Consider the following 55539-nt stretch of genomic DNA (forward strand, 5'->3'; position numbering starts at 1 on the left):
TGAAAGGTGCTGGTTGACCGCCTAAAACCTACATTTTTAAACCGCCATAAACCTGCATTTCAAAACCGCCCTTGACAGACAATCACTATGGACATGAATGCAGCCTATCAGCTCTTTATCCATGAAGTATTTCCTCAAGCCCAGATAATTATTGATCGATTCCATATCGTGCAGTTGCTTGGACGGGCGCTGGATCAAGCCCGGATTGCGACACTGAAACAGATTGAAGATCACCATCTGCGCACCTACAAGGTGCTTAAAACCCAGTGAGCCTCTTTCACAAAGCTGCGCCGGATGAGATTCATACTCGCTATTTCTTTGGTCTCAACGAGTACATGACTGAGCAGAATGCGTTTGACATTGCGCTCAACGAGTATCCCTCGCTAAAGTTCGTTTACGAAACATATCTGGCCTTCCATAGCGCCTTGATGAACCAAGATACTCGTAAACTCTGGCATTTGTTAGATACTTATCGCAACACGGGCACACCGTTAGATATCGCAATGGAAACGTTGAGAAAGAACCGAGCAGGAGTCTTAGCCGCAACAGCCAGTCCTAGATCTAATGGCCCGATTGAGGGCGTCAACCGATTGATCAAGTTATTGAAACGTTCCTGCTTTGGGTTCAGGAACCAAGGCAATTTCTTTGACCGTATCTATCAAATTACCGCATAAAACAACAAAGCAGTCCCTTAAAAGAGAGGACTTCCAAATGGATAAAATTTATTCTTCAACACCAGTTGACGTTGAGCCATTTAAATTAATTTTCTTACGTTTAGTGGACTCATGATTCGGTGAATTGCAACACACCATTAAGCTATTTGAAAACAAAAAAAGCTCCTCGAGAATTACTCTCGAGAAGCCAATCATTATCACAAAACCGACAGCCCAACTTGATAGGCGAAATCTGCAGAAAGGGTTAAACGATAATCAATGGATGCTTAATACTTTAGGCACGCTTGCGACGATCGCCAGCCAGTCCGAACAGTGCACCCAAAACTGCAACGGCACCGACACCAGCTGCAACAACATTGTTGTTATCGCCAGTCTTTGGCAGAGTTGCTTTAGTAGCTGCCTTGGTAGCGCCGGTCGTCTTGTTGGCAAGCGGCGTAGTCTTAGCTACTGTAGACTTGTTTGTAACAGCAAGCCCGTTTGCATCATAACCAGCCTTGGTAAGCTGATCCTTTGTAACAGAAACAGGTTCGTCAACCTTTGACTCAAACTTAGGTGTGTTGTCGTAGTAGGCTTCCTTATTGATAGCTGTCGGGTTGCCGACCTTTGACTCAAACTTAGGTGTATTGTCGTAGTAGGCTTCCTTATTGATAGCTGTCGGGTTGCCGACCTTTGACTCAAACTTAGGTGTGTTGTCGTAGTAGGCTTCCTTATTGATAGCTGTCGGGTTGCCGACCTTTGACTCAAACTTAGGTGTGTTGTCGTAGTAGGCTTCCTTATTGATAGCTGTCGGGTTGCCGACCTTTGACTCAAACTTAGGTGTGTTGTCGTAGTAGGCTTCCTTATTGATAGCTGTCGGGTTGCCGACCTTTGACTCAAACTTAGGTGTGTTGTCGTAGTAGGCCTCTTTGTTGATAGCTGTTGGGTTACCTACTTCAGCCTTCTTGGTGTTGTCATAGTAGGCTTCTTTGTTGATAGCTGTTGGGTTACCTACTTCAGCCTTCTTGGTGTTGTCATAGTAGGCTTCTTTGTTGATAGCTGTTGGGTTGCCTACTTCAGCCTTCTTGGTGTTGTCGTAGTAGGCTTCTTTGTTAACAGCAGTTGGGTTGCCTACTTCAGCCTTCTTGGTGTTGTCGTAGTAGGCTTCTTTGTTAACAGCAGTTGGGTTGCCGACAGCTGTCTTAGTCTCAGCAGTCTTCTTGACAGAAATGTAATATTTTTTTGTGGTGGTGCTGTAAGCACCAAGAAAATCACTCGTATAACCTGCTGGTAGATACTTAGCCAGTTGGGCGTATGTTAAACCGGTGTGCTCTGGTACTGTAACCGAAACGGTCGGGCCAACAACTTCTTTAGTATCTTGATCGATGAAATCAAATGAAATCGTTTTTGTAGCCGACTGAGTCTCTGCTGAACCGTCAGTTGCAGTAGCAGCAGAAACAGTGTTACCGCCCAGTGCGGAAACGCTAAATAATGTCGCAGCCGCTAATCCTGCGGCAACCCAAGCCTTGTTGGCTTTGTATAATTTCTTTGCTCCGGAACGTTCTTTCATAGTTGAACTCCCCCTATATAGGATGTTTAAAATTTGATAGTTGACCAAGTTATATTGGTGGAAGACCAAGTTAACTTAACCAGTTACCTAAAGTCTATTACATGGCTTTTAGTTGCGGAGTCAAAGAAAAAATTATATAAGAACGATGAGCAAGAATGCTCATTGTAAAAATAATTTCAAAAAATAGGACAATTGCTGTGTGTATATCACCTTCTTGATTCGTCCTTCCAAATTAATGCCTTGTTTTTGGCCTGTCAACCAGTTTTCTCTCAACTGTTCGGAATTAAATTGGACGCATAAGTCCGATACTTAGATTTAGTAATATTTTACCCAATATTGATATTTTAGTTATATAAAAATTTCCAGCCACGGATTATTCCAGATAATTAAAGGTTTGTACACACTTTCAGATAAAAAAGTACCCCATTGTTAATGGGTACTTCATATTTATCGTTTTACATCAAACTGGCCACTTGGATACACCCAGTATAAATGTTCCAACATTAATTGATTTTTACCATACTTACGATAGCCACCAATCTCATCGACTTGAATTCCAGCATTGCCTCGTTTAATGCCACGATAACGGTAGGTCGGCGCAGCATTAGAATCATTAGGGTTCTTCTTAAAGTAGTTCTGCACCGTCAACAACGCGCCATATTCAGAGGTGGTGAGGCTTCGCTCTGTCGCATTGATCACTTCACCACTGGCTGAGTAACTTACTTCTTTCTTGCGCTTTGACTTCGTGGAGGCCTTGTTTTCTTTGGAGGATGACTTCGAGCTCTTACGGTCACCCCGTTTCTTTGAGGACGAGCTGGTGCGAATGTGTGACGCTGAAGCCGCAATCTGAGGGCTAAGAAGACGGTCATACACAATCAGCCCAATTAACGCGATGACCAGCACAATCAGCAATCGCCGAGTCCCCGAAACCAGTTTTTTAAGCCAACGTCTGTGAAGCCGCGTATCCGACATTTTGGCGAAATGAAGGTAACGGAAATAGTAGGCAATAATCATGAATAAGATTAGCGCCCCAACGCTGAGCTCCCGATAAAGTGCTACTTCAAAAATTCGAAACACAGCGTCCATAACAATCCTCCATTCAGCAATTAATAAATCTACACAATTTTATCAGTTCTATAAACCAATTAATATAGGTGAGCACTGAATTTTTATAGCTGAATTTACTTCTCCGGAAAAAGGCTATTAGTTGTCGGTCTGCTGCCCATTTCGATCACGGCTGTAGACCACTGCCACGATACCGGACTGCCAACCGATCGTCACCGGTTGTTGGCCCAGAAATTCGTTTGACGCCCAGGAAAACGGCGTCATGCTGGACCAGTACTTGAGCGGATACTTAGCGCCGGCAATATTTAGCCCCTCGATCCCCGTCAGCGGCACAATGCCCAGGTACGGGTACTCCGGCTGGGCGGGCAGCTCATGCTTGCCGCTGCGGTAGAACTGGACCCAATTCTGTGCATCAAGCATTTCGATCTGCTCTGTCCATTCTTGAAACCGGAGCTCAGTCGGTAGAAACAGGTTAGAAAGAAAATGGTCCAGCCGGCCCCCAGTGGCGCCGATCAGCCGCACCCGGTCGGCACCGGCATTAAACGCCAGACGCACGGTCATTTCCGTGTCCGTCTCATCCTTCTCAGGTTTGGCAGTGTGCAGCTCAGATACGCGACGTTTGACGTGGGCAAATTCAGCCGCCGTCAGCGAATCAAAATCTCCGACCGCAAACTGCGGCGTGATGCCGGCTTGAAGCAAATGCAGGGTCCCACGGTCAACACCGACCCAAGTGCCGGCTAACTTTTGCCAGTCGTGCGGCAGCAAGCTGACTGGCCCGCCGACCATCAGATTCATCATCATCATTTGCCGGCCGCCCGCAGTTTGCTGATTTGCTTGGCCGGCGACTCGCCGTCAGAAAAGACGAACGACCCTGCGACAAAAATATCCGCGCCAGCCTTGGCAACGGCACTGATGGTCTGGTCACTGATCCCGCCGTCGACCTCGATGGTGAAAGCTAACTTGCGTCCAGTCCGCAGCTTAGCCAGCCGCGCCACCTTGTCCGCCATGGCTGGCAGGAAGGCCTGACCGCCAAAGCCCGGGTTGACCGTCATGATCAGCACCTGATCGACAATGGGCAGCACTTCCTCGATCGCCGTCAGACTCGTGCCTGGGTTCAAGACGACGCCGGCCTTCACGCCGTGATCCTTGATCAGCTGCATCGCCCGGTAGATGTGCGGCGTGGCCTCAACGTGGATCAGCATGGTGTCCGCACCTGCTTTGGCAAACGCCGGGATCCACTGCTCGGGGTCATCGACCATCATGTGCACGTCCAGCGGCAGCGAGGTGACCGGCCGAATGGCGGCGACCATCCCCGGCCCGAAGGTCAGATTTGGCACAAAATGCCCGTCCATCACGTCGACGTGGATCATATCCGCGCCGCCTTCCTGGACGGTGCGAATGTCGCGCGCCAAGTTGGCAAAGTCTGCACTCAAAATTGAAGGGGCAATTTTCATCGCCAATACTTCCTTTCTAGTTCTTCTGATAAGTCGGCCGCTTGCCTTGAAGCTCGGCCCGAAACTGCATGTAATCGTCGTAGCGGCTTTGCATGATCGTCCCCGCTTCAACAGCGGCTTTCACCGCGCAGCCCGGCTCCTTGTCGTGCTGGCAGGACCGGAACTTGCACTGGTCCGCCACCTGGACGAACTCGGGGAAACGGTCGCGCAGGTCGTCCAGGGTGACATCGAGCAGCCCGAGTGACGAGAACCCCGGCGTGTCAGCGACCAGGCCGCCTTCTGCAAGGAACAGCTCGGTAGTGCGGGTCGTGTGCTTGCCGCGATTCAGCGCCTTGGAGATCTCGCCGGTGGCCAGTGTCAGGCCAGGCACCAGGTGGTTGATCAGCGTCGACTTGCCCGCCCCGGTTTGGCCGGTGAAGATGGTGAGCTTGTCCTTGAACGACGCCCGCACTTTTGCCAGCGTCGCCGGTGAAAATGGCGGCACACTGGCAAAAGTCGCATAGCCGATCTGCTCGTAACTCGTCAGCGCCGCTTGGATCTCCTTCAGTCGTGCTGCAGGCACCAGGTCCGTTTTGGTCAGGTAAATCTCGGCATGAATTTGCTTGCCTTCCAGGTACACCAGAAAGCGGTCAAGCAGATTCAGCGAGAAGTCGGGCTCGGCTGCGGCGACGACCAGAATCGCCTGGTCAATGTTCGCCACTGGCGGGCGCACCAGCGCGTTCATTCGGGGCTTAAGCCGCAGCAAATACCCCTCATCGTCGGTGCCAACGCCGGGCGCAAACTCGGCAAAGTCCCCGACCAGCGGCGAAATTTTTTGGTTGCGCAAATTGCCGCGCCCGCGCGTACGATACACGGTGCCGTCAACGGCGATGTCGTAAAAGCCGCTAACTTGCCGAATGATGCGACCCGTTTTTTCGTTAGTCGCCACTGATATTATCCTCCGATTGCACGACGCTGCCGTTGTTCTCAATGCGGTAGGCGCCAGTTTGACCATTTTTCAGCGTGAAGTTCAGCGTGATGGTCTGGTTGGCGGTGATGGTCATCGTCTTATAGACACTGCTCAGGCTGTGGGTGCTGTCCTGCAGGTAAATGGTGATCTGATTGGCCGCATTGCCGCTGGCCCCACTGGCAGACGAGCTGCTGGCGGCCGGCATGTATTCAAGCTGAACTGTCCGGGTCGCCGACTGGGTCGCGTCACTTGAGGAACTGGAAGCGCTGGCCGGGTCCTGGCCCTTCGAGAAGGTCACACTGATTGAATCCCCGCGCTGTAAGTCGCTGCCTGCCTGCGGATCCTGACTGATCAGCTGTCCGGAAGCCACACTGTCGTTGTAGGCGGTGTTGATCTTAAGGGTCATCCCGTGCGCGGTGGCCCAGGCGCTCACTTGCCCCTCGCTTTGCCCGGAAAAATCAGGCATGGCGACGGTCGCGGACCCGCTTGAAACCGTCAGCGTGATGGTCTTGCCGTCCGGGACGACACTGGTGCCGGGATCTAGACTCTGCGCCATGATCTCGCCAGCGGGAATCTCGTTGCTGGCGCGGCGTTTGCGCTTGACCGTAAAGCCAGCCTTCTCCAGCCGTTTTTTAATGGTCGAATACTGATCGCCGACGTAATCGCCGAGCTTGTATTTCTTGTCGCCGGAACTGACGATGATGTCGACCGTGCTGCCAGACTTCACACTGCTGCCGGCGTTCGGGTCCGATTTGATGACCTTATCCTTTGCGACTTTGCTGGAAGCCTGTTTGGTTTCTTGACCCAGCACCAGGTCGGCCGCTTCCAAGGCACTTTCAGCCTGGGTGCGGCTCATCCCCGTCAACTCAGGGACGGTAGCCTCCTTACTGCCGCCGGTCAGCGACAGGACGACAAACAAGATAATGGCGGCCACGATGACACCGGCCAGCACAAACGGCCAGTATTTCTTCCAGCCGTGCTTACCGGTTTTCTTCGGGCGCTGTTTGGGCGCATCCGCCGGCCGTTCCGCAGCTTGCGGCGTCGGCGTCGTGGTGGCCGCATGGACTGGTTGGGCGGCCGCGCTTGAGCCGACCATCGGCATGACCTTGGTTTCGTCAAGGTCTGAGGCGTCCGGGACAAACTTCTCCTCGTGCGCCCGCGCTGGCGACAGCGCGGTCTTCAGGTCCGCCGCCATGGCGTCCGCCGACGTATACCGGTTGGCCGGGTCCTTGGCTGTGGCCTTCAAGACCACGTTTTCCAGAGCCTGCGGGATCCGCGGGTCGAACTCGCGCACGCTCGGCATGTCCTCTTGGAAGTGCTTGAGCGCAATGGACACTGCCGAGTCGCCTTCAAACGGCACCGTCCCGGTGAGCATCTCAAATAAAATGATGCCGAGCGCGTAGATGTCGCTTTGCCGCGTCGGCATGCTGCCGCGGGCCTGCTCCGGACTCAGGTAATGCACCGAGCCCAGCAGCGAGTTGGTTTGCGTCATCGAATTGTCGGACAGCGCGACGGCGATCCCAAAGTCGGTGATTTTCGCGTTGCCGTCCTGGTCGATCATGATGTTTTGCGGCTTCAGGTCGCGGTGAATGATGTTGTGATCATGCGCCACCTGAATGCCGGCCAGGATCTGTTCCATGATGTCGATCACCCGCTGGTACGGGATGGGAAAATGCTCGACGATGTACTTTTTCAGGTCGGAGCCGCGGACGTATTCCATGACCAAATACTGCTGGTCATTGCTTTCCCCCACGTCGTAGATTGACACGATGTTCGGGTGGACCAGCTCAGTCGTCGCCATGGCCTCGCGCTGAAAGCGGCGCTTGGTGTCGGGATCATTTTGCAGATCAAGGCGCAACACTTTGACCGCGACGTCGCGGTCCAAGATCAGGTCATGCGCCAAATAGACGTTGGCCATACCCCCTTCGCCAAGGGTTTTGAGCAGCTTATAGCGCTCGTTCAAAATATAACCAGGTTCGATCATCGCTGCTCCCTCCAATCCTGGTGAATGATCAGCGCCGAGATATTATCCGGCCCGCCGGCCTCGTTGGCCATATCGATCAGCCGCTGGGCTTTGGCGCCCAAGGGCTGCTTGGAGCCGATGACCTTCGTGATTTCATCGTCTTCGACCTGCTTGGTCAAGCCGTCGGAGCACAGCAGCAGATAGTCATCATACTCCATGTCATAAATCGTGACATCGGCGTCGACGTCCTCGGACACACCGAGGCTGCGCGTGATGACGTTGCGCTGCGGGAACTTCTCCGCTTCCTCGCGCGTCAGCTCGCCGCGGCGCACCAGCTCATTGACCAGCGAGTGGTCCTCGGTGATCTGAATCAGGTGATCGTGGCGATACAAATAAGCCCGTGAATCGCCGATGTTGGCGACCACGAAGCGCGAGCCGGAGATGATGACGGCGACCAGCGTCGTGCCCATCCCCGTCAGGTCGGCGTAACGCTGCGCCTTTTCCAGGATCATCGAATTCTCCTGCTGCAGCTCAAAGATCAGCCACCGCACGATTTTCTCAACGTCGGTGTTCTGCGTCGCTTCAAAGGCGTGACCGAGGTGCGACACGGCCATTTCCGAGGCGACATCGCCGCCTTGGTGGCCGCCCATGCCGTCGGCGACAATCGCCAGCGTCACGCCTGACGTATTGGCGAACAGGCCAACGTAGTCCTGATTATTTGGCCGTTTACGGCCGATGTCTGTCCGATAGGTATATTCCATTCATTCGTCCTACTTTCGTACGAAGCTGGCGATGAAGAAGCCGTCCGTACCGTAATCGTCGGGAAAAAGCTGCAGGGCCGGCGCGTTGTGCGCCCGGTCAAGCGGCCGGTCGACTGGGACCGGCACCTGCTCATAGTCGGGGTGCGCCGCCAAGAAGCTTGCGACAACACCCTGATTTTCCTCTGTTACCATGGTACACGTACTGTAGGTCAGGCGTCCATTCACTTTTAGTAAAGGTGCGACCGCGTTCAGAATCGCCAGCTGGATCTTTGGCAGGTTCACCAGGTCTTGCGGCTGCTTGGTGTAGCGAATTTCCGGCTTACGGCGCAGCAGGCCCAGGCCCGAGCACGGCGCGTCGACCAGGATCCGGTCGAAGCTTGCGGCGTCAAAATGATCGCCGGCTTCGCGGGCGTCCATTTGTGCCGCGTGCACGCGGTCTTCCAGGCCCAGGCGCTTGGCGTTGTCCTCGATCAGTCGCACCTTGTGCGGGTGCAGGTCGAGCGCGACGACTTTCCCGCCTTGTGCGGGGTCCAGGTACTGCGCGATGTGGGTGGTTTTGCCGCCCGGCGCCGCGCAGGCGTCCAGCACCCGGCTGCTTGGCTGCACGTCGAGGCTCGGCGCGACCAGCATCGAGCTTTCGTCCTGGATGGTGTAGCGCCCTTCTTCAAACGCGCGCGTGCCGGCGAGGTGGCCGCCGTCTGCGACCAGACCCACCGGGGTCAGCGCGCTTTCGCGAATGCTGGGGAACTCGGGTTCAAGTTCGGCGGTCACTTCTGCAGGGGTGGCTTTGGTGGTGTTGACCCGCAGCGAGGCGCCGGCCGGTTCGTCGATGGTTTTAAGGATCGACTCGGTTTTCTCAACGCCCAGCTGCTCGCTGAGTTTTTCAACGAGCCATTCCGGCACACTGTACGTGATCGACAGCCGCTTGGTGGCCGGCTGAATTTTCGTCAAGTCGGGCACTTCGCTGCGCTGCAAGTTGCGCAGAATCGCCGTGACGTACTGGCCGATGCCGAGGTTACCCATTTTCTTGGCGATCTTGGTCGACTCGTTGAAAATCGCCCGGGCCGGAATGCGGTCCAGGTACACCAGCTGGTACACGGCGGTTTGAAGCAGCACGTGCACCCACGGGTCGAGCTTGCGATCGCGCACGAAAGGCTTGAGGTAGTAATCCAGCGTGATGCCATGCTGGATGACCCCGTACACAATGTTGGTCGTGAGCGCCGCATCGCGCTCGCTGAGGTCACTTTTCTTCAGCTGGGCGTCCAGCGTCAAGTTGGCGTAGCTGCCCTTGGTGGTGACGCGGGTCAGGATGTTAACGGCGACAGTGCGCGGATCATTTTTCGGCAATGATTTGGTCTCCTTCTTGAATGCCGCGGCCGGCCCCGTTCAAAAACGCGGCGATGGGCTGCTGGCCCTTGCCTGCCGGCTGAAGCGTGTTGATGGCAAACGTGGTGCCAGCGCCCGCGGCGACGACCAGGCGCTTCTTGCTGCGTGCCACGACGACGCCAGGCTTAGCTTCAGTGGTCTCCTCAAGCGGCGTGATGGCCCAAAGCTTGACGCGCTCGCCTAGCAGGGTCACCCAGCCGCCGATTTCGGGTCGCAGTCCACGGACCCAGTTGTCGAGCTGCTCGGCCGGCAGCGTGATGTCCAGGTGCTCCTGGTCCTTGCTGATGGTCGGCGAGAACGTGACCAGGTTTTCGTCCTGCGGCGTTGGGACTTCGCCTGCGATGATGTCCGGGAGCTTTTTCATCAAGAGGTCGCGGCCCACCAGGCTGAGCTTCTCAAACACGGTGCCTGTGTCGTCGGCGCGCGTCAGCGGAATGGCCGCCTGCGCCCACATCCCGCCGGCGTCCATTTTCTTGACCATCTGGATCAGCGTGACGCCAGTTTCAGCATCGCCGTTGATGATGCTGTACTGGATCGGCGCGCCGCCGCGGTACTTCGGCAGCAGCGAGCCATGCACGTTGACGGCCGTGATTTTGGCCGCGTTCAGGAACTTGGTCGGCAAGAACTGGCCGTACGCCGCGGTGATGATCAAATCTGGCGCCAATTCGATGGCCTCAGCCAGCTCGGGACTGCCGCCAAGCTTTTCCGGCTGCAGCACCTTCACGCCCAGCTTCAGCGCGGCCTGCTTCACCGGCGATTGGGTCAGCTGTTGCTTGCGCCCCACCGGTCGGTCCGGCTGCGTGACCACCGCCAGCACGTCATACTCCTTGGCGACGGCTTCTAAGATCGGCACCGCGAACTGCGGCGTGCCCATGAAAATTACACTAGTCATATGCTCTCCTTACCTTAAATGAATGTCAAAGGTTCCTTGTCGATGCCGACAAAATACCCGTTGCGCGTTCCGACCTGGGTGTCATCCAGGATCTTCGTCAACGTCTGGTCAAGCCGTGGCTCCCTTTTGTACTTGATCACCAGCTGATAAATGTAGCGATTCTTCAGCCGAGCGATCGGGCCCGGAGTCGGCCCCAACAGCACCGCAGACGGTGATAAACTGTCGGTCAGCTGCTTGGCCAGCTGGTAAATCAGCTTGGCGGCCGCTTCCTCCTGCTGATGGCTGACGGTCACCTTCGTGGTGAAGTAGTACGGCGGATAGTCACCGCGGTGGCGGATCGCCATCTCCTGGCGGAAGAAGCCTTCGTAGTTTTGCGCCTGCGCGTACTGAATCGCGTAATGGTCGGGGTTGAAGGTCTGAATGAACACTTCGCCAGGCTTTTCCGCCCGGCCGGCGCGGCCCGACACCTGCGTCAGCAGGTCAAAGGTGCGCTCACTGGCGCGAAAATCAGGCATCCCCAGCCCGGTGTCGGCATTGATCACGCCGACCAGGGTGACGTCGGGGAAGTCCAGCCCCTTGGCGATCATCTGGGTGCCGAGCAGAATGTCGGCCTCGTGCGCCCCAAACGCCGCCAGGATTTTCTCGTGGCCGCCCTTGCGCCGCGTGGTGTCAACGTCCATGCGCAGCACGCGCGCTTGTGGCAGCAGCTGATGCAGGCTGGCTTCAACCTTTTCGGTGCCGGTGCCGTAGTAGCGGATCTTGCGCGACCCGCAGCTCGGGCACACGGTCGGAATCGCTTCCTCGTGGCCGCAGTAGTGGCAGCGCAGCGTGTGCGTGTCCATGTGCAACGTCAGGCTGATGTCACAGTTCGGACACTGCACCCGGTAGCCGCACTCGCGGCACATCACAAAGCTGGAAAAGCCGCGCTTGTTCAGCAGCAGGACGCTTTGCTCGTGGCGGTCCAGCCGCAGCTGCAAGGCGTCGAGCAAGGCCTTGGAAAAATCGTCCTTGCCGCCTTGCTTGTAGGCCTCGCGCATATCCACAATGTGGACCTGCGGCAGCGGCTGGCGGTTGATGCGCGAAGGCAGGCGCAGCAGCGTGTACACACCTTTTTCCGCCCGAGCGCGTGACTCCAAACTCGGAGTCGCGGAACCCAGGATCACCGGGGCCCCGAAAGTCTGGGCGCGGTGCAGCACCACATCGCGGGCGTGATAGCGCGGCGCGTCGTCCTGCTTGTATGACGTTTCGTGCTCTTCGTCGATGATGAACACGCCGATGTTGGTCAGTGGTGCAAAGGCTGCCGACCGCGCGCCGACGACCACTTGCGCCTCGCCGCGCTGAATGCGGCGCCACTCATCAAACTTTTCGCCTTCAGACAGGCCCGAGTGCATGACGGCGACTTCGCGGCCAAAGCGACCCTTGACGCGGTGCACCATTTGCGGCGTCAGTGCAATTTCAGGCACCAGCATCATGGCGTTGCGCCCTTCCTTGAGCGCTTCGGCAATCACCTGCAGGTACACCTCGGTTTTGCCCGAGCCGGTGACCCCTTCAAGCAGAAAAGTCTTGGGGGTCTTCTGCCGCACCGCCGCATCGACGGTGCTGACTACTTTGCTTTGGTCGGCAGTCAGCGTCAGCGGCTGCGTGCGCTCGCCGTGGTCCAGGTCGTCGTACGGGGCGCGGTAAACTTCGCGAGTATCCAGGCGGAGCCAGCCTTTTTTGGCGGCTGCGTGCACCGCGGTCCGGTCGACCTCGCCGCGCTTGACGGCCTCGGCGAGCACCGGCTGACTGCCGGCATTGACCCACGTCCGCAGCGCGGTGATCAGCTGCAGCTGCTTGGTCGCGTTGGCCCGCACCCCTTCACGCAGGGTGGCATATTCGGCAGCCGTTTTCAGCGGCACAACGACCTGCTCGGTTTTAACCTTGGCGCGGTCCTTGCGGGCATACCGCAGCGTCAAGGCGTCTTGGTCGATCAGCCGCATGACCTGGGCTGAGACTTCGGCTGGCGTGTGACTATCCAGCACCAGCTGGTCCTGCCCGGCCAGCAGCGCCTCGGCCTCGGCCGTGGGCTGGCTGCCCAAGGTGACACTTTTGATGGTGTCAACTTTCAGCATCGCCGGCAGCATCGTTTGAATGCAGGTGATCCAAAAGGCGTAAGTCGTTTTCGCCAGCCAGTGGGACAGCGCCAGCGTCTCCTCGTTCATGACCGGCGCGTAATCAAGCGCCGCGATGATGGGCTTCAGTTCACCTTCAAAGTCCGCATGGTCGGCCAGTGCCACCACCATGCCGGAAACTTCCCGCTTACCTTGGCCGAACTGAACCCACACGCGCATCCCCGGCTGGATCCGCGCTTCAAGCGCCTGCGGAATGGCATAATCAAACGGACGATCCGTTTGCATGGTCGGCACGTCGACAATCACTTTTGCAACGGTCATGCCCGCACCTCCTGAATCCGGCGCAAAATTTGCTGCGCCAGTTCAAGCTTGGGGGCCTGTGCCAACTCAATCGGCGCCTGGCCCGGCTGAAGCAGCGTGACGGCGTTGTCGTCGCGGTTAAAGCCGAGGCCCTTGCCGACGCGGTTGGCAATCAGCATGTCCGCCTGCTTGCGCGCCAGCTTGGCCTGGGCATTTTGCAGCAAGTCATTCGTTTCGGCCGCAAACCCGGCGACGAACTGGTGGGTTTTGCTGGCCCCCAGCGCCGCGAGAATATCGGGATTTTGCACCAGATCCAGCGTCAGGCCTTGGTCGCCAGTTTTCTTCAGCTTGCTTGAGGCGACCTCACGCGGCCGATAATCCGCTACTGCCGCCGCCATCAACACAATATCCGTCTGGTCAAAGCGGGCCTGAACTTCGGCATTCATCTGCTCGGCCGTCTCAACTTTTTCCACCTCGACTGCCGGCAGCGTCACCTGGTGTGCAGTCGTGATCAACGTCACCTTTGCGCCAGCCGCAGCCGCCGCGTTCGCCAGGGCCGTGCCCATTTTACCTGAGGAATCATTGGTCAGGTAGCGCACCGGGTCCAGGCGCTCGCGCGTGCCGCCGGCAGTGACCAGCACCTTGACCCCGCGCAAGTATTGGTCGCTGGTGGCCAGTGCCGCAAACTGTGTGATCACCGCTTCATCGGGCATGCGGCCTTGGCCGGTGTAACCCTCGGCAAGGAAACCGGTCGCAGGCGTCAGGACCTGAACACCCAAGTCCTGTAAGTGCGCCACGTTGGCCTGCGTCTGCGGGTTGGCCCACATTTGGTCATTCATGGCTGGCACCACGAGTTTCAGCCCGGCGAAAGCCAGCAAAGTGGTCGTCACGACGTTATCTGCCATACCCGCCGCCATTTTGGCCAGCGTGTTGGCCGTCGCCGGCACCACCAGCGCCAGGTCCATCCAGCGCGCAAGCTCGACGTGGGCCACGTGTTCGGGCGCGGCAAATTCGGCGGCGTCGGTCAACACGGCATGCTTGCTGACGGTTGCCAGGCTTTGCACGGTCACGAAGTTTGTCGCAGCGGGCGTCACGGCCACGCGCACCTCAAAGCCCGCCTTGATCAGAAGGCGTACCAGGTTAGGCGTTTTGTATGCGGCGATTCCGCCAGTGATGAACACACCGATTTTCTTTGCCATGAGTCAGCCTCCGTTTCGTCCTTCATTATAGCAAACATTACCCGCCAAGAAGTTTTGGCCCTGAGCGACCTGATTTTGACGGCTTTGAATACAGAAAAAAACAGTCACGCGGCTGACGTTGCCGCATGACTGCCCTCGTGTCCCCAGACACGAAGTGAGGTTTTGGTTGCTCAAGCTTCTACAATTAGCGCTTTGTGCTTAGGCCTTAAGCCAGGAAAAAACAAACACTCCCTAAACATGTTCGAAGGAGCGGCCCTATCAACCCATAAATTTGATTATAATCCTAACGGAAATAAATGGCTGAGTAAATCGCTCAGCCCCACGATTTTTTCCAAAATAAAAGCGGCAAAACCCTGTCAGGTTCTTCCGCACCAGTCAATTACTCTTCTTTGTGGTCCAGCTTTTCGGCGTCGCGTTCCTTCATCTTCGACTCTGGGTCGATGATGACGTCGCCGGCTGCAATTTCCTCAAGCGCCTGGCCGACCTTTTTCAAGGACTTGTAGTTCGGCAGCATCTTGATGCCGCCCTGCTCCAATTCGTGGGCCCGCTTGGCGGCCAGCACTGCCAGCGAATAACGGGATGGAATCTTTTCGAGTAAATTATCAATCGATGGGTAAATAATCATGTTTGTCTTCTCCTTAATGACGTCAGGGATGAATCTGGAAAATCTGGCGGGTGCGCCGTAAACGGGTGCCGCCAGGCAACGCCCGAACGCTTTGCTGCTCCGCGTGCGCCATAAACGTGCTCCGCTGGCCAACGCCCGAGCGCTTAGCTACTCCGCATGCACCATAAACGTGCTCCGCTGGCCAACGCCCGAGCGCTTAGCTACGCTGCCAGCCTCGCCGCCAAAACCAGCGGCAATGCTGGCAGCTAGGCTAATCGTCGGGCTAAGTGCGGCCAGCTCCGCACTCTCTCTACTGTACCATATTCCGGTACTTATCGATAACGCGCGGGACGCGCAAGTGCTCGCTTTCGATGATGCGCTCGATGCGCTTGCACGCCTTTGGGACCTCGTCGTTGACCACCGCGTAGTCGTAGTTTTCCATCATTTTGATCTCTTCAGCGGCCTGTTTGACCCGCTTGTTGATCACGTCGGCGGAATCGGTGCCGCGCCCGATCAAGCGGTGCTTCAGCTCCATCAGATCCGGCGGGGTGAGAAAGATGAACACGCCATCCGGGCACTTTTCGCGGACCTGCATCGCGCCCTTGACCTCGATTTCAAGGAGCACATCACGGCCGCTGTCCAAGGTTTTGTTCACATACTTTACCGGGGTGCCGTAGTAGTTGTCGACGTATTTCGCGTACTCGAGCATTTGGCCGGCCGCGATCTCGGCCTCGAATTGTTCCTTCGTGCGAAAATAATAATCGACCCCGTCTTGTTCGCCAGGCCGCGGTTTCCGTGTCGTCATCGAGACCGAGTACTGAAAATCGCGAAAATCATCAGCGAGCATGGCCTGCCGGACCGTCCCCTTGCCGACCCCACTTGGTCCCGACAAAACGATCAGCATTCCCCGTTCATGCATGATTTAACCTCTTTCATCATTAGTGTTAAAAACATTATGCAGTTTGCCATATGAAATATCAAGCCCGACTGGCGGTCAAAGCCTTAAATTCAGGCGTTTTCATCATTTGCTGCGCCATTTGCCAGCCGGCCTGCATCAGACGCGGCCGGGGCTTTTGCCGAAAATCCAAAATGTTCGGGGCCCACTTGGGGACATCCAGGTGCAGCCGAGTCGCGACCTTCGGCTTGGGGCCGAGCCCGCCAGCGCCGATGCTGATGATGTGCGTCGCGCCCAAATCATGCGCCACGTCGACTGGCAGGTCATTGACCATGCCGCCATCGACGTAGTGCGTGTCTGCGATGTTCACCTTGGGATAAACGCGCGGGATCGCCGAGCTGGCAAGCAGCCACTGAAGTTGGGCGGAGGCTGGCTTGCCCGTAATGGTCACCACATGCTGGCGCATTTTCGGCAGTGCCGCAGTCAAAATAAGCACCGGCCAAGGGTGAATGGTCGGCCGTGCCACCAGCTCGCGCAGCAGCGTCGCGTAAGGCACCTCGCCTTGCCGCCGAAAAAACATATTCCGCGGGATCTTGGTCAGCCACCACTGCACCAGCTCCGCCGCGGGCAGCTTGGTCGTGCCCAGCGCGTTGATGGCGCCGATCGAGGTGCCCAGCACAAAATCGGGCCGGAGTTTACTGGTCGAAAGTGCGGCTAAAGCACCGGCTTGAAACGCGCCACGCGCGCCACCGCCCCCAAGGACTAAGCCTAACGTCATGAACATTCCTCCCGTCTGCGAAAATAATTTGCGAAAGTGATTGACAAACCGAACGATTGTTTGCATAATGAAGTCATCAAATAGAACGAGTGTTCGGAGGCGCCATTATGGAAAATAAAACGAGTGCACTGCAGTCTGTCTCTCACCAGTTAATCAAATCAACGCGCGAGTTCTTCGCGCTGACAGAGCCGGCCGTGGTGATGCCGGCGGCCCAAGTCAGTCAGTTTGCAGACCAGGCGTTCTCCCGGCACTACCGCGTCGCCTTGAACTTTGAAGGCGAAGAAGAAGCACTGGTCGGCCACCTCACCCGCCGGCTCAGCAATGATCGTTATCTACTTCAAGCATACCGCAGTAACCTCTACCGTGTCGTCGATCTCGCCCAGGTGACTTACCTTCAGCGGGCCTGACCCAAGCAGCAGCGCCGCCATCAGTTGATGGCGGCGCTGTTTGTGTCTAGAGTTACTTGGCCTTCGCGGCATCAGCCAGCTTCAGCATCTCTGAGGCGTGCGCCACCGATAACTTGGTGACCTGCTCGCCGGCCAGCATCCGCGCAATTTCCTGCACGCGCCCAGCGTGGTCAAGCTTGGTGACGCTGGTCGTGGTGCGGCCCTTCGCGACCTGCTTTTGGATCAGGAACTCGTGGTCGGACATTGCGGCCACTTGCGGCAGGTGGCTGATGCACAGCACCTGCGAGTGCCGGGCGATGGCCGAGATCTTGTTGGCAATGGCCTGCGCGACGCGACCGGAGACGCCGGTGTCGACTTCATCGAAAATAATCGAGGTGACGCCATCGGTTTCGGCAAAAATGGTCTTCAGTGCCAGCATAATCCGCGACAGCTCCCCGCCACTGGCAATTTTTGCCAGTGGCTTGGCGGCTTCACCGGGGTTGGTTTGAATGTAGAACTCCACATTGTCGATGCCATCCGGCCGCAAGGTGTCCGCCGGCAACTTGCTGAAGCGCACCGAGAAAACCGTTTTTTCCATGTACAGGGCCTTAAGCTGCCCGTGAATGGCATCAATCAGCTTGGTGGCCGCGTGCTTGCGCGCCGTGCGCAGCTGCGCCCCCAGTTTAAGCAGCGCCTGGTGCTCGGTCGCCACGCGCTTCTCCAAGCCCTCTTCGTCCGCGTCGTTCGCGGTCATCGAGGCCAGCTCATCCGCGGCTTTTTCCCCATACGCGATCACTGCCTTGAGGTCGGCCCCGTACTTGCGTTCCAGCTGGGAAATGAGCTCAAGGCGCTTTTCGACCTCGTCCAGGCGGCCGTCATCGTACTCAAGTGTGTCCACCTGGCGCGATAAATCGCCTTGCACGTCCTGCAGTCCGTAGTAAACCGACTGAATCGAATCCGCCAGCTTAGCGTAGGCCGGGTCGAGGTCGGCGATGCTTTGCAGGTTGCCCATGATCTCACCGATTTGATCCAGGGGGCTGACTTCGGATTCTGTGAGCAGTTCGTAGCTCTGGGTCAGCGCGTCGGAAATTTTTTGAAAATTGGCCAGCCGGTCGCGCTCGGCGATCAGCTCATCTTCTTCGGTCGGTTTGAGCTCGGCGCTTTGGATCTCGTTGACCTGAAATTTCAACATGTCCAGGCGCTGGGCCCACTCCCGCTCATTTTGATGCTTCTTGGTGAGCGCCGCCTGATCCTTTTGATAGGTCGCGTACTGCGTTTGATAGTCGGCAAGCAAGTGCCCCACCGACTCTCCTGCAAACTGATCCAGCAGTCCCAGGTGGGTATCTGGATGCACCAGCTGCTGATGTTCATTTTGGCCGTGAATGTCGACCAGCGTCTCGCCGATTGCCCGCAGTGTGGCCGTGTTAACTAGCTCACCGTTGACGCGGCATAAGTTGCGCCCAGACGCGTAAAGCTCGCGCTGCAGCAGCACCATGCCGTCGTCTGGCGCCAGGCCAAATTGGGCCATCACCTCAGGCGTCTTCGGGTTGGCTGTCGCGTCAAATAAGCCTTGCAGCGTCGCCTTATTGGCCCCGGTGCGCACAAAATCAGCCGAGCCGCGGCTGCCAGCCAAAAGCCCCACCGCGTCGATGATGATCGACTTGCCGGCCCCGGTTTCGCCGGTCAAAGTCGTCATGCCGGCCTCAAAGCTCAGCTCAAGGTCTTCGATAATGGCAAAGTCATGAATCACTAATTCTTGTAGCATCCGCTCACACCATTTCGTCCAGCATCCGCAGCACCTGATTGGCTTCTTCCGCCCCACGGCAGACTAACAGAATCGAGGCATCCCCAGCCACCGTGGCAAAAATGCGCTGATCATCCAGGTGCTCGATCAAATTACCAACGGCCGGGGCCGTGCCGGGTGACATCACCAGGTACACAAACTGATCCATCACGTCCCCGCGCAGGTACGCGGCCTGCAGGGTGCGCCGCAGCTTATCTTGCGGGGCCAGCTGGCGCTCCGGTGGCAGCGAATAGCGGTAATGGCCATTGACCATTGGCACCTTGACCAGCTGCATCTCCTTGATGTCCCGCGAAATCGTCGCTTGCGTCACGGTGATGCCGCGCGCGGCCAGCGCGGCGACAAAGTCTCCCTGGCGCTCGATCGGCGTGCTTTCTACAAGCGCTCTGATCTGCGCCTGACGCTCATTTTTTTGCATCTGCTCACCTGCTTTCACCGTTAATTATACAACAGCTTGCATAAAATCTAAAACAAGTGAATAGATATTCACTAAGGCTTGGGGTGCCCTGGCTTAAGCTCGGCGTATGCGGCAGCCAATGTCTTGTCCACATCAACGTCTGCCGCTTTAGTGCCCGGAACGGCAGCATTTTGCAGGTGGATCAAAAACTCGATGTTGCCTTCGCCGCCCGTGATCGGGGAAAAATCCAGCCCCAGCACGTTGTAGCCGGCGCTCAGTGAAAAGTCGACAATCGTTTGAAGCACGGCCTTGTGAACCGCCGGATCGCGGATGATGCCTTTTTTACCGACGTGCTCCCGACCCGCCTCAAACTGGGGCTTGATCAGCGCAACGGCGTGGCCGCCTGGCTGCAAAATCGCGTGCAGCGGCGGCAGGATCAGCTTCAGCGAGATGAAGGACACATCGGTCATCGCAAACTCGACCGGGCCGTGCGTGAAGTCCTCAGGCTTGCTGTAACGGAAGTTGGTTTGTTCCATCACGACCACCCGCGGGTCTTCGCGAATTTTCCAGGCCAGCTGGTTGGTGCCGACGTCCAGGGCGTACCCGAGCTTGGCGCCATTTTGCAGGGCCACGTCGGTAAAGCCGCCAGTGGACGAGCCGATGTCGAGCACCGTCTTGCCTTTGAGATCAATGTCGAAGACCTTGAGCGCCTTCGCCAGCTTCAGGCCGCCGCGGCTGACGTAAGGCATCTTCTTGCCTTTCACGTGCAGCACCGAATCACCGGCGATTTTGACCCCTGGCTTGTCCAGTCGCTCGTTATTTTGATCATAGACTTCCCCCGCCATCACAGCGCGTTTGGCCTGTTCGCGTGATTCAAACAGTCCTTGCTCGACCAGCAGGACATCGACTCGTTCTTTACTCATTGCTTCTCCGTTTCAAAGTAATCCAGCAGGGCTAACAGTTGCGGCGCCGGCACACTTAGCTGGCTCGCTGCGTGCTTGGCTTTGGCGACCTCGTCACCTAACGCCTTGCGGGCACCGGTGAGCCCGACCAGACTGGGATAAGTGGCCTTGCCTTCCGCGACGTCCTTGTTGGGCGTTTTACCCAGCTGGGCGGCGGTTTCCGTGACGTCATTGATGTCGTCTTGAATCTGAAAAGCGCGGCCAAACGCGCTGGCAAAGGCATGCACCTGAGCCGCGTCGTCGGCGCTGGCCTGGGCCAGCACCGCGCCCATATCGGCCGCCACCGCCAGCAGCGCCCCGGTTTTTTCTGCCTGCAGCTGCTGCAAAGTCGCGAGGTCGATCTGGTGACCCTGCGCATCCATGTCCATCACCTGACCGCCGACCATGCCGTTCGGGCCGACCGCACGGGCAAACAGTTGCACCAAGCGGACCAATGTCTCCGGGGCGACCGAGGTTTGCGCCAACAGGTCAAACGCGGCACTTTGCAGTGCATCCCCGGCAAGAATCGCCGTGGCTTCATCGAACTGCTTGTGACTGGTTTTCTTGCCGCGGCGCAGGTCATCATTGTCCATGGCCGGCAGGTCGTCGTGAATCAGTGAGTACGTGTGAAGCAGTTCCAGTGCCGCCGCCGCGGGTAAGGCTTGCTGCCCGTCGCCACTGAACGTCGTCACCACCGCCAGTAGCAGCAGTGGCCGCAGCCGTTTCCCGCCGGCATCCACCGAGTACGCCATGGCGGCCTCAAGGTGCGGATTATTCACCGTGGCCAAGTATTGATCCAGGGTCTCCTGAACCGGTTGCCGCCACGCCGCCGTTTCCTCAAGCATTCTTGTCTGCTGCCTTCGGGTCAAACGCTTCGACAGCCCCGTCGTCCTTGACCATCTGCGTGACCGTCTGCTCGGCGTTTTTGAGGGTCGCCTCCAGCTCACTGGAAAGCTTGATGCCGGCCTTGTACTGCTTCAGGGCCTCTTCCAGCGGGACTTGGCCCTGCTCGAGCTGATTAACAATCGTTTCCAGCTGCTGCAACTTTTCCTCGAATGTCGGTTCCTGTGATTCAGCCATTGGTTTGCTTCCTTTCTTCGACCACCACTGGTACGGTGCCGTCTTCAACGTGAATCAGCGCCTTGGCGCCGGGTTTGAAATCTTTGACCTTGGTCAGGGCCCTGCCGCGCGGCCCGGTGACGTAGCTGTAGCCGCGGCCCAGGATTTGGTCCGGTCCGAGGTGATCCAGCGCCTCATTGGCCAGCGCGAACGCCTGCCGCTTGCTTTGGACAATCGCCTGCGCGGCGCTTTGCAGGCGCCGCCGGTCGTTGGCCACGGTTTGCCGCGTATTCTCAACGCGCACGGTCAGCTGGCGAGGGTTCAAACTCGTCCGGGCCAGCCGAACGCGCTGAGCAAGCGCCGTGACCTGCACCTGCGTCGCACTGGTCAGTCGGTTGCGCAGCTGATCGACCTGCTGCAGGTACTGATCGTAAAGCCGCCCGGGCTGGGTCAAAACCACGGACTGGGCCGAACGGTTCAGCCGCTCACGAGCCGCCTGGATCCGGTTCTGCATCGCCTGCTGAATGCGGAGTTGATCTTCCTGAATACGGGTGAGGCCATCGGTCAGCTTGACCGGCGTCACCAGCTCAGCCGCGGCCGTCGGGGTCGCCGCGCGATGATCCGCCACAAAGTCTGTGATGGTGGTGTCGGTTTCGTGCCCGACCGAGCTGACGATCGGCATCGGCATGTCGGCCAAGGCGCGGGCGACACTTTCCTCGTTGAACGGCCACAGGTCTTCGATCGACCCGCCGCCGCGCCCGATGATCAGCGCGTCAAAGCCGCCCATCGCCTTCACCCGGCGCAGCTGAGTGACGATGGTCGGCGCGGCCTGGTCACCTTGCACCTGGGCAGGAAACAGGACAATTTGCAGGATTGGATAGCGCCGGGCGACCGTGGTCATGATGTCTTGGATCACGGCGCCGCTGGGGCTGGTGATCACCGCAACGCGCCGCGGAAACTGCCGCAACGGCCGCTGATTTTTGGCGAATAGCCCCTCGGCCTCGAGCTTCTTTTTCAGCTGCTCGTATTGCAGGTAAAGTTCGCCGATGCCTTCAGGCGCCATTTGCTCGATGACGATTTGGTACTGACCGCTGGCCGGATACAGCGTCACGCGCCCGACCACCCGGACGGTATCGCCTTCCTTAGGCTCAAATTTGAGCCGCGCAAACGCGCTTTTAAACATCACGACGTTGATCTTGGCGTGCTCGTCCTTCAGCGAAAAATACTGATGGCCGGGCCGCTTGCGAAAATTCGTGATTTCGCCGGTCAAATAGACCTTGCTCAGGTACGGGTCAAGGTCGAACTTGCGGCGCAGGTATTCGGTCAGCAAACTGACCGTGAGATAATCGGGTTCAGCCATGATGATGCCTCTTTGCTAGTTCTACCGTCTGAATCATCAGCGCGGCGATGGTCATCGGACCCACGCCGCCGGGCACCGGTGTGATTGCCGACGCCACTTTAACCACACTGTCAAAATCGACGTCGCCGACCAGCTTGCCAGCGGCATTGCGGTCCATCCCCACGTCGATCACCACGGCGCCGGGTTTCACGGCTTCAGCGGTGACAAACTGCGCCCGGCCAATCGCAACGACCAGAATATCGGCTTCGCGGGTGACCGCAAACAGGTCCGGGGTCTTGCTGTGCGTGACCGTCACCGTCGCGTCGGCGTTCAACAGCAGCGCCGCCATCGGCCGCCCGACAATGTTGGAGCGGCCAATGATCACGGCGCGCTTGCCGGCGACGGTGATGCCGTAATGCTTCAGCAGCGCCATGATGCCAAACGGCGTCGACGCGACCACGCCCGGATTATTTTCCCACAACCGGCCGACGTTGTAGGCATGGAACCCGTCGACGTCCTTGTCCGGGTCGATTGCCGCGATCACCGCGTCAGGGTCGACCTGTTCAGGCAGCGGCAGTTGGACCAAAATCCCGTCGATGGTGGCATCGCGATTCAACTCCTCCACCACTGCAAGGACCTCGGCCTGGGTCGCCGTTTTCGGCAGCGTCCGCAGGATCGAGTGAATACCGAGCTGGTCGGCGCGCCGCTGCTTATTGCGCACGTAAATGGCGCTGGCCGGATCATCGCCGACGAGGACCACCGCCAGGCTCGGCACGATGCCACGGGCCTTCAGTGCCGTCACTTCAGTTTGCAGGTCAGCCATTAAAGCGTTAGATGTTTGTTTGCCGTCAAGAATCGTTGTCATGGTTGTTCCCCCTTGTGTATCGTGCCGGTGCTCGTCGAACTTCATCATTCTACCTAGATTACGCAGGGGCCGTCCATGGTTCTCATCAGAATAACGCCGGATTACTAAAAAAGGCCACCGCGGTCGCGGCAGCCAGCGTTCATTCAGGCCTGCACAAAATGGCCCAAGATGCCGTTGATAAACTTAGCGTCTGATTCGTCGCTGTAGGTTTTAGCCAACTCGAGCGCCTCGTTCACCGCGACCTTGTCCGGGACGTCTGGGACCTGTTGAATCTCAAACAGCCCAAGGCGCAGCAAAATGAGGTCCGTTTTGCTCAACCGCTGAAGGGTCCAACCCTTTTTTAACTTGGCGTTAATTTGCGCGTCCAGTTCGTCCTGGTGAGCAAGCACGCCGTCAACCAGCGTGGTGAGGTAAGCGGGCGCTTCTTCATCCTTAGGCAGGGCCTCTTCGTAAACCGCGCTGCGGTCGGCATCGGCGTTGCTCGCAATGGCAAACAGCGCCTTAAACGCTGCTGCTCGGGTATCATGTCTATCTAGCATTACTTGTCTTCCTCTGGATTGGCATCATCCGCGTCATCGGCGAATAAGTTGTCAGGATCGAGCTTCGGGGCCTTTTCCGGCACCACGCCGACCACGTGAACGTTGACCTCATCCAGCGTCAAATCGGTCATGTAAAGCAGCTGCTCACGCAATGTCGACTGCATCGCCATCGCAACCTTCGGCACTGAAACGCCGTAGTCGAGATAGACATACACGTCGGCGGTCAACCGCTTGCCATCCACGGTCAGGTCAACCCCTTTGCCGTGGTTGGCCCGGCCGAACCACGAATTGATCGTGCTGGCCATCGTGCCGCGCATTTGATAGACGCCGTCCACCGAAACCGCCGCGATGCCCAGAATCACTTCAAGGACTTCCGGCACGATTTCGATCGTGCCTTGCGCATCAGTGCGATTTGCCAGAATGATATTCGAATCTTCAGCCATGAGCTGCCTCCTAAAAATTACGCGCGGGAGATGTAAGTCCCGTCTTGCGTATTGATGGTTAAAACGTCGCCTTCGTTGATGAAGAACGGCACCTGAACAACCAAGCCAGTTTCCAGCGTCGCCGGCTTCGAGCCGCCTGAACTGGTGTTGCCGCGGACGCCAGGCTCGGTGGCCGTGACGGTCAGATCAACGGTGTTCGGCACTTCAACGCCCAGCGTTTCGTTGCCGTGCATCATGATCTTGACTTCCATGTTTTCCTTCATGTACTTGAGCGCATCCGTCAGCTCTTCGGCGGGCAGTGTCAGCTGTTCGTACGTGGTGGTGTCCATGAAGACGTAAGAATCCCCGTCGGCATACAAGTACTGCATGGTTTTCGTATCGATCTGTGCCTTCTCGACTTTTTCGGTCGAACGGAAGGTCTTTTCTTGAACGGCACCGGTGCGCAGGTTCTTCAAAGTCGAGCGCACAAACGCGGAGCCCTTACCAGGCTTAACGTGCTGGAACTCGACGATGCGCCAGAGGTCACCATCGACTTCGATGGTCAGACCGTTTTTAAAATCGTTAACAGAAATCATGTAATTCCTCCACTTATCTTCTTTAGCTAACACTAACTATATCAATCGCCAAAAGCCCTTGCAAGGAAAAGGCGGCCGCTTACTTGCGGACCGGGACCACCAGCAGCTCGCTTGGCGCCGGCGTCGTCAGGTACTTGGCCCCGCTCTTGGTGATTAGCAGATCGTCTTCGACCCGCACCCCGCCGAGGTCAGGGATGTAGATGCCAGGCTCATCGGTTTCGACGTTGCCTTCCGCTTGCGGCGTGTTGGCGTATGGGCCCCAGGCCCCTGGGCCTTCATGGATCGACAGGCCGATGCCGTGCCCGGTGCCGTGGCCGAAGAACTGGCCATAGCCCTTGTCTTCAATGTACTGGTGTGCGAAGCCGTTGATGGCCTTGCCCAAAACGCCCGGTACCATCATGGCCGCGGTCGCCTTGTTGCAGTCATAAACGATTTTGTAAACCGCCTTGAGCTTCTCGTCTGGCTCACCCACCGCAAAGGTCCGAGTGATGTCGGAGACATAGCCTTGGTAGATGCAGCCCCAGTCCAAGGTGATCACGTCGCCGTCTTCAATTTGCTTGTCGGTGGCGGCACCGTGCGGCATCGCGGCGCGCTTGCCGGAAGCCACAATCGTTTCAAATGACGTGCCACTGGCACCCAGCGAGCGCATGTAAAAGTCCAAGTCGGTGGCCACCTGCAGCTCGGTCATGCCAGGTTTGATGGTGTCCAGAACGTGCTGATAGCCGGCCTCAGCGATTTGAATCGCCTTTTCAATCAGCTTCAGCTCATCTTCATCCTTAACTTCGCGCAGCGCCGGCACCACATTGGTCGTCGCTTGCCAGGTCACATTGGCCGGCAGCTTCTGGAAGTCTGCGTAAGTCATCACGTCGGCTTCAAACCCCAACGTCTTCAAGTCGTTGGCGTCGGCAATCACGCCCGCTTCGCCCAGCAGGCCGTGCGAGTGAAGCACCAATTCTGCGTTGTGGACTTCGACTTTGACCTGCTCAGTGAACCGCGAATCGGTGATAAACCACGCGTGGTCCTTGGCGACCAGCAGGGCACTTTCGTTGCCGGTAAAACCGGTCAGGTACGTGACGTTGACCGGGTCCGTAACCAGCAGTGCGTCAACTTTCAGTGCAGGCAGCTCGGCCTGCAGGTTTTGTAAACGGGACATGTGATGAACCTCCTTGGAAGAAATGAAGTGTGGGTGGGGACTTGTAATCGGGCTAAAACCGTCGGCCCTGCGCACTTTTCGTAATCGGGCTCGGAACGGCAACGCCCGAGCGTCTAGCTAAAAACGTCGGTCCTGCGCAACTTGCCTAATCGGGCTACGGGCCGACAACGCCCGAACGTCTAGCTACGCCCAAGGCCTCGCCGGCCAAAAGCGCCGGCAATGCCTTGGGCTAGGCTATCCGTCGGGCTAAAACCGTCGGCCCTCCGCACCTTGGGTATAAAAAAGCACCCCGTCACCGGAGCGCTCTTGATTATTCAGCTTTTGCTTCTGCTGGATAAACGGATACTTGCTTCTTGTCGCGGCCAAGGCGTTCGAACTTAACAACGCCATCAGCTGTTGCAAAGAGCGTATCGTCGCCGCCACGGCCGACGTTTACACCTGGGTGGATCTTGGTGCCGCGCTGGCGGTACAAGATGTTCCCAGCCAAAACGAATTGGCCATCAGCGCGCTTGCTGCCAAGACGCCGACCTGCAGAGTTACGGCCGTTAGAAGTCGAGCCGCCCCCCTTATGGTGAGAGAAGAACTGAAGATTCATTTTCAACATTGTGTACACCTCCGAGTATTGAATTAGGCTGTTTTGGTTGAAATCGAGAGATAATCGCCGTAGCTTTCTTGGATGCTTTGCAGGGACAGCAGCAAATTCTCTAGGAGAATCTGTGCGATGTGCGCCTGCTCCCCATCCTGGGGTTGATCCAAGGTCAGTTCCAAGTGGCCGCCGTTGACTTCATCAGCCTTGACGTTGGGTTCAAACCCAGCCAAGGCCTCAATACCGTTGACGGCGCCGATCGAGACTGCAGAGACCGCTGCGCAGACAATGTCATGGCCATATTCCCCTGAGTCGGCATGGCCGGTCAGGTTAAAATGAACAATGTCACCACTGGCATCCCGCTGAAAGCGTGCTTTGATCATGCGTTCACCTCATTAGGCGTTGATCGCGTCGATAACAACCTTTGTGTATGGCTGACGGTGACCCTTTTTCTGGTGTTGATGCTTCTTAGGCTTGTACTTGTAGGTAACAACCTTCTTTTCGCGCCCTTGCTTCTCAACTTTACCAGTAACGGTGGCACCATCAATCGTTGGCGTGCCGATTTTGGCATCGCCCTCACCGCCGACCAAGATCACTTGGTCAAACGTGACAGTTGCGCCTTCTTCAACATCGAGCTTTTCGACGTAAAGTGCTTCCCCGACTTCGGCTTTGTACTGCTTGCCGCCGGTTTTGATAATTGCGTACATCTTGTGCACCTCCTGTTGCCCGTAGGCTTTTTCCCCTGAGGACTCGCCAAGCCAGGTGCTAGGCTTTGATACCTGACGTTGTGCGGTTGCAGATGAGGGGTGACAAATACAACGTAACGAGTTTATCAGATTAAACCCCTTGACGCAAGCAGAACCTGAGGCTTTGTCAAGGAAAAATCCTTGCCACCAGCAGTGAGATATCGTTGTTGGCAGCTGGCCGCTCGACTATACTAATGACAAGGAGTGTGGGCATATGACAATTCTATTGAATCTCCTCATTTTTCTCATCACCGGCGGGCTGCTTGCCGTCACCACTGCCCGGTTGAAGCAGCCGCTTAATTATATCGTGACTGGATTGGTCGCTTTAGCCTTGCTCATTTTTGCCAGCAAGTTCTACGGCCTGGGCTGGTTTACCTTTCTGTACCTCGTCTGGATGGTCGCAGTGGTTGGTGGGTTGCTGTTTTTGCGGGCTTACCTGCGAGCACAGAAAAAGGCTCGCTAAAAGCGCGGACCCGCCCCTGCCAAGGATCTTCATTATATCATCATCTGGCAGGCAAAAAAATAACCCGAGGCAAAATGTCTCGGGTCAAAGCTTAATTACCGATTAAGTTGCGCAACGGCTTGCTCGATCGTCGCACCGCGGCCAATGTGGTTTTGGTTGCTTGGGTCGATGGCAATGAACTGCTGCGTCTGGGTATCTAATTGAATCCGATATTTCATATATATTACCTCCATTCGTATCGCACATGAATGGGTTGTTTCAATTGCGACTGTCTATTACTTTACTATATTTATGTAAGCATGTCAAGCGCTGTCATTTTTAGTACGACAAAATCAGTCTTAAGTCTGAGAAGCGAATACTTTGGTGAAAAGGCGTGTCTATCACCCATCGTTGTGCGAAGATATAATTATCATACCGAAACCGAGGTTAACTATGGAAACAAAACGCACTGCTAAAAAATTCGTTGATGTTCGCGGCGCCATCATCACCGGTATCGTCGCCTTGATTCTCGGAATCCTGCTGTTCATCGCCCACCAGTGGCTCTGGGGCGGACTCACCTTGGTGCTCGGCGCGTGGATCACCTGGCACATTCTGACGCATGTCCCCACTAAGGACGGTCACCCGACCAACCGCTCGGACATCTCACAAGCCGAAACGGCGAACCATTTCCAGCCGCTGGACTGGGAACCGGTCAAGTCCGCGCAGGACGCCGAGGCGCTGCTGACCAGCAAGCTGGGCGACCGCGGGTGGCATACGGTCAGCGGCACCGTCGCAATTTCGGCGCCGATCCAGTTTGTCGTGGCAGCTTCTGACGGCACCACGAAAATTGTGACGGCGGCCGGGCAGATCATCGCCGATGACGGGAGCGAAACTAATGAAGAAGGAAAATAAATTGGGCTGCGGTGGCGCTATTATCCTGATTATTCTGTTCTCGTTTCTGGTCACCTACTGGTACGTGTTTGTGGCCATCGGCCTGATTGCGTTTGCCATGTGGTACTACTATCACCGCAAGCAAGCTGAAGAACAGGCGGCAGCTGAGGCAAAGGCCAAGCAGGAACAAGCCGAGGCAGACGTCGCCGATCGGATCAGGCAGTTCAAGCAGCTGCTGGACGAAGGCGCCATCACTCAAGAAGAATTTGACCGTCAAAAAGCCAAGATTCTGGGCGAGCACGACGATTTGAACTTTTAGCGCATGACCTGTCGCCTACTGGGCGGCTTTTTTCTTATCAAAGCTTCGAGGAGGTTTTGGACAATGGCACGACATCCGGAAACACCACAGGAAATTGCGAATAAGGCGATCATCAGCAAGCACCTCAACGCCTTGCTGCTGGCCCGCGGCACGACCCAGGCCAAGGTCAGCGACGTGACGCACATCCCCCGCAGCACCCTGACCGGCTACTTCAAAGGCACCACGACGCCCAGCGCGACCAACGCCAGCAAACTTGCCGCCTTTTTCGGCGTTTCTCGCGACCAGATCGATCCGCGCTACGGCAAGCCGGCCAGCGCTGGCGTCGTCGATTTGGCGGACGACTCCAGTCCTATTTTGTATCAAGGCAAGCCTCTGTCGCCCCGCGAAATGCTCTTGATCCGCCACACGCTCGACCAGGCCAGACGCTCAAGCGCATTTAAATAGCCGCATTCCTTGACCGGTATGCGGCTTTGCTGTGCCAGCCGGGATTCGAACCCGGGACAAATGGTTTAGAAGACCATTGCTCTATCCAACTGAGCTACTGGCACATTGAACCTGTTTATTATACGGATGCGCCGCTAGCCCTGTCAACGCGCCCCGGCTTGAATGACGGGCGCCGCTCGGCTACACTGGTGCTATTAATGAAAAAGAAATGAGGAATCAATTTGAAACTCAACCAAAACGGCCGGATTCAAGCCGACCAAGCCACTCAGCTCAAGGAACTGCAGGCCATCGGCTTTGCCCCTGACCTGGAGCAATCGCTGGCAGACGCTGCCAACGCCGCCTTTCGCAAGCTTTTCCCAGAAGCTTTTAGTGAAACTGCCAAGCAGCAAGCCTTAGCCGCCATCGCGGTGACAGACACCCAGGATTTGGCACAGTTGCTGGCCAGCAAACCAAGCCAGATTTCTCGCACTGACTTTTACGCCGTCGCCCTTCAGCTCCTGGGCTTTGAGGCAGGCACTGATTACCAGCTGAAAGATAGCCTCGCATTCATGGCTGAGACCAAACTGCCTGTAGTTGCCAGTGACATCACCACCACCGCTGACTTCTGGGCTGCCTTGTACCTGCTGCTGTGCACCCGCACCAAACACCTGGTGACGCTGATTGACGCGCTGGCTGCGCGTGGCTTTTACCGCGATTTTCAAAGGGGCAAGACCACGCCCGAGTTTCTGTTCTTCAATGGTAAAGCGCAGGACGTGTTTGACGCGCGCAAAGTTTACCGCGAGGTGGTCTGGGTCGAATCAGACATGGACACCGACCACGACGGCAAGCGCGACATGCTGGAAACCACGATTTTTCGGCCGAAGGAAACGGACCAAGGGGTCAAAATGCCGGTATTATTCACCGCTAACCCCTACTTCCATGGTACCAACGACGTCGACTGGATCACGCACAAGCCGGATCCTAAGCTGGCGGTGAAGACCCACTCCTACACCAAGGAGGAAGTCACGTATCAGCCGGCGACCTCGGCCGAGCTGCCGCACCAGCAAGTCAACGGTGAAAGCAAAACCGCCGAGGTGTACTCCGACCAAGGAGGCAGTTACATGTTCAACGACTACATGCTGGGCCGCGGCTTTGTCACCGTGTACTCTGGTGGGGTCGGTACGCGCGGCTCTGACGGCATGCGGTCGACCGGTGGGACCAGCGAAACTGACTCGGCGGTCGCGGTCATCGAATGGCTCACCGGCAAGCGCCGCGCCTTCACCAACCGCACCGACGGCATCGAGATCAAGGCCTGGTGGTGCAACGGCAAGGTCGCGATGACCGGCAAATCTTACCTTGGCACCCTGTCGATTGCCGCGGCGACCAGCGGTGTCGAGGGTCTGAAGACCGTCATCTCCGAATCCGCCATTTCCAGCTGGTACGACTACTACCGTGAAAACGGCCTGGTGGTCGCGCCCGGCGGGTTCCAAGGCGAAGACGCCGATGTCTTGGCCGTGGACACCTTTTCCCGGCAAAAGCAGGCCGGCGACCTGCTCAAAATCAAGGCCGAATGGGACAAGACCCTGGCTGCCATCACCAAGGACCAGGACCGCGAATTCGGCGACTACACCAAATGGTGGGACGAACGCAACTATCGCAACAATCTGAAAAACATCAAGGCCGACGTCATCATCGAGCATGGCCTGAACGACTGGAACGTCAAGCCGGCCAACGCAATTCGCTACTGGAACGGCATCCAGGACCTGCCCATCAACAAGAAGCTGTTCCTTCATCAAGGTCAGCACACTTACCTCGACAACATCCGCTCGCTGGACTTTGCCGACCAGCTGAACCTGTGGCTGTCCTACGAGCTGCTTGACGTTGATAACGGCGCCCCTTCAGCCCTGCCAAACGTCACCGTGCAGGACAACGTAACGCCGGAAACTTGGCACACCTACGAAGAATTCGGCACCGCAGATGCGAAGCACGAAGACAAGCCTTACAACCTGCAAGCCGACATGGCCAGCAAGCGCGCCGGGTTCCCGGACAACGCCACCGCGATTTTCAATGAGGATAAGGAAGACTCGGACGGCTTTGAGGCTGAGATCATTAAGCCAGACTCTAAGTACAATGGTGCGCGGCTCTGGCTTGACCTGCCGGCCGACACTCACGATGTCACGCTGGAAGGCGTCCCACATCTGAAACTGCGCCTGTGGATCGATCAGCCGACCGCGATTTTGTCCGCGCGGCTGGTCGACGTCGGTGAAGCCAAGCGCTTCGCCCCTGTGGCCGGAGTCGTTGATCCCGCTGGCTGGGACCTGGGCTACGACTACAAGGCCGTCAGCATCCAGGAGTTCAAGCCGGCCAAAGAAACCGACAGCAAGCTAGTCTCCTTCGGCCACGTCAACGTTCAAAACCAACAGAACGCTTACGAAAACGTCCCGGTTAAACCAGGTGAACCATTCACCGTGGACTTCGATTTACAGCCGACTCACCTGCACTTGCCAGCCGGCCGCCACCTCGCCCTGATCATCCACGGTGCCGACATGGCCCAGACCCAGCGCACGGAAACGGTGGTCAACTTCCACATCGACCTTGCTAACAGTACGCTGACATTGCGGTACCGGAAGTAATACAAAAACAGACACTGAGATTTTTTCTCGGTGTCTGTTTTTTTCTTGGAAAGATTTAGGGCGGGTTGCCTAATCGGGCTCCGGGTCGACAACGCCCGAGCGTCTAGCTACGCCTAAGCCCTCGCCGGCAAAATACGCCGGCAATGGCTCAGGCTAGGCTAGCCGTCGGGCTAAGACCGTCGACCCTGTGCACCTTTCCTAATCGGGCTCCGGGTTCGCAACGCGGGAGTGGCTAGCTACGCTTGGCACCTCGAAGCCAAAGTACGGCTTCAAGGCACCAAGCTAGGCTACCCATCCCGCTAAGTACGCGAACCCTGCGCACCTTAGTACAGTTCCAAATACTGATCCCGTTCCCATTCGGAAACGCTTTGGCGGTAGGCCGCCCATTCGAGGTCCTTGGAATCAACGAAGCTGTGGTACAGGTGGTCACCCAGGGCGCCGCTGACGATTGGGTCGGCTTCCAGCGCCTTCAGTGCGTTGTGCAAGGTGGACGGCAGGTCTTGGATGTGGTTGGCCTTGCGCTCGGTGTCCTGCATCTTGTAGATGTTGCGATCGACCGCTTCTTCCGGATCCAACTGGTTGCGTACGCCGTCGAGGCCGGCCTCGAGGACCGCCGCGATGGCCAAGTATGGGTTGGCGGTCGCATCGACTGAGCGCATCTCCAAACGCGTCCCGAGCTTGCGGGATTGTGGCACGCGAATCAGCGGACTGCGGTTGGTACCGGACCAGGCGATGTAAACCGGGGCTTCAAACCCTGGCACCAGGCGCTTGTAGGAGTTGACTGTGGGGTTGTTGATGGCAGTCAAGCCGCGGGCATGGGCCAAGAGGCCCGCCAAGAAGTGCATCGCGGTGCTTGAAAGCTGATCGTCGGTGCTAGCGTCATAAAACGCGTTGCCGTCCTTGTCGAACAGGGACATGTTGATATGCATCCCCGACCCGTTGATGCCGTGGATTGGTTTTGGCATGAAGGTCGCGTACAGGCCGTGCTTCCGGGCAATGGTCTTCACAACCAGCTTGAAGGTTTGGATGTTATCGGCGGCGTCCACCGCATCGGCGTACTTGAAGTCGATTTCGTGCTGGCCTGGTGCGACCTCGTGATGAGAGGCCTCGACCTCGAAGTTCATCTTTTCGAGTTCGAGCACAATGTCGCGGCGGCAATTTTCGCCCATGTCCAGCGGGGCAAAGTCGAAGTAGGACCCCTTGTCGTTGAGCTTCAGCGACGGGTCCCCGTTTTCATCCAGCTTGAACAGGAAAAATTCCGGCTCCGGGCCGATGTTGAAGGCGGTGTAGCCGGCCTTATGGGCGTCTTCCATCACACGAATCAAGTTGTTGCGCGGATCACCCATGAACGGCTTGCCGTCCGGCGTGTGGACACTGCAGATCAGCCGCGCGATCTTGCCGCCGTCATTTTCCCACGGGAAGAGCAGCCAGGTGTCCAGGTCCGGGTACAGCAGCATATCCGATTCCTCGATGCGGACAAAGCCGTCGATCGAGCTGCCGTCGAAGGTGATTTTGTTGGCCAAGACCTTCTCCAGCTGGGAGACCGGCACTTCGACATTCTTGTTGATGCCATTAATGTCGGTGAACATCAGGCGCAAAAATTCAACGTTTTGATCCTTAACACTCTGCCGGATCATGTCGGCAGTAATCGGTTCTTTTGCCATGAGCCACTCCTTTGCGTTTATCCTACGGTCTGAATCCAAATCCCTGCGTCGGACTATCCCCACGCGGGTTCAGCCGCCCCTGATTCAACAACTCCGAGCGAAGCGCCGCCCGGACTTCCTCGTCGGAAAGCTTTGTCTTCGGCTTTGGCTGCTTTTGGGCATCCCTCAGCTCGGCCAGCGAAAACCCTGCCGCCAGCTGACTGTGGATCTCAACCAAGTCGTCAACGTCCTTCAAGGAGTACATGCGGTGATTACCAGGCGTGCGAAGCGGATGCAGCAGCCCCTGCGCCTCGTAATAACGGATCTGCCGCGCCGTGAGGTCGGTGAGCGCGATCACTGTGCTGATCGGCAGCACCGCCCGCGTGCGAATATCACTGAGTTCCGGCATGGCAGTCCCTCCTTCACGCAGACAACCATACCAATAGACGAAAAAGGCGTCAACTGTTGATGTCAGAAAACCTGACAAACAAATAAATTTTTATCTTCAAAGGCCTAGCTTAACCAGTTTGCGACCAGGGTGTTGGCCTCCTGCAGTCCCCGTTCAGGCTCTGTGATCACGTCCAACCAGTGCGTCGGCAGCTGGTGGCGAAAATACGTCAACTGGCGCTTGGCGTAATGCCGCGAATTCTTTTTGATCAGCGCGATTGTGTCCGCCAGGCTGGCCGCCCCGGCAAAATACGGCAGCCACTCCTTATAGCCAATGGCCTTGAGCGCCTGCGCATCCGGCGCGGTGGTTTGAAGCACCCGCCGCACCTCGGCTTCAAGCCCTTCTGCCACCATCTGGTCGACCCGCTGATCGATGCGGGCGTACAGCACGGCGCGGTCGGTCGTCAGGCCAAGCACCAGCGCGTCAAAGGCGGGGTCTGGAATGACCTGAGCAGAGAACTTGTGCCCGGTGATTTCAATCACCTCAAGCGCCCGGATCAACCGCCGGCTGTTGCCCACCGGGATCTTGCGCGCGGCCTCGGGATCCTGCGCGTTCAGCTGCGCCCACAGCCAGTCCTCGCCGCGGTCAGCCAAGGCCTGCTGCCACTTACTCCGGGCCGGGCTTTCCGCATGCTCCCCAAGCGGCAGTGCCAGGCGCAGCGCATTCAGGTAAAAGCCGGTGCCACCAACGATGATCGGCAGCTTTCCGCGCCCTTTGATGTCGGCAATCGCCGCCTCTGCCCGTTTTTGAAATTGCGCGGCGGAAAACGGCTCGCCAGGCGCCACAATGTCAATGAGGTGATGCGGAACGCCGGCCATTTCTTCCGGCGTGACCTTGGCGGTGCCAATGTCCATCCCCCGATAAATCTGAAAGGCGTCCCCGTTGATCACTTCGCCGTTGAACTGTTGGGCCAGTCTCACGCCGAGTGCGCTTTTACCGGTGGCAGTCGGGCCGCCGATCATCAACACTTGAGTTTTCAATGGATTTTGCTCACTTTCTGTCATGTCATCTAGTATAATGAAATTAGCACCTAAAGTTCCAGAGAGGGAGGGATTTTCGTGAAGCACAAATTTTTGAAGGGGTTCCTGGTTGGCGTCGTCGCTTCGGCCGGCGCAGTGGCCAGCTCCGTGTTTGCATTCAAGAAGTCTTACATCGAGCCCGTAGAAACCAAAGTCGACGAGATCAATGAGAATCGGCGCAAGGCTAACCGCAAGCAGCATGCATCACATCAAGGCTAAGCACAATAAAACCCCTGCCAAAGCGCAGGGGTTTTATTTAGTCTTCAAATTCTTTGGCTTTTTTCGTTTTACCCGACCAGTTATCGTAGCCGCCCTTGAGGAAGTACAGGTGCTCGAACCCGGCCTTTTTCATGCGGCGCGCCGCTTTGACGGAAACGGCGCCGGTCAGATCGTACATGTAAACCGGCAGGTCCTTGCGCAGCTCGATCATGCGCTGCTTCAGCTGAGTGTACGGCAGGTCCCGCGCGCCCAGAATGTGGCCGGCGTCAAAGTCCTTTTTTTCACGCAGGTCAATGATCTGCGCCTTGCGCATGTTCTGCTCAAACTCTCCCGGCGTGATCTCGCCGCCGACTGACTTCAGGCGCGATTTCTGCCACTGTGTCAGCAGCCAATTTGCCGCCCAGACCAAAAGGCCCAGACCAATCAACACCAGCAAAAAATTCCCCATAACCAAAAACGTCCTTTCAATCGCCGTCGACATGGCGGCGCAAGTTAATTCTAGTGTATCACAAAAGCCTCAGGTATAGACCCGAGGCCGAAGGTTTTGCGTAAATTGTCCTATGCGCGCGCCAGACTGGCCGCACCGACCACGCCGGCCGTGTTGCCCAGCGTTGCCAGGCGCAGGTGAGTCGTGTTGCGGACGTTCGGGAAGGTGAACTGATCGAAGTACTTCTGCACCCGCGTCAGCAGGAAATCACCGGCCGCAGAAACACCGCCGCCGATCAGCAGGTACTCTGGGTTCAGCACGTTGCCCAGGTTGCCCAGGCCGAGGCCCAGGTAGTAGCACACTTTGTCGACGATCATCAGCGCCAGCTTGTCACCGGCCTGTGCGCAGTCGAAGACGATCTTGGAGGAAATGTCATCCCCGTCGTCGAGAATCTGCTTCAGCTTGGAGTCCCCGGCGTATTCTTCTGCCATGTCGCGGGCCACGTGCACGATACCGGTGGCCGACGCAACGGTTTCCAGGCAGCCGCGCTTGCCGCAGGTGCACATGTAGCCGTTCGGCTCAACGGTGACATGCCCGACTTCACCGGCAGACCCGGCCACGCCGTGCAGCAGCAGGCCGTCAGAGACAATGCCGGCGCCGATTCCGGTGCCCAAAGCAACCAGCGTGACGTTGTCCGACTTGTCGCCGGCGCCCTTCCACTGCTCGCCCATCGCGGCGACGTTGACGTCGTTGTCGATGGCAAACGGGATGCCAGTGGCGGCTTCGATCTCACGCTTCGGGTACTGCATGGTCTTCCAGTTCAGGTTGTAGGCGCCAATGACGGTGCCCTGGATCGAGTCGACTGTGCCCGGGGTCCCCATGCCGATGCCAACAAAATCATCGGCTGTCATATTGTACAGTTTCAGGTGATCTTGAATCGAGGCAATAATGTCCGGGATAATGTGACTACCCTCGTCCAGAATGTTGGTGTCGATGCTCCAGCGCTGCTGGATCTCGCCGTCCTCGGTCAGAATTGCGAACTTGCAGGTCGTGCCGCCAAGGTCGACCCCCATCAATTTTTTGTCAGCCATTGCTTTTTCCTCCATCATCATTAATCAAGGGATGCTTTTCTTCCTGTTCGTGCTCGTGGCGCAAAATGATCTTGGCCGACGCATAGGTGCGGTCATCGATCAGGCTTGATTCGTGCAGGCGGTCCACTTCCACCGCGGCCAGCTCAATGTCCCAGAGCCGCTTACCGACGTGAATGTAAGTCCCGTAACGCTTAAGCAGTTGCAGTACATCGTAGAAAGTCTTCATAGCGCACTTCCAAAGGCGAAAATCAGCAGTGCCGCGCTGGCCGCGACCAGTGCGAACAGCGACCCGACTCGGCGCGGCATCGAGGTTTCCCCAAGGTTCGGGGCCCCAAGTGCGTAGGCGATCAGGAAGCCGCCGATGAAGCCGCCGATGTGGCCGTAAATATCGACGCCGGTCATAAACAGATCGAAGACGATGTTCAGCGCCGCCAGCATCACGAACTGCCGCGAAATCGCGCGGATCCCGGCATTGTCGCGGTACCCGTCGTAGAGCATCAGATAGGCGCCCATCATGCCAAACAGCGCCGTCGACGCCCCTGCCGCCAGCCCGGTCGGATTAAACGCCGCACTGGCGAGGTTACCGGTGAAGCCGGACACCAGATACAGCACTAAGAACCGCCAGTGCCCAAAAATCCGCTCGGTCAGACTGCCCAGGTAAAACAGCGTGACGCCGTTGACCAGAATGTGCATGATCCCGATGTGAACAAAAATCGGCGTGATCAGCCGCCACCACTGGCCGGCCTCGATCAGCGGATTCCACCGCGCACCAAAGCGCACCAGCACGTAATTGTTCGTGGACCCGCCGTTCACGGTTTCAAGCAGAAACACCAACACCGTCAGGGCAAACAGCGCGTATGTCATATATGGCTGATTCTTCAATCGTCTAAGAGAATATTGCAACCGCTTGGCTCCTTCCTGAGACTTCAGACAACAAACCGGCACCGGGTGGACCCGCTGCCGGCTGCCACAAGTGACCAGGGAAAAACGCTCCCAAGCTCACTAAATAGTTTAGCATCTTTGCCTGGCTTTTCCTAGCCAAGGCGCGGTAAACCCGGTCATTAACCGGGATTGGCCGCCTTTTGGTTATAGTTCTTCTCCGCCGGGACCTTGTACAGATCGTAGTAGTCCTGGAACATCAGCTTGGCGATGTCATACGCGTAACTGGACATCTTTCCCAGGTTAGGGACGACGACCGCGACAGCCACCTGCGGATTCTTCGCGGGCGCGTAGCCGATGAAGCTCTGCGTGATGGCCTCGATCGGCTCACCATTGGGATTGGTCGGATTCGGCGTGAAGGTCTGCGCGGTCCCAGTCTTGCCGGCAACGCCCGGGTTCAGGGAGCCCAGCGCCGTCCCGGTCGCGTAACCGGAGGTCCCATGAACGACCTGCCACATGCCCTGCTTGACCAAGTTGATCTGGTCCTGGGAGTTCTTGACCTTAGACAGGACAGTTGGGGTGGTGGTGTCGAGCACTGGGCCTTCGCTGCCGTTGCTGAGGGTCTGGCTGACGCTCTTGACGATGTACGGCTTCATCCGGTACCCGTTGTTAGCCAGCGTGCTGACGTACTGAATCGCCTGGATCAGCGTGTAGGTATCAAAGTTCCCGTAGGATAAGTCCAGTGCCGAACCCACTTGGAACAGCCCGTCGATGGTCGTGGGCCCTTCCTGGCCGCTGATCTCTCCTGGCAGGTCGATGCCGGTTTTCTGACCGAGTCCGAACTGATTAAAGTACCCGCGCATCTTGGTGAAGATGTCCTTGTCCATGAATAAATGAGAATTAGGTGCGTAATTAGCGTGCCCCTCCTTCATCGCCAAATGCATCATGTACGTGTTTGAGGACACCTCCAAGGCCTTGGTCGCGTTCAGGGAACTAAAAGTGTTGATCCCATAGTCGGATTTTTTGACCGGGGTGTTTTTCAGGTAAATCGCGGTGTCGGCCTGGGTGTTGTTGTTAACCGTGATGACGCCGTCTTGCAGCGCCCCCAGCACCATGGCTGGCTTGACGATGGACCCCATCGCAAATGAGCGGTTCAAAACCCCCAGCGAGTCACTGGTGACTTCATGCGTCTTAGCGTCTTGGTGCAGCCCCGAAATGGCGAGAATTGCGCCCGTTTTGGGATTCATCGCGACGGCGTAGGCACCGTCGGAGACGCTGGTCATACCGGCCGACTTCGCCTGGTTGAAGACGTTCTGGACGTCGGCATCCACCTTCTGCTGGTAGGCCGAGTTGATGGTGAGGTTCAGGTTGGCGCCTTGCTCGCCCTTGAACTCGGTGGTTTGGCTGACAATGTTGTTATTGCTGCCGATGCCGACCTCAGTGCGCGACTTGGCACCCTTCAACACGTTTTCGTATTCTTTTTCCAGGTAGGACGTGCCGACGCGGTCGTTGCGCGCGTAACCGTTGGCCAAATACTCGTTGACGGTTTCGGCGGGCAAGCCGGTTTTCTCCGACGACACGGTGCCGATGATACTCAGCATAGACTTGCCGTTCGGATACGAGCGGTCCCAGTCGGTGCCCAGGTTAATGCCCGGCATGGCCGTCAGGTGCTCGCCGACTTGGGCGACCTCGTCCTGGGTCACGTCGCGGTCCTTCAGGTAAACGGTCGTCAGCTGGGCGGCACCGTTCATCTTCTTATAAAACGCCGCGGCCGTTTTCTCCCGGTCGGAATAGTCTGGCAGGTGCTTCATCGCGTAGGCCACTTCCGCCTTGTACTGCTTGCTGGTGTCGGTCGTGGTTTGCAGCGCCTTGGGCAGCTGGGCGATCACGGCTTTTTCGTTAGTCTTATCCGCCAAGTAGTAATCGGCGTAGTCGCGCTTGCGCATACCAGATTCATCAATGGTCACGTACTTGGCCAGCTCATCGGCGGTTTGACGCATTTTTTCTGCCGCGACGCCGACGCTTTTGGTGTAGACGATGGCGCTGTTGGCCGCATTCGCCACCAGCAGCCGGCCTTCGGAGTCATAGATCTGACCGCGCGGCACGGCAGAGGTGACCACGGCGGAATCCGTCGAGTCCACATCCGCGCGAAACTTCGACCCGTTCATGATCTGCAGGTACGCTAACTGCGCCACCAGCGCGGCCAGCAGCAGAAACACGAAGAAGAATAAAATGTTGAGCCGAGCAGGAATGTGCGAGCGCTCGCGCTTCGGCTTGGGGGTACGAATGTATTTCACGGTCTCTCTCCTTTTGTAACCTTTCAAGTGTAGCAAAAACCGACCGGCTCCGCCACGCCTTGCTGGCTTTCATGTTACTATGGAACAAGCAAATTCGTGCGCTGGAAGCCTGAATGTTTACTCTTTTGTAAGCGCGCTGGAAAGGAGCCTGCCATGCGGTTGGTTCACTGGCTCAAACACCATCCCCTCGTCTTGGCCGCGTGCGTCCCGGCCCTGATCATGGCCGGCTACTACATCGCCACCAAAGTCTGGCCATTCGGGAACAATTCGATCATGACCGTCGACATGGGGCAGCAGTACATCGATTACTACAGCTACTACCGGCAGACCCTCTTCGGTCATCCGGGGCAGTTTTTCTACGCCCTCAACAAAGCGCTGGGCGGGGATGCCCTGGGAATCTGGGCCTACTATCTGATGAGCCCCTTCAATCTGATCCTGCTGCTGTTCCCGCAAAACGCGCTGGATCTCGCCATCACGGTGATGACCCTCGCCAAGTATGCGGCCGCCGGGGCTGCCATGGGCCTGTACATCAAGCGCCACGGCGGCGACTGGCCATGGGTCGTGGGGTTTGGCACCGCCTACGCCCTCTCCGGCTGGGCGCTCGCCAATCAGCTCAACTTGATGTGGCTGGACGCCGCAGTGTTCCTGCCAATGATTGCACTGGGCGTGGACACTTTGATTACGCGCCGGCGACCGTGGCCCTTCTTGGGCTGGCTGACTTTGGCCATCATCACCAATTACTACATGGCCTACATGACCGTGCTGTTCATTGCGGGTTACTTCGGCCTGCGTCTGATCGAAGCGCGGCTGTCATTGCGCCAAAGCCTGCGGGCATGCGGCCGCTTCGCTGGCGCCGGGCTCTTAGCTGGTGGCCTGTCCGCATGGCTGCTGCTGCCGACCGTTTTTCAGCTCGGCCAAAGCAAAGGGATCTACACCGAGACCCACATTCGCTGGACGCACTTTGACACCACGCCGCTTCAGCAGCTGGGCAAATTTTTCGCCGGCTCATTTTCCTACGGCCAGATGCCATCGGGGCAGGCCAACATTTTCATCGGCAGCGTTGCGCTAATCGGCTTTTTGCTTTACTTCTTCACCAAGGAGATCCGCTGGCAGGAAAAAGTCTACGCGTTCCTGTTCACCGCCTTCCTGGCCGTTTCGCTCAGTTGGTCGCCGCTTGACCTGCTGTGGCACGGCATGCAGTACCCGGTGTGGTATCCTTACCGCTTTTCGTTCGTGGTGTGTTTCTGGATGATGGCGCTGGCCTGGCGTGCGCTGCGCCTGCGACCAAACGGGATCACCGTGCCCCAGCTGCTGCTCAGCCTAGTGGTCTTCGCCGCGCTGGACCTGACAGTGTTCCTGCGCCGGGCGCAATACCCTTACCTCACCATTAATACCATTTGGCTGACCATCATTTTGGACGCGCTGGCCCTGGTGGGGCTGGCCATGCTGTCGGACCGGCGGCCGGCTTTTGCCATCGGCGTCTGCTTGCTGATGCTGGTCGATGCCGGCAGCAATGCGGTGCTCACCTTGAACCAGCTGTCTTATATCAGCCACTCGGATTATCACACCTACACCGAAGCGCTGCGCAGCGGCATCGCGGCCGCGAAGGCGCATGTCGGCGATAACGATCGCATTGGTAAAACCACCCTGCGCTCGAAAAATGACCCGATGCAGGTGGGTTACCTGGGGACCGATCAGTTCACGTCCATGATGGAACCGGCCGCGCCTAAGTTCTTCGGGGCCATCGGTCAAAGCGCCGGCGATGGGTTTGTCGCTTACACTGATGGCACGGTGATTACGGATGCTTTGCTGGACCTCAAAGGGTTCATTACCCCGCGCCTGGATGCGCCGCTGAACATTTTCCTCCCCCAGGTTTCTGCCCGGCCCGACCTGTTCGACTACAATCAGATCGCCCAAACTACGGCCTTCACGGTTTACGAGAACCCGTACGCGCCAGGGCTGGGGTTTGTCGCTTCAAACCGGATCCTGAAGACCTCCCTCATGGCGTCTGAACCGGTGATCAATCAGGAGCGCATTTTGGCCGCGTTGAGCGGCGGCCAAACGGTTCCTGATCTGTTCACCGCTCAACCCCTCAGTCCGATGGTAGTCCATGGCGGCACGGTCAGCGCCAACAACGTCACCAAAAAGCCGGTGGCCAAGCAAACGACAGTCACTTACACCTTCACCGCCAGCACCACCGACCCTTACTACTTGCAAATCGGGGCTAACTTCACCGACAACTTGGTGAGCCTGACGCAAAACGGCCGCAGCGTGCCGATTTACGACACCTTCCGCGACCGCGAGCTGCTGAATGTGACCCCGAGTGCCCCAGGCAAGAAGCAAACCCTGGTCTTCACGCTGAGCAAAGACAGCGCGGACTTCGGCGATATCCGCCTGTTCAGCCTGGACATGTCAAAAACGGCGGTGCAGCTGAACGCCCTGAAAGACCAGGCCTGGCAGCTCACAAACCGCACCGACCGCGGTCTGACCGCAACGGCCACCGCAACTTCAAAGCACCAGGTCCTCATGACCTCGATTCCTTACGCGGCCGGCTGGCGAGTCAAAGTCGATGGTCAGCCGGTCAAGGTGAAAAAAGTCCTCGGCTATTTAATGGCGATCCCGCTGACCAAGGGCCAACATGACATCACGATGACCTACACCCCGCCGTACTTCTGGCCGGGGGTCCTGATCAGCCTGCTGGCGATCGCACTGCTGCTGCTCTGGCTGCGGTTCCCACCGCGCGGTAAGCCAGTCGCCCCAGGCCGGCTCCGGTCACGCCATTAAAAAATGCGTTGCTCTTCGTTTGAGCAGCGCATTTTTTATCTGGTGACCCGGACTGCCCAAATCACTGATTGGCTTCCCCGTTCTGATTGACCAGCCCGTGCTTGAACGCGTAGATCGCCGCCTGGGTGCGGTCTTCGACTTCCAGCTTGGCCAGGATGTTTGACACGTGGGTCTTCACCGTTTTAAGCGTAATGAACAGCTCATCGGCAATTTCCTGATTCGACTTGCCCTGCGCGATCAGCATCAGCACCTCGCGTTCGCGGTTGGTCAGCTCGTCGGCCAGCTCCGGCGCCTGCTTTTTGGTCAGCCGGTTCATCATCTTGGTGGTGACTTGCGGATCAAGCGCGGAATCCCCGGCGGCCGTCTTGCGGATCGCCCCAGCGATTTCCTCCGCGGTGGCGGTTTTCAGGATGTAACTGGCCGCCCCGGCTTCGATGGCCGGATAGACTTTTTCATCATCGATAAAGGAAGTCAGGATGATGATTCGCGCCTCGGGCCAAGCCGCCAGGATCCGCTTGGTCGACTCGATACCATCCATGTTCGGCATCACCAGATCCATCAAAATCACGTCAGGCCGCAGCGCCAGCGCCTTGTCGAGGCCCTCTTTGCCATCGGCCGCTTCGCCCACAACGGTGATGTCGTCTTGCACCCCCAGATACGTCGACACGCCCAAGCGCACCATTTCGTGGTCATCAACGATCAATACTTTAATCATGTGCTTCTTCCTTTGTTAACGGCACGCGGATCTCGACGCTCGTCCCTTGCTTGAGAAAGCTGATCACCTTCGCGGTGCCACCAATGGCCGCCGCACGTTCCGAGATGTTCGACAGCCCGTAGCTGCCGGTGGTATTTTCTGTTTTGGGATCAAAGCCAACTCCATCATCGACCACGCGCAGCACCACCGTGGCTTCGACCTGTTTCAGGTAAACCTCCAAGTGTTTGGCCTTAGCGTGCCGCAGGGTGTTTGAGAGCAGCTCCTGAACGATGCGAAACAGGTTGTCCTCACTGCCATGGGACAGGTGGATATCCTGCAAGTCCCAGGAAATCGCGATTTTGATTTTCGTCTGCAACTCCTGAAGCAGGCTGATAATGCCGTCCTTCAGGGACTTGCCGGCCAGGTTAGTCGGCCGCAGATGGAGCAGCAACGCCCGCATTTCCGACTGGGCCTCGTTGATCACGCCTTCGATGGTTTCGATCTGCTTGGCCTCTGGCGCGTCTGGGTTATCCCGGTCGACTACACTGCGCAGCGCCGACAGCATCATCATCGCCGCAAACAACTGCTGCGAGACGGAATCGTGCAACTCGCGGGCCAGGCGGTGGCGCTCCTCGGTGAGGATCTGCTCTTTGGTCTGGCCATCGAGCACCACCGGGGTGTTGGAATACCGCTCAATTTCCTGCTGCAAGCGTATCATTTTTTGCCGCAGGGCTTCAAGCTCTGCCGCCACGTCCTGGCCGAGCGCAGCCTTCGCCTGACTCTGCCTGGCGAGTACCGGGGCGTCGGTTTGCCCGGCGACCAGCTGTGTCAAACGCCGGGTCAGCTGCCGGTGCTGGTACTGGTCAAACGCCGACTGCAGGGTGGTGGCGATGAGGCCAATCAACACTGCGCCGGTGATCAGGTACGCAGCCAGTGGCATCCCCAGCACTTGCGTCATCAGCAGCGCCAAGAACTGTCCCCCCGCTGCGACACTCACCAGGAACACCAGCCCAAGTTCCAGCGCGGCCGTCGCCAGCGTGACCGTCGCAAACGTCCAACTTATTTGCTTCAGCCTCATACCGACAGCACCTCCAAATCACCAATCAACACGTTGGTGAGGATGTGCACGCGGCGCTTGGCCGTGTCGTAATCATCGCTGTATTGCCGCACGGTTTGGTTATGCAAGCCGCATTCGGCGCCGTCGACCGACAAGGTGCCGGCCAGCGCGGAGTGATCGACCATGACCCCGACGCCGACCGGCACTAAGATGCGCGTCTTGCCGATGCCTTTGCGGACAACGATTGTGGCATCGCCCTGTGGCAACAGCGTATTGCCCAAGTCAATGATGGTATCGCCGGCCGCCACGGTGATGTTGATGTCATCCCACTCATACGTTGAGCTGCCAATCGTTTCATCACCAAACCACGGATGGCGCGTCGTGGTGCCGCCCTTGGTTGTGGGCGCCACCACGTGAACCGCCGCGTAGTGTTTCTGCTGCCACGGCAGCCGTCTGCCATGCTTGCCAGACAAGCCGAACAAGGCGCCGACCAGTCCCACAAACAGAATGACCCAAATCATCGGGTTGATAAAAATACCCACCGCCAGGAGGACGCCGCCAAGCAGCAGCCAAAAAGTGCGCCAGAAATGACCCTTGATGCCGATCACCAAAGCAATCAGCCCGCTGGCGACCCCGATCCAGCTGGCGGGATTGGTGACGATCTGGTAGCCGAGCACCATGGTCAGTGCGATTTCAATGATCCAAAATAGTTGCCATCGCCGCTTCACGCTGCCGCCTCCTCCGTTTCCTCCAGTATACCCAAAAATCGGCATGGGACCGTCCGCCCAGAGGCCGATTTTGGGAATAAAGCTTGGTTGCACCTAATTGGGCTAAGTGCGCCGTTCCTCGCACCTTGGTATAAAAAAAGTGCGTCACCGCACTTGGTTTTGATGATTAAGCTTCGACTTTGACGATTTTAACGTTCATGGCGCCACCCGGCGTTGCGATCGAGACGTTTTCGCCAACCTTCTTACCAATCAAAGCCTTGGCAATTGGGCTGTCGTTTGAGATTTTGCCATTGAAGGCGTCCGCCTCAGCCGCACCAACGATTTCGTAAGTTTCTTCCTCGTCGTCGCCGTCTTCCACAAAGGTGACCTTCTTGCCGAGTGAAACCTCGTCCTGAGGCACTTCGTTGGAGTCGATGATCTCGGCGTAGTGGAGCATGGTCTGAACCTGCACAATGCGGGTCTCGAGCGTCGCCTGTTCGTCCTTGGCGGCGCTGTATTCAGAGTTTTCGGACAAGTCGCCAAAGCCGCGGGCGACCTTGATGCGCTCAACCACCTTCGGGCGCTCGACGGTCTTTAACCGTTCCAGTTCGTCCTCAAGCTTTTTTTTACCTTCTGCGGTCATTGGATATGTTTTATCTGCCATAATTTTTCCTCAATTCTTTTGTCTAAGCTGATAGTAACGGATTTAGCGAATTTGTCAATTCACTCGCTCAGCCCGCGGGCAGCTAAAATCGCCCGGATCTTGGTCGTGAGCAAATCGATGGCGACCATGTTGTGGCCCCCTTCTGGCACCACAATGTCGGCGTAGCGCTTCGTCGGCTCAATGAACTGATGGTACGACGGCTTCACCGTCTTCAGGTACTGGTCGATGATGTCGTCCAAAGACCGCCCGCGCTCGCGCATGTCGCGGCGAATGCGGCGGATGACCCGAATGTCGTCATCGGTGTCAACGTAAACCTTGATGTCCATCAGGTTGCGCAACTCCTCATCGGCCAGAATCAAGATGCCTTCAACGATGATCACGTCCTTGGGTTCCATGTGCACGACCTCGTGCGACCGGTTGTGAATGGTGTAGTCGTACACCGGCCGATCAATCGCGTGGCCGGCGATCAGCGCCTCGAGCTGGTCATGCAGCAGCGGTGTGTCGAAGGCCAGCGGGTTGTCGTAGTTAATCTTACGGCGCTCCTCAAAGGGCAGGTCGCTTTTTTTGTAGTAGGCGTCCTGCGCCAAGAGCAGCAGCGAGTGGCCTGAGAACTGGTTGAAAATGGCGCGGGACACACTGGTTTTGCCGCTGGCGGAGCCGCCGGTGACGCCGATCACGATCGGTTTTTGTTTCATCAGTTAGCCCCCTGACCGTTGTCGGCGGCAAACGCTGCTGTGTTCACATTCTGCTCGGCCAGCGTGTGAGCGTAGCGGATCTCACCCGTCTTCAGGTTGGCCACGAAGTACAAGTACCCGGCGGACCGCTGCAGTGGCGTCAGAACGGCTTTAATGGCCGACTCTGACGGCGAGTTAAATGGTCCCGGCCCGTAACCCTTGTTGCGATACAAATTATAAGGAGAATCAACGCTCGTGTCCTTGTTCGTCAGATGGGTCGAATGTTTGTTCAATGCGTACATCACTGCCACGTCTGACTGAAGCGGCATCCCCGCATCCAGGCGGTTGAAGAAGACTCCGGCAATTTTGCCGCGGTCCAAGTCATTGACGCCTTCACGCTCAACCAGGCTGGCCAGGGTGAGCACTTCTTGCACACTCAGCTTTTGTTTTTGGATGTTGGCCATGTACGGCGTCAGCACCGCGTTAGTCTTGTTGACCATCTGAGCAATCAGAGCCTGCGCGGATTCATTTTCCGTCACGGTGTAGGTCGCCGGGAACAGGTAGCCCTCGAGTCGGTAGCGCACGCCCTTGGCCTTGCCGGCACTTTCCAGCAGCTGCGGATAAGCTTTTTGCAGGCGCTTGAAGAAAGCCTCATCCTTCAGCGCAGCGATGAAGTTGGCGCGCGTCAGCTTGGGGTCTTTCTTGTGCAGCTTGGCCGCCGCGTCCGCGATGGTCTCCGCGTCCACCCCTTCTTTGACCAGCACCGTGCCGATGCCGGTCGTGCTGCTGCCGCCCCGCAGCGTGTCCAGCATTTCCTGCATGGTATTGGCCTTGGTGAAGCTGTACTGGCCGGCCTCATAGCTGGGCACATTATGGAATTTGACGTAGAACTTAAACACCAGCGCCGACTTGATCAGCCCTTTTTCCTGAAGCTTGGTCCCGATCTCGTCGGTCGACTCGCCGGTTTTGACCGTCACGAGGATTGGTGCCTTCGCCGCTTTATCCGCCGGCTGAAGCGCCGAGTGGACAAAGACCCCGGCCATCAGCACGACCAGCACCAGCACCGTCAGTCCGATCCCGATCACCCAGCGAACCACGTGCCTTGACGCTTGGTCGACTTGGTGGTCGCGCCTGCGTCTCTGATTGGAACTTGGTTGTTGATCCACGTTTCTCCTCCCATCCCGGCGCAATGTACAAAAAGGCAGCCCAGAAGCGGGCTGCCTCATGCAGCGGATTACGCCCGAAAACCTACGTGAATTATACAAAAGCCCGCCGCAAAATGCGACAGGTTTTCGCCACGACCACGCGATTGTAACCGGGATTTAACGAATGACTGCACCTAACTCTGACTTCAACGCGGCCTCGACCCGGTCGTTCGCCTTGGTGACCTCATCGTCAGTCAAGGTCGCGTCCTTGCGGCGGTAAGTCAGCGTGTACGCCAGACTCTTCAGCCCTGGCGCCAGCTTCTTGCCGCTGTAGACATCAAACAGGTGCGCATCCTGCAGGAACTTGCCGCCATTTTTGGCGATCACGGCCTGGATCTCCGCATTGGTGATATTCGCGGTGACCTGCACGGCGATGTCGCGGGTGACCGACGGGAACTTCGGTGCCGCAACGGCGGTCATCTCCGTGCGACTAGCCGCCAGCAGCGCATCCAGATTCAACTCGAACACATAGGTCTCGTTGATCTTTTGCGCGCGCTCAAACTGCGGGTGGAGCCGGCCAATCAGCCCAATCACTTCACCATCCAGCACCAGCTTGGCGCTTTGCCCTGGGTGCAGACACGGGTCGTCGACCAGCGCCTGGTACTCGACTGGCCCGGCAAGCCGGTAGTCCGCCAGCAGGCTGTCGACTATCCCCTTCACATAGTAAAAATCAACTGGCTTAGCGGCCTGATGCCACCCCGCCTGGATCACATTACCGCTGAGTGCCCCGGCGATGTACTCGACCTCTTGCGGCCGCGTGTGCCCAGCACTGCGAGGGAAGATCCGGCCTTGCTCATAAAGGGCCAAGTCGGTTTGTTTGCGGGCGACATTATAAGCCACCGCATCGATCAACCCGGAGACCAGATTGCGCCGCAGCGTCTGGTGGTCTTCGGTCATCGGGAAGGCCACATGGGTCTCCTCACTGTCGTCGATTGCAAAGGCGGCGGCCTTTGCCGGCGTCGTCAGCGCGTAAGAAATGATTTGGGTGAGGCCGAGGCCTTCCAGCAGCTTGCGGCTGCGCTTGCGGCGGGCCTGACTGGCCGTGAACTCGCCGACGGTCATGGTCGTCGTCGGCAGTGTGCTCGGCAGGTTGTCAAAGCCATACAAGCGCGCCACTTCCTCGATCAGGTCAGCTTCGATGTGAATGTCCCAGCGGCGCGTGGGCACCAGCACGGAGAACAAGCCGTCTGCTTCGGTCACCTCAAAGCCCAGGCGGTCGAACAAGCCTGTCACGGTCTTAGCATCCAGCTGCGTACCCAGAATGTGGTTGATGCGATCCAGCGAAATGTCCACTTCGACCGGCTCTGGGTCCACATGGCTGGCGCTGATGGTGCCAGTCGCCACTTCGCCGTCGCCGAGCGCGGCCATCAGCCGGGCCGCCTCGTCCAGCGCCTTGTTGATGCTGCCCACATCGATGCCTTTTTCAAAGCGCGAAGAGGCCTCAGAGCGCAGGTTGTACCGCAGCGCCGTTTTGCGGATCGGCGTGCCGGCAAACATGGCCGCCTCGATGGCAACGGTGGTGGTTCCTGCGGTGATTTCCGAATTCAGCCCGCCCATGACCCCGGCCAGCGCGATGGGCTTTTCGCCGTTAGTGATGACGATGTCGTCTGGGGTTAGCTCATGATCATTGCCATCAAGCGTGGTGAGCGGCTCGCCTGGCGTTGCCCGACGGACCAAGATCTGTTTGCTGCCGAGTTTATCGTAGTCAAACGCGTGAAGCGGCTGGCCATAGCCGAGCATGATCAGGTTGGTCACGTCAACGATGTTGTTGATCGGCCGAATGCCCGCGTTCCAAAGGCGGCGCTGCAGCCACAGCGGACTGTCTTTGATCGTGATATTGTCGACCACGCGCATCTGATAGGAAGGTGCATCCTTTTCATCAGCGACTTTGACGCTCAGGTAGTCGGCCACTGGCTTGCCGGTTTCAACGACCGGCTTGTCCTCAAAGTGCGGCTTGTTGCCGTAAGTGGCGCCGACTTCCCAGGCCACCCCGCGCATGCCCAAAGCATCAGCGCGGTTCGGCGTGATTTCAAAGTCCAGCACGGCGTCTTCCATCCCCAGGGCCTTGAGGGCATCGCTGCCGGGTTCAAGCGGCTCGTCAAAGACATAGATGCCAGCATCGTAGGCTTTAGGCGCAATGTCGTTGGAAAAACCCAGCTCCTGCAAAGCGCAAATCATGCCGTCGGATTCAACGCCGCGCATTTTGCCGCGCTTGATTTTCACGTTATCGCCGATGCGGGCGCCTGGCAGCGCCACAATGACCGTCTGGCCTTCCTCGATGTTTGGCGCACCGCACACGATCTGGCGCGGCTCGTCTTCACCGGTGTCGACCATGGCCACATGCAAGTGGTCGGAATCAGGGTGCATTTTCAAGCTGACCACGCGGCCGACCACAACCTTCTTCAGGCCGTCAGCCATGCGCGACACCGAATCGACCTCAATGCCGGTGCGCGAGACCTTGTCCAGCAGTTCTTCGGGAGTGGCAGGAAAATCGACCAGTTCTTTTAACCAATCATATGAAACCTTCATCGCTTAACCCTCCTCCTTGAACTGTGACAGGAACCGCACGTCCCCTTGGTAAAAGCTGCGGATGTCGTCAATGCCGTATTTCAGCATGGCAAACCGGTCTGGGCCCAGGCCAAACGCAAAACCGCCGTACACGTCGGCGTCCACGCCGGCGTTGGTCAGCACGTTCGGGTGGACCATGCCGGCCCCGAGAACCTCGATCCAGCCGCTGTACTTGCAGATCGCGCAGCCCTTGCCGTTGCAGTGGAAACAGGACACATCGACCTCAACGCTTGGTTCAGTGAACGGGAAGTAACTTGGCCGCAGCCGAATCTGCCGGTCCTCGCCGAAGACATGCTGCGCCAAAGCCAGCAGCGTCCCCTTTAAATCAGCCATCGTGATGTGCTTATCAATCACCAGGCCTTCGATCTGGTGGAACTGGTGAGAATGAGTCGCGTCATCGGTGTCACGCCGATAAACGCGCCCGGGGCTGATCATTTTCAGTGGGCCTTTGCTAAAGTCGTGCACTTCCAGCGTGCGCGCCTGAACTGGACTGGTCTGGGACCGCATCAGCAGCTGATCATCGATGTAAAAAGTATCCTGCATGTCGCGGGCCGGGTGGTCCTTGGGGATGTTCATCATCTCAAAGTTGTAGTGATCCTCTTCGACCTCTGGACCATCGACGACTTGGTAGCCTTGGCCGATGAAGAACTCCTCGATGTCGTCCATGATCTGGTCGATGATGTGCGGCGTGCCTTGAACGACCTGGTCGCCAGGCAATGTGACATCGATGGTCTCCGTCGCCAGCTTGGCCGTCAGTGCAGCCTGTTCAAGAGCCTCCTTGCGGTTTTGCAGATTCTCCTGCAAATCAGCCTTAATCTGGTTGGCAAACGCGCCCACCTTAGGCCGCTCTTCCGGCTGCAGATCCTTCATGCCGCGCAACACTTCTGTGATCGGGCCTTTTTTCCCGAGCAGATTGACGCGGATCTGGTTCAGCGCATCGAGATCTTCGGTTTCCTTGATGCGTTTCTTGTTTTCTTCCCGAAGCTGTTCCAGCTTGGTTTTAAGATCCATGATTGTCCTCCTTTTAGGGCTGAAAAACTGGATTAGTGATGCTTTGAAAGGCGCAGTCGTGCTCGGGCTAAATGCGCCTCGCTTCGCAGCCTGCACAAAAAACGCCCCGCCCCTCTAAAAGGGACGAAGCGTCGCGGTACCACCCTTGTTCACGCCAAATAGGCATGCACTCAACTTCATAACGGCAGGACCGGAGCAGCCTTTCGACTGTCTACTCAAGAAGTGAAAACCAACCTTTGGCCGCCGCGGTGTCTTTCAGTCATTGAACACCTTTCCTGACTGGGCCGCCGGTTCGCGCTTCTCTCACTGTATTTGCATCATATATGCTTCCAGTGTAGCAAAAAACCGCGATTCGTCAAGGCTGCCCTAAAATCGCGTGGTTAGTTCTGGCACTCAGCGTCAGTGATCCAGCTGTCGCCCCAGGTGTGCGCCGCGGCCATCACAGGCTGAAGCGCCGCCCCCTTGGCGGTCAAGGCGTATTCGATCAGGCTGGAATCAGAATGGGTGATGCGATCGACCAGCCCCTGGCTTTCTAGTTCCTTCAGCCGCTCAACCAGTACGCGATCGGAGCACTTCTTGATCGTGCCTGCAATGACCTTGAACCGAGAAGGACCATGCTCAAGCAAGGTCTCCAAAATCAGGCCGTTCCATTTCTTCCCCAAAATCACGAAAGTCTGAGTAAATTTCGGACACAAGCTTAGTTCCGCTTTACTCGGTTCTTTCACCGCTACCTGTTCTGCCATGTAATCACCTCATATGATTTTTCACGCTTACAAATTGATAGTATTAGTATAACCCATCTACCATCAATTACAAGTTTTTTGCCCGAGGGGGCTGCAGGCATGAAAAAAGAAGCCCGGAGCTGCTCCGGACTTCCCTATTGATGTGCATGTTCTAATCGGCGAAACGGGTGCATGACCTTCTGCAGCTCAGGCAGCAGGTATTCATCCACTGCGGCGTAGTCATCGACCAAAGACACCACCACGGTTTCTTTGTACTTCGGCATGCCGAGGGTCGCCCCCCACATGTGCTTGATGATGATGTCCTTTTCCATGTCAGACAGGTCGGTGAGCTTCTCTGCATTGCGCAAAGCGATCCGCGGGTGAATGAAGGCATGCGTGCCCAGTGAAAACTTTGTCACCCGCCAGTCGTAATAGAACAAGTCGTGCAACAGACCTGCTCGCGCCAAGGCACGAGTGTTCAGATGCCATTTCTTGCCCAGCAGGAAGCTGCGGTAAGAAACACTGATGCTGTGATCCAGACGAGTCGAGTGATGATGCTGCGTATAGTCGGCCAGCTTTTGCACCGCCGGCTGCGCCAGCAGATCTTGGACACAGTGCAAATACTCCTGATCGTCAGACCATTTTTGATGACTCATTCAGTGGCCCCTTTTCGCTCGCAATTGTGTTGTTGTCCAACACAGTTATAGTATAACAGGTCGCAGTGAAAAATGGCGCCTGTTAAGCCATTCTTAAGCCGTCAGGTGAAACAAGATCACAGCCGCGGCAATCGCCACATTCAGCGACTCCGCCCGGCCCTTGATTGGAATGTACAGGTTCTGGTCGGTCGCGGCAAGCAGGTCGCGGCTCATGCCATTGCCTTCGTTGCCAACGATCAACGCGAATTGGTCGCTCGGGTCAACCTCGCGGTATGGCTTGGCCGCCTCGTTGAGCTCCGAGCCGTAAACCGGGATACCGGCCTTCTTCAGGTTCTCGACCAAGCGCGGCAGCGGCGCGGAGACAATGTTGACGTGGAACTGGCTGCCCTGCATGGCGCGCAGCACCTTGGGATTGAACGCATCAGCCGTGCCGCCGCCAAAGACGACGGTTTTGACGCCAGCGGCATCCGCGGTCCGCACCAAAGTGCCCACATTGCCGGGATCTTGAATGGCATCCAGCAGCAGGTACTGGCCGCTCAGTGCGCTGTCCAGCTTCTGCTCTTCCAGCGGCAGCACAGCAAAAATGCCCTGCGGGGTTTCAGTTTCGGCCAGGTGCTTGGCGACGTCTGGCGAAATTTCGGTGGTCACGTCGTAAAACGGCTTCAGCTCCCGCTCGGCGAGAAACTTCTCGGTGGCGTAAATGCGCCGCGGCTGCTGGCCGGCGTTGATGGCCTCTTGCACCAAGTGCCACCCTTCCAGCAGGTAAGCCCCGGCTTGTTTTTGATATTTTTTGACCGTCAATTTCTTGGCGGCTTTAATGTGGTCGTTTTTTGCAGATGAGATATATTCCATGATCATCCTCCTCGGGCTTAAGTCTAACATATCCGCCTAAGCTTTATGCTAAACTAATAGAGATATCGTACTTTGCGGAGGGATACTATGGTTAAAATTGCCAAAAGCATCACAGTAAACGGGCGTGTCCAAGGCGTCGGCTTCCGCTGGATGACCCAAATGGTGGCCCAGCAGCTGCACATCGTGGGCAAAGTCGAGAATAATATGGACGGTTCGGTCTACATCGAAGCGGTCGGCGAGCCGGCCGACATGGCGCGCTTCACGGCCGCCATTAAGGCCAGCCCGACCCCAAGCGGCAAGGTCACCTCATATGAAGAAAAGCTGCTCGACCCGATCCCAGCATATGACAAGTTCCGCGTTACTGGTTGAAAGCCGGCGAGCGGTCAAGTAAGATAGTCGGCAGTAAGTTTAGGAAGGAATTCACTCATGCACAAATCTAAACGGTGGCTCGCCCTTAGCGGTGTGGCCCTGATTACACTTTTTCTGGCAGCCTGCAGCCGGCAAGCATCCACCCAGCTGAAACCGCCCACCGGCTTCTTCGGCGCCTTCTACAACGTGATTGGCAAGCCGCTGCAACAGCTGATGGTTTGGATTGCCGGGTTCTTCGGCAGTTCGACCGCCTCGGGCTTCGGCATTGCGATCATCATCATCACGCTCGCCGTGCGCCTGATCCTGCTGCCGCTGATGCTCAATCAGCAGAAGAACATGACCGAGTCGCAGGAAAAACAGCGCGTCTTGAAACCGCAGCTCGACATTATCCAAAAGCAGATGAAAAAGCCGGGCATCACGCAGGAAGAAACCCTGCGCCTCAACGCGATGATGCAGGACGTCTACAAGAAAAACGGGACCTCGATGATCCCGTCAATGGGCTGCTTGACCATGCTGATCCAGCTGCCGATTTTCTCCGGGCTGTATCAGGCCGTTGCCTATTCGCCTGAAATCTCCAGCTCCAAATTCTTCGGCATCGCGCTTGGCCAGTCCAGCATGCTGATCACCATTGCGGCGACCCTGCTGTACTTTGCCCAAAGCATGATCATGCTGCAGGCCTACCCGAAGTCGCAGCGCAAGCAGATGCAGACCTCGGCCATGCTGAACCCAATCATGACGTTCTTCTTCTGTATGTTTTACAACGCCGGCTTAGGGCTTTACTTCCTCGCCGGTGGGATCATCGTCCTGATCCAGCAGGCCATCGTCACCTACGTCATCACGCCAAATATCCGCAAGCGCATGGATGCGGAAATCGCGGAGAACCCGCCGGTGATTGTCGTTGATGAGCACACCTTCGACGAACCGGCGCCCGAAGCCGAAACCACGACCACTGTGGACGAGCTGACGGGTAACGACCAACCTGCCCCGACGGCCAAGCGCAACCGCAACGCCGGCAAGCAGCGCCACCACAAAGATTAAGTAAGACGGCGTCCTCAGCTGAAGTGCCCTACAATTGTTAGACAAAGAGTCTGATGATTGTGGGGCTTTTTTGTGCCCAGCGTCCCCTACGCAAAAGCCTCCGCGCAGACGCAGCTGCTCGGAGGCTTCAGAGTTCAATTTGTGGTTAATCGCTCGACCGATCGTTTTTAATGACTTCATCGCTGACGCGGCGCATAATGCGCAGCAGTTCTTTGGCGTCTTTTTCACCAATGACCTCGACCCACCCGTAGAAGCGCTTGTGAATGGCCTGGTTAATCTCGACCGTCACTTGATTGCCGCTATCGGTCAGATCCAAGTACTGGCGACGGCGGTCCTTAGGGTCCGGCGTTTGCACAATGTAGCCGGCATCCAGCAGCGACTTGAGCTGGCGCGAAATGGC

At 57.3% G+C, this 55539-nt stretch carries 59 protein-coding genes, 1 tRNA gene, 1 pseudogene and 1 other annotated feature (1 of these 62 only partly in view); of the genes and pseudogenes, 11 read left to right on the top strand and 50 right to left on the bottom strand.

Annotation, left to right across the window (positions count from 1 at the left end):
* Nucleotides 1-75: 75 nt before the first annotated feature.
* Nucleotides 76-674: pseudogene (locus EKM86_RS12640) on the top strand (ISL3 family transposase); the annotation flags it as partial.
* A 274-nt stretch (nt 675-948) separates the two neighbouring features.
* On the opposite strand, the gene EKM86_RS06530 reads toward EKM86_RS12640, so the two are convergent.
* From EKM86_RS06530 to EKM86_RS06595, 14 genes are all read right to left on the bottom strand, one after another.
* Nucleotides 949-2220, bottom strand: a complete 1272-nt coding sequence (locus EKM86_RS06530) for an LPXTG cell wall anchor domain-containing protein (protein WP_125756273.1) — start codon at nt 2218-2220, stop codon at nt 949-951.
* A gap of 447 nt (nt 2221-2667) precedes the next feature.
* Complete coding sequence (locus tag EKM86_RS06535; RefSeq protein WP_125756275.1) at nt 2668-3306, bottom strand: hypothetical protein; 639 nt, start codon at nt 3304-3306, stop codon at nt 2668-2670.
* A 117-nt stretch (nt 3307-3423) separates the two neighbouring features.
* Nucleotides 3424-4089: a thiamine diphosphokinase gene (locus EKM86_RS06540; RefSeq protein WP_125756277.1), complete on the bottom strand. Its 666-nt coding sequence runs from the start codon at nt 4087-4089 to the stop codon at nt 3424-3426.
* The gene (rpe, locus tag EKM86_RS06545) at nt 4086-4739 is read right to left on the bottom strand and encodes a ribulose-phosphate 3-epimerase (RefSeq protein WP_125756279.1); all 654 of its coding nucleotides are present in this window, start codon (nt 4737-4739) and stop codon (nt 4086-4088) included. Before rpe ends, EKM86_RS06540 begins: the two co-directional genes overlap by 4 nt.
* Nucleotides 4740-4755: 16 nt before the next feature.
* Nucleotides 4756-5667, bottom strand: coding sequence for a ribosome small subunit-dependent GTPase A (gene rsgA / locus EKM86_RS06550; RefSeq protein ID WP_225419370.1), 912 nt, complete (start codon nt 5665-5667; stop codon nt 4756-4758).
* A complete protein-coding gene (gene pknB, locus EKM86_RS06555; RefSeq protein ID WP_125756283.1) occupies nt 5657-7672 on the bottom strand; it encodes a Stk1 family PASTA domain-containing Ser/Thr kinase in 2016 nt (671 codons plus the stop codon). The genes rsgA and pknB overlap by 11 nt, the downstream gene beginning before the upstream one ends.
* Nucleotides 7669-8412, bottom strand: a complete 744-nt coding sequence (locus tag EKM86_RS06560) for a Stp1/IreP family PP2C-type Ser/Thr phosphatase (RefSeq protein ID WP_125756285.1) — start codon at nt 8410-8412, stop codon at nt 7669-7671. The genes pknB and EKM86_RS06560 overlap by 4 nt, the downstream gene beginning before the upstream one ends.
* Before the next feature lie 9 nt (nt 8413-8421).
* A complete protein-coding gene (rsmB, locus tag EKM86_RS06565) occupies nt 8422-9759 on the bottom strand; it encodes a 16S rRNA (cytosine(967)-C(5))-methyltransferase RsmB (RefSeq protein ID WP_125756287.1) in 1338 nt (445 codons plus the stop codon).
* Nucleotides 9746-10690: a methionyl-tRNA formyltransferase gene (gene fmt, locus EKM86_RS06570; protein ID WP_125756289.1), complete on the bottom strand. Its 945-nt coding sequence runs from the start codon at nt 10688-10690 to the stop codon at nt 9746-9748. The genes rsmB and fmt overlap by 14 nt, the downstream gene beginning before the upstream one ends.
* Before the next feature lie 14 nt (nt 10691-10704).
* A complete protein-coding gene (priA, locus tag EKM86_RS06575) occupies nt 10705-13122 on the bottom strand; it encodes a primosomal protein N' (RefSeq protein WP_125756291.1) in 2418 nt (805 codons plus the stop codon).
* Complete coding sequence (coaBC, locus tag EKM86_RS06580; RefSeq protein WP_125756293.1) at nt 13119-14300, bottom strand: bifunctional phosphopantothenoylcysteine decarboxylase/phosphopantothenate--cysteine ligase CoaBC; 1182 nt, start codon at nt 14298-14300, stop codon at nt 13119-13121. Before coaBC ends, priA begins: the two co-directional genes overlap by 4 nt.
* Before the next feature lie 379 nt (nt 14301-14679).
* On the bottom strand, nt 14680-14925 hold the full coding sequence (rpoZ, locus tag EKM86_RS06585; protein WP_125756295.1) for a DNA-directed RNA polymerase subunit omega: 246 nt from the start codon (nt 14923-14925) through the stop codon (nt 14680-14682).
* 289 nt (nt 14926-15214) lie between these two features.
* Nucleotides 15215-15823: a guanylate kinase gene (gene gmk, locus EKM86_RS06590; RefSeq protein ID WP_125756297.1), complete on the bottom strand. Its 609-nt coding sequence runs from the start codon at nt 15821-15823 to the stop codon at nt 15215-15217.
* 58 nt (nt 15824-15881) lie between these two features.
* Nucleotides 15882-16577, bottom strand: a complete 696-nt coding sequence (locus EKM86_RS06595; RefSeq protein WP_164506193.1) for a patatin-like phospholipase family protein — start codon at nt 16575-16577, stop codon at nt 15882-15884.
* 107 nt (nt 16578-16684) lie between these two features.
* Between EKM86_RS06595 and EKM86_RS06600 the strand changes: the two genes are divergently transcribed.
* Complete coding sequence (locus tag EKM86_RS06600; protein ID WP_225419371.1) at nt 16685-16984, top strand: hypothetical protein; 300 nt, start codon at nt 16685-16687, stop codon at nt 16982-16984.
* Nucleotides 16985-17036: 52 nt separating this feature from the next.
* On the opposite strand, the gene recN is transcribed toward EKM86_RS06600, so the two are convergent.
* The 14 genes from recN to rplU all read right to left on the bottom strand — a co-directional run bounded on the left by recN (nt 17037) and on the right by rplU (nt 27368).
* Nucleotides 17037-18728: a DNA repair protein RecN gene (gene recN, locus EKM86_RS06605; RefSeq protein ID WP_125756303.1), complete on the bottom strand. Its 1692-nt coding sequence runs from the start codon at nt 18726-18728 to the stop codon at nt 17037-17039.
* A 4-nt stretch (nt 18729-18732) separates the two neighbouring features.
* Nucleotides 18733-19182 carry an arginine repressor gene (locus EKM86_RS06610; protein ID WP_125756305.1) on the bottom strand — a complete coding sequence of 150 codons (450 nt, stop codon included), beginning with the start codon at nt 19180-19182 and terminating at the stop codon, nt 18733-18735.
* A 71-nt stretch (nt 19183-19253) separates the two neighbouring features.
* Nucleotides 19254-20084, bottom strand: coding sequence for a TlyA family RNA methyltransferase (locus tag EKM86_RS06615; RefSeq protein WP_125756307.1), 831 nt, complete (start codon nt 20082-20084; stop codon nt 19254-19256).
* Nucleotides 20081-20947, bottom strand: a complete 867-nt coding sequence (locus EKM86_RS06620; protein WP_125756309.1) for a polyprenyl synthetase family protein — start codon at nt 20945-20947, stop codon at nt 20081-20083. The genes EKM86_RS06615 and EKM86_RS06620 overlap by 4 nt, the downstream gene beginning before the upstream one ends.
* Nucleotides 20940-21182, bottom strand: a complete 243-nt coding sequence (locus EKM86_RS06625; protein WP_125756311.1) for an exodeoxyribonuclease VII small subunit — start codon at nt 21180-21182, stop codon at nt 20940-20942. Before EKM86_RS06625 ends, EKM86_RS06620 begins: the two co-directional genes overlap by 8 nt.
* On the bottom strand, nt 21175-22524 hold the full coding sequence (gene xseA / locus EKM86_RS06630; protein WP_379908939.1) for an exodeoxyribonuclease VII large subunit: 1350 nt from the start codon (nt 22522-22524) through the stop codon (nt 21175-21177). The genes EKM86_RS06625 and xseA overlap by 8 nt, the downstream gene beginning before the upstream one ends.
* Nucleotides 22514-23365: a bifunctional methylenetetrahydrofolate dehydrogenase/methenyltetrahydrofolate cyclohydrolase FolD gene (folD, locus tag EKM86_RS06635; RefSeq protein WP_125756315.1), complete on the bottom strand. Its 852-nt coding sequence runs from the start codon at nt 23363-23365 to the stop codon at nt 22514-22516. The genes xseA and folD overlap by 11 nt, the downstream gene beginning before the upstream one ends.
* Before the next feature lie 143 nt (nt 23366-23508).
* Complete coding sequence (gene nusB / locus EKM86_RS06640) at nt 23509-23904, bottom strand: transcription antitermination factor NusB (protein ID WP_125756317.1); 396 nt, start codon at nt 23902-23904, stop codon at nt 23509-23511.
* Nucleotides 23904-24347 carry an Asp23/Gls24 family envelope stress response protein gene (locus EKM86_RS06645; protein ID WP_125756319.1) on the bottom strand — a complete coding sequence of 148 codons (444 nt, stop codon included), beginning with the start codon at nt 24345-24347 and terminating at the stop codon, nt 23904-23906. The genes nusB and EKM86_RS06645 overlap by 1 nt, the downstream gene beginning before the upstream one ends.
* A gap of 17 nt (nt 24348-24364) precedes the next feature.
* Entirely contained in the window at nt 24365-24922 is a 558-nt protein-coding gene (gene efp / locus EKM86_RS06650; protein ID WP_125756321.1) for an elongation factor P, read from the bottom strand.
* Between the two features lie 79 nt (nt 24923-25001).
* Nucleotides 25002-26075: a M24 family metallopeptidase gene (locus EKM86_RS06655; protein WP_125756323.1), complete on the bottom strand. Its 1074-nt coding sequence runs from the start codon at nt 26073-26075 to the stop codon at nt 25002-25004.
* A gap of 310 nt (nt 26076-26385) precedes the next feature.
* Nucleotides 26386-26679: a 50S ribosomal protein L27 gene (rpmA, locus tag EKM86_RS06660; RefSeq protein WP_054663471.1), complete on the bottom strand. Its 294-nt coding sequence runs from the start codon at nt 26677-26679 to the stop codon at nt 26386-26388.
* Between the two features lie 23 nt (nt 26680-26702).
* Nucleotides 26703-27044: a ribosomal-processing cysteine protease Prp gene (locus tag EKM86_RS06665; RefSeq protein ID WP_125756325.1), complete on the bottom strand. Its 342-nt coding sequence runs from the start codon at nt 27042-27044 to the stop codon at nt 26703-26705.
* A gap of 12 nt (nt 27045-27056) precedes the next feature.
* Complete coding sequence (gene rplU / locus EKM86_RS06670) at nt 27057-27368, bottom strand: 50S ribosomal protein L21 (protein WP_125756327.1); 312 nt, start codon at nt 27366-27368, stop codon at nt 27057-27059.
* Between the two features lie 28 nt (nt 27369-27396).
* Nucleotides 27397-27466: a sequence feature (ribosomal protein L21 leader region), on the bottom strand.
* A 155-nt stretch (nt 27467-27621) separates the two neighbouring features.
* On the opposite strand from rplU, the gene EKM86_RS06675 reads away from it, so the two are divergent.
* Nucleotides 27622-27870, top strand: a complete 249-nt coding sequence (locus EKM86_RS06675) for a hypothetical protein (RefSeq protein WP_125756329.1) — start codon at nt 27622-27624, stop codon at nt 27868-27870.
* A 95-nt stretch (nt 27871-27965) separates the two neighbouring features.
* Here the strand turns inward: EKM86_RS06675 and EKM86_RS12575 are convergent, their stop codons facing one another.
* Complete coding sequence (locus tag EKM86_RS12575; protein ID WP_255533311.1) at nt 27966-28088, bottom strand: hypothetical protein; 123 nt, start codon at nt 28086-28088, stop codon at nt 27966-27968.
* A 214-nt stretch (nt 28089-28302) separates the two neighbouring features.
* Between EKM86_RS12575 and EKM86_RS06680 the strand changes: the two genes are divergently transcribed.
* The 3 genes from EKM86_RS06680 to EKM86_RS06690 all read left to right on the top strand — a co-directional run bounded on the left by EKM86_RS06680 (nt 28303) and on the right by EKM86_RS06690 (nt 29503).
* Nucleotides 28303-28761 (top strand): hypothetical protein, encoded by a 459-nt coding sequence (locus tag EKM86_RS06680; protein WP_125756330.1) that lies wholly within the window; start codon nt 28303-28305, stop codon nt 28759-28761.
* Nucleotides 28745-29059, top strand: a complete 315-nt coding sequence (locus EKM86_RS06685; RefSeq protein WP_225419372.1) for an SHOCT domain-containing protein — start codon at nt 28745-28747, stop codon at nt 29057-29059. Before EKM86_RS06680 ends, EKM86_RS06685 begins: the two co-directional genes overlap by 17 nt.
* Before the next feature lie 63 nt (nt 29060-29122).
* Complete coding sequence (locus EKM86_RS06690; protein WP_164506194.1) at nt 29123-29503, top strand: helix-turn-helix domain-containing protein; 381 nt, start codon at nt 29123-29125, stop codon at nt 29501-29503.
* Nucleotides 29504-29533: 30 nt separating this feature from the next.
* Here EKM86_RS06690 and EKM86_RS06695 read toward each other — a convergent pair.
* Nucleotides 29534-29607, bottom strand: a tRNA-Arg gene (locus EKM86_RS06695).
* 117 nt (nt 29608-29724) lie between these two features.
* Here EKM86_RS06695 and EKM86_RS06700 point away from each other — a divergent pair.
* Nucleotides 29725-32115 (top strand): Xaa-Pro dipeptidyl-peptidase, encoded by a 2391-nt coding sequence (locus EKM86_RS06700; protein WP_125756336.1) that lies wholly within the window; start codon nt 29725-29727, stop codon nt 32113-32115.
* A gap of 323 nt (nt 32116-32438) precedes the next feature.
* Here EKM86_RS06700 and glnA read toward each other — a convergent pair whose 3' ends face one another.
* From glnA to miaA, 3 genes are all read right to left on the bottom strand, one after another.
* The gene (gene glnA / locus EKM86_RS06705; protein ID WP_125756338.1) at nt 32439-33779 is read right to left on the bottom strand and encodes a type I glutamate--ammonia ligase; all 1341 of its coding nucleotides are present in this window, start codon (nt 33777-33779) and stop codon (nt 32439-32441) included.
* 22 nt (nt 33780-33801) lie between these two features.
* Entirely contained in the window at nt 33802-34167 is a 366-nt protein-coding gene (locus EKM86_RS06710; RefSeq protein WP_125756340.1) for a MerR family transcriptional regulator, read from the bottom strand.
* 104 nt (nt 34168-34271) lie between these two features.
* The gene (miaA, locus tag EKM86_RS06715) at nt 34272-35210 is read right to left on the bottom strand and encodes a tRNA (adenosine(37)-N6)-dimethylallyltransferase MiaA (protein WP_125756342.1); all 939 of its coding nucleotides are present in this window, start codon (nt 35208-35210) and stop codon (nt 34272-34274) included.
* 54 nt (nt 35211-35264) lie between these two features.
* Here miaA and EKM86_RS06720 point away from each other — a divergent pair, with 54 nt between their 5' ends.
* Nucleotides 35265-35444 (top strand): DUF3042 family protein, encoded by a 180-nt coding sequence (locus tag EKM86_RS06720; RefSeq protein WP_056989194.1) that lies wholly within the window; start codon nt 35265-35267, stop codon nt 35442-35444.
* A gap of 37 nt (nt 35445-35481) precedes the next feature.
* Here EKM86_RS06720 and EKM86_RS06725 read toward each other — a convergent pair whose 3' ends face one another.
* From EKM86_RS06725 to EKM86_RS06745, 5 genes are all read right to left on the bottom strand, one after another.
* Nucleotides 35482-35892, bottom strand: a complete 411-nt coding sequence (locus tag EKM86_RS06725; RefSeq protein ID WP_125756344.1) for a rhodanese-like domain-containing protein — start codon at nt 35890-35892, stop codon at nt 35482-35484.
* A 110-nt stretch (nt 35893-36002) separates the two neighbouring features.
* Nucleotides 36003-36962: an ROK family glucokinase gene (locus tag EKM86_RS06730; protein WP_125756346.1), complete on the bottom strand. Its 960-nt coding sequence runs from the start codon at nt 36960-36962 to the stop codon at nt 36003-36005.
* The gene (locus EKM86_RS06735; protein ID WP_125756348.1) at nt 36955-37188 is read right to left on the bottom strand and encodes a YqgQ family protein; all 234 of its coding nucleotides are present in this window, start codon (nt 37186-37188) and stop codon (nt 36955-36957) included. The genes EKM86_RS06730 and EKM86_RS06735 overlap by 8 nt, the downstream gene beginning before the upstream one ends.
* Nucleotides 37185-37865, bottom strand: a complete 681-nt coding sequence (locus EKM86_RS06740) for a rhomboid family intramembrane serine protease (RefSeq protein ID WP_379908909.1) — start codon at nt 37863-37865, stop codon at nt 37185-37187. Before EKM86_RS06740 ends, EKM86_RS06735 begins: the two co-directional genes overlap by 4 nt.
* A gap of 158 nt (nt 37866-38023) precedes the next feature.
* A complete protein-coding gene (locus EKM86_RS06745; protein ID WP_125756350.1) occupies nt 38024-40138 on the bottom strand; it encodes a peptidoglycan D,D-transpeptidase FtsI family protein in 2115 nt (704 codons plus the stop codon).
* Between the two features lie 153 nt (nt 40139-40291).
* On the opposite strand from EKM86_RS06745, the gene EKM86_RS06750 reads away from it, so the two are divergent.
* Nucleotides 40292-42922, top strand: coding sequence for a YfhO family protein (locus EKM86_RS06750; protein ID WP_125756352.1), 2631 nt, complete (start codon nt 40292-40294; stop codon nt 42920-42922).
* 61 nt (nt 42923-42983) lie between these two features.
* Here EKM86_RS06750 and EKM86_RS06755 read toward each other — a convergent pair whose 3' ends face one another.
* The 11 genes from EKM86_RS06755 to EKM86_RS06805 all read right to left on the bottom strand — a co-directional run bounded on the left by EKM86_RS06755 (nt 42984) and on the right by EKM86_RS06805 (nt 53732).
* Complete coding sequence (locus EKM86_RS06755) at nt 42984-43637, bottom strand: response regulator (RefSeq protein ID WP_125756354.1); 654 nt, start codon at nt 43635-43637, stop codon at nt 42984-42986.
* A complete protein-coding gene (locus EKM86_RS06760; protein ID WP_125756356.1) occupies nt 43630-44694 on the bottom strand; it encodes a sensor histidine kinase in 1065 nt (354 codons plus the stop codon). Before EKM86_RS06760 ends, EKM86_RS06755 begins: the two co-directional genes overlap by 8 nt.
* Nucleotides 44691-45401 carry a cell wall-active antibiotics response protein LiaF gene (gene liaF, locus EKM86_RS06765; RefSeq protein ID WP_225419373.1) on the bottom strand — a complete coding sequence of 237 codons (711 nt, stop codon included), beginning with the start codon at nt 45399-45401 and terminating at the stop codon, nt 44691-44693. Before liaF ends, EKM86_RS06760 begins: the two co-directional genes overlap by 4 nt.
* Nucleotides 45402-45567: 166 nt before the next feature.
* Nucleotides 45568-46044, bottom strand: a complete 477-nt coding sequence (gene greA / locus EKM86_RS06770) for a transcription elongation factor GreA (protein WP_125756360.1) — start codon at nt 46042-46044, stop codon at nt 45568-45570.
* Between the two features lie 59 nt (nt 46045-46103).
* Nucleotides 46104-46742, bottom strand: coding sequence for a uridine kinase (gene udk, locus EKM86_RS06775; protein ID WP_125756362.1), 639 nt, complete (start codon nt 46740-46742; stop codon nt 46104-46106).
* Entirely contained in the window at nt 46739-47884 is a 1146-nt protein-coding gene (gene mltG / locus EKM86_RS06780) for an endolytic transglycosylase MltG (RefSeq protein ID WP_164506195.1), read from the bottom strand. Before mltG ends, udk begins: the two co-directional genes overlap by 4 nt.
* Nucleotides 47885-48040: 156 nt before the next feature.
* On the bottom strand, nt 48041-50452 hold the full coding sequence (pheT, locus tag EKM86_RS06785) for a phenylalanine--tRNA ligase subunit beta (protein WP_125756366.1): 2412 nt from the start codon (nt 50450-50452) through the stop codon (nt 48041-48043).
* A gap of 3 nt (nt 50453-50455) precedes the next feature.
* A complete protein-coding gene (gene pheS, locus EKM86_RS06790; RefSeq protein WP_125756368.1) occupies nt 50456-51502 on the bottom strand; it encodes a phenylalanine--tRNA ligase subunit alpha in 1047 nt (348 codons plus the stop codon).
* A 380-nt stretch (nt 51503-51882) separates the two neighbouring features.
* Nucleotides 51883-52245 (bottom strand): winged helix-turn-helix transcriptional regulator, encoded by a 363-nt coding sequence (locus EKM86_RS06795; RefSeq protein WP_125756370.1) that lies wholly within the window; start codon nt 52243-52245, stop codon nt 51883-51885.
* Between the two features lie 134 nt (nt 52246-52379).
* Nucleotides 52380-52880 carry an HD domain-containing protein gene (locus EKM86_RS06800; RefSeq protein WP_125756372.1) on the bottom strand — a complete coding sequence of 167 codons (501 nt, stop codon included), beginning with the start codon at nt 52878-52880 and terminating at the stop codon, nt 52380-52382.
* A 93-nt stretch (nt 52881-52973) separates the two neighbouring features.
* A complete protein-coding gene (locus EKM86_RS06805) occupies nt 52974-53732 on the bottom strand; it encodes a TrmH family RNA methyltransferase (RefSeq protein WP_125756374.1) in 759 nt (252 codons plus the stop codon).
* Nucleotides 53733-53819: 87 nt separating this feature from the next.
* On the opposite strand from EKM86_RS06805, the gene EKM86_RS06810 reads away from it, so the two are divergent.
* Together EKM86_RS06810 and yidC are read left to right on the top strand one after the other, a co-directional pair.
* Entirely contained in the window at nt 53820-54101 is a 282-nt protein-coding gene (locus tag EKM86_RS06810) for an acylphosphatase (RefSeq protein WP_125756376.1), read from the top strand.
* Between the two features lie 57 nt (nt 54102-54158).
* Nucleotides 54159-55139, top strand: a complete 981-nt coding sequence (gene yidC, locus EKM86_RS06815; RefSeq protein ID WP_125756378.1) for a membrane protein insertase YidC — start codon at nt 54159-54161, stop codon at nt 55137-55139.
* A gap of 145 nt (nt 55140-55284) precedes the next feature.
* Here the strand turns inward: yidC and EKM86_RS06820 are convergent, their stop codons facing one another.
* Nucleotides 55285-55539: the 3' portion of a MarR family winged helix-turn-helix transcriptional regulator gene (locus EKM86_RS06820; protein WP_225419374.1), read on the bottom strand. The gene runs 195 nt beyond the window's last position; only the last 255 of its 450 coding nucleotides appear in the window; its start codon lies off the right edge, out of view; the stop codon is at nt 55285-55287.

Source organism: Lacticaseibacillus hegangensis, from assembly GCF_003946465.1.
GTDB lineage: Bacteria > Bacillota > Bacilli > Lactobacillales > Lactobacillaceae > Lacticaseibacillus > Lacticaseibacillus hegangensis.

Excerpts from the sequence above, each read along its gene's own strand:
- gmk (WP_125756297.1), bottom strand. The coding sequence starts at position 15,823 with ATGCATGAACGGGGAATGCTGATCGTTTTGTCGGGACCAAGTGGGGTC.
- EKM86_RS06730 (WP_125756346.1), bottom strand. The coding sequence starts at position 36,962 with ATGGCTGACAAAAAATTGATGGGGGTCGACCTTGGCGGCACGACCTGC.
- EKM86_RS06810 (WP_125756376.1), top strand. The coding sequence starts at position 53,820 with ATGGTTAAAATTGCCAAAAGCATCACAGTAAACGGGCGTGTCCAAGGC.
- pheT (WP_125756366.1), bottom strand. The coding sequence starts at position 50,452 with ATGAAGGTTTCATATGATTGGTTAAAAGAACTGGTCGATTTTCCTGCC.
- glnA (WP_125756338.1), bottom strand. The coding sequence starts at position 33,779 with ATGGCAAAAGAACCGATTACTGCCGACATGATCCGGCAGAGTGTTAAG.
- rpe (WP_125756279.1), bottom strand. The coding sequence starts at position 4,739 with ATGAAAATTGCCCCTTCAATTTTGAGTGCAGACTTTGCCAACTTGGCG.
- EKM86_RS06680 (WP_125756330.1), top strand. The coding sequence starts at position 28,303 with ATGGAAACAAAACGCACTGCTAAAAAATTCGTTGATGTTCGCGGCGCC.
- EKM86_RS06535 (WP_125756275.1), bottom strand. The coding sequence starts at position 3,306 with ATGGACGCTGTGTTTCGAATTTTTGAAGTAGCACTTTATCGGGAGCTC.
- EKM86_RS06600 (WP_225419371.1), top strand. The coding sequence starts at position 16,685 with ATGGAAAATAAAACGAGTGCACTGCAGTCTGTCTCTCACCAGTTAATC.
- miaA (WP_125756342.1), bottom strand. The coding sequence starts at position 35,210 with ATGACAGAAAGTGAGCAAAATCCATTGAAAACTCAAGTGTTGATGATC.
- EKM86_RS06735 (WP_125756348.1), bottom strand. The coding sequence starts at position 37,188 with ATGAAGACTTTCTACGATGTACTGCAACTGCTTAAGCGTTACGGGACT.
- EKM86_RS06645 (WP_125756319.1), bottom strand. The coding sequence starts at position 24,347 with ATGGCTGAAGATTCGAATATCATTCTGGCAAATCGCACTGATGCGCAA.
- EKM86_RS06625 (WP_125756311.1), bottom strand. The coding sequence starts at position 21,182 with ATGGCTGAATCACAGGAACCGACATTCGAGGAAAAGTTGCAGCAGCTG.
- EKM86_RS06750 (WP_125756352.1), top strand. The coding sequence starts at position 40,292 with ATGCGGTTGGTTCACTGGCTCAAACACCATCCCCTCGTCTTGGCCGCG.
- EKM86_RS06805 (WP_125756374.1), bottom strand. The coding sequence starts at position 53,732 with ATGGAATATATCTCATCTGCAAAAAACGACCACATTAAAGCCGCCAAG.
- efp (WP_125756321.1), bottom strand. The coding sequence starts at position 24,922 with ATGATTTCTGTTAACGATTTTAAAAACGGTCTGACCATCGAAGTCGAT.
- rpoZ (WP_125756295.1), bottom strand. The coding sequence starts at position 14,925 with ATGATTATTTACCCATCGATTGATAATTTACTCGAAAAGATTCCATCC.
- greA (WP_125756360.1), bottom strand. The coding sequence starts at position 46,044 with ATGGCAGATAAAACATATCCAATGACCGCAGAAGGTAAAAAAAAGCTT.
- priA (WP_125756291.1), bottom strand. The coding sequence starts at position 13,122 with ATGACCGTTGCAAAAGTGATTGTCGACGTGCCGACCATGCAAACGGAT.
- pknB (WP_125756283.1), bottom strand. The coding sequence starts at position 7,672 with ATGATCGAACCTGGTTATATTTTGAACGAGCGCTATAAGCTGCTCAAA.
- EKM86_RS12575 (WP_255533311.1), bottom strand. The coding sequence starts at position 28,088 with ATGAAATATCGGATTCAATTAGATACCCAGACGCAGCAGTTCATTGCC.
- EKM86_RS06685 (WP_225419372.1), top strand. The coding sequence starts at position 28,745 with ATGAAGAAGGAAAATAAATTGGGCTGCGGTGGCGCTATTATCCTGATT.
- rpmA (WP_054663471.1), bottom strand. The coding sequence starts at position 26,679 with ATGTTGAAAATGAATCTTCAGTTCTTCTCTCACCATAAGGGGGGCGGC.
- coaBC (WP_125756293.1), bottom strand. The coding sequence starts at position 14,300 with ATGGCAAAGAAAATCGGTGTGTTCATCACTGGCGGAATCGCCGCATAC.
- EKM86_RS06755 (WP_125756354.1), bottom strand. The coding sequence starts at position 43,637 with ATGATTAAAGTATTGATCGTTGATGACCACGAAATGGTGCGCTTGGGC.
- EKM86_RS06710 (WP_125756340.1), bottom strand. The coding sequence starts at position 34,167 with ATGCCGGAACTCAGTGATATTCGCACGCGGGCGGTGCTGCCGATCAGC.
- EKM86_RS06655 (WP_125756323.1), bottom strand. The coding sequence starts at position 26,075 with ATGTCCCGTTTACAAAACCTGCAGGCCGAGCTGCCTGCACTGAAAGTT.
- EKM86_RS06620 (WP_125756309.1), bottom strand. The coding sequence starts at position 20,947 with ATGCTTGAGGAAACGGCGGCGTGGCGGCAACCGGTTCAGGAGACCCTG.
- pheS (WP_125756368.1), bottom strand. The coding sequence starts at position 51,502 with ATGGATCTTAAAACCAAGCTGGAACAGCTTCGGGAAGAAAACAAGAAA.
- EKM86_RS06760 (WP_125756356.1), bottom strand. The coding sequence starts at position 44,694 with ATGAGGCTGAAGCAAATAAGTTGGACGTTTGCGACGGTCACGCTGGCG.
- yidC (WP_125756378.1), top strand. The coding sequence starts at position 54,159 with ATGCACAAATCTAAACGGTGGCTCGCCCTTAGCGGTGTGGCCCTGATT.
- EKM86_RS06690 (WP_164506194.1), top strand. The coding sequence starts at position 29,123 with ATGGCACGACATCCGGAAACACCACAGGAAATTGCGAATAAGGCGATC.
- EKM86_RS06540 (WP_125756277.1), bottom strand. The coding sequence starts at position 4,089 with ATGATGATGATGAATCTGATGGTCGGCGGGCCAGTCAGCTTGCTGCCG.
- rplU (WP_125756327.1), bottom strand. The coding sequence starts at position 27,368 with ATGTACGCAATTATCAAAACCGGCGGCAAGCAGTACAAAGCCGAAGTC.
- EKM86_RS06795 (WP_125756370.1), bottom strand. The coding sequence starts at position 52,245 with ATGGCAGAACAGGTAGCGGTGAAAGAACCGAGTAAAGCGGAACTAAGC.
- nusB (WP_125756317.1), bottom strand. The coding sequence starts at position 23,904 with ATGCTAGATAGACATGATACCCGAGCAGCAGCGTTTAAGGCGCTGTTT.
- folD (WP_125756315.1), bottom strand. The coding sequence starts at position 23,365 with ATGACAACGATTCTTGACGGCAAACAAACATCTAACGCTTTAATGGCT.
- EKM86_RS06800 (WP_125756372.1), bottom strand. The coding sequence starts at position 52,880 with ATGAGTCATCAAAAATGGTCTGACGATCAGGAGTATTTGCACTGTGTC.
- EKM86_RS06665 (WP_125756325.1), bottom strand. The coding sequence starts at position 27,044 with ATGATCAAAGCACGCTTTCAGCGGGATGCCAGTGGTGACATTGTTCAT.
- EKM86_RS06530 (WP_125756273.1), bottom strand. The coding sequence starts at position 2,220 with ATGAAAGAACGTTCCGGAGCAAAGAAATTATACAAAGCCAACAAGGCT.
- EKM86_RS06615 (WP_125756307.1), bottom strand. The coding sequence starts at position 20,084 with ATGAGTAAAGAACGAGTCGATGTCCTGCTGGTCGAGCAAGGACTGTTT.
- EKM86_RS06595 (WP_164506193.1), bottom strand. The coding sequence starts at position 16,577 with ATGACGTTAGGCTTAGTCCTTGGGGGCGGTGGCGCGCGTGGCGCGTTT.
- EKM86_RS06725 (WP_125756344.1), bottom strand. The coding sequence starts at position 35,892 with ATGGGGAATTTTTTGCTGGTGTTGATTGGTCTGGGCCTTTTGGTCTGG.
- recN (WP_125756303.1), bottom strand. The coding sequence starts at position 18,728 with ATGCTACAAGAATTAGTGATTCATGACTTTGCCATTATCGAAGACCTT.
- EKM86_RS06610 (WP_125756305.1), bottom strand. The coding sequence starts at position 19,182 with ATGCAAAAAAATGAGCGTCAGGCGCAGATCAGAGCGCTTGTAGAAAGC.
- EKM86_RS06675 (WP_125756329.1), top strand. The coding sequence starts at position 27,622 with ATGACAATTCTATTGAATCTCCTCATTTTTCTCATCACCGGCGGGCTG.
- fmt (WP_125756289.1), bottom strand. The coding sequence starts at position 10,690 with ATGACTAGTGTAATTTTCATGGGCACGCCGCAGTTCGCGGTGCCGATC.
- EKM86_RS06560 (WP_125756285.1), bottom strand. The coding sequence starts at position 8,412 with ATGGAATATACCTATCGGACAGACATCGGCCGTAAACGGCCAAATAAT.